Source organism: Undibacterium sp. Ji83W (assembly GCF_049340385.1).
Lineage (GTDB): Bacteria > Pseudomonadota > Gammaproteobacteria > Burkholderiales > Burkholderiaceae_D > Undibacterium.
Genome location: NZ_JBMPOZ010000008.1, coordinates 114,561 through 172,231, shown reverse-complemented (window position 1 = coordinate 172,231; position 57,671 = coordinate 114,561). Strand labels below are relative to the sequence as shown.

Sequence of the window (57,671 nt, the reverse complement as noted above, 5' to 3'; positions counted from 1 at the left end):
CCAGACGTCGGGGCCATATACTTTAGTGGATTTTTCACCGGCATAGATTTCCATCCAGCTGATTTTGCGCTTGCCGCCATAAGCTTTTGCTACGGCCGCATCAACGACCTTGATCATGACCGGGCTGATATCAACGCCAGTACCATCTCCTTCGATAAAAGGAATGATAGGATTGTCAGGAACATTCAATGAAAAATCAGCATTGACGGTAATTTGTTTACCTTCAGCAGGTACTTGAATATGTTGATACATCGTTTTCTCCGTAGTTGGGCGATCAAGCGGGTCGCGCTTTTCTCATCATTTGCCTTGCGTATTTATATTTTATAGAGCAATCACTCTTCTATAAGACACAAGACCATCATTTCGTATTATGCACTACTATTTTACCGTATGCCATCAGTTTGTCAGCTTTGCTGGCCTCACGGCGACTTCGGTTTTCACGTACAGCCATATTTAAAAATACAAAATGGCAAGCTTTATAGCAATTTTATTTACCAGGCTTGATGTAGTTGTTACATGATAAACCTGACAGACCATGCACCGTCACTCATTCATACAAGTGCATTTTACGGTTACCATATTGCCATGAAACTGATTTTACTCAACAAACCATTTAATGTGATGTGCCAGTTTTCGGCACACCCCAGCCGCCCTACCCTGGCTGACTATCTCAATATCCCTCACATTTATCCGGCAGGCCGACTTGATGCAGATAGTGAGGGACTGATATTACTGACTGATGACGGTCAATTACAAAATCGCATCAGCCACCCTGACCATAAACAAGCCAAGACATACCTGGTGCAGGTCGAAGGCACGCCCACCCGCGAGGCTTTGGAAAAACTACGCCAGCCCCTGGACCTTGGTGATTTTGTAACCCAGCCCTGCATCGTCAAGCATATATATCAACCTGAATGGCTATGGCCACGCAATCCACCAGTACGGGAAAGGGCGAACATACCGACCAGTTGGCTAAGCCTGACTTTGTCAGAAGGGAAAAATCGCCAGGTCAGGCGCATGACGGCAGCAGTTGGCTTGCCAACTTTGCGCCTGGTGCGTATCAGCATAGGCGGTTTTTCACTGGAAACCCACCCTTTACTACCCGGCGAATGGCAGGAAGTTAAAATTTAAACAATGTTTGCACAGAAATTCAGAAATAAATCCATAAACGTTATAAATTAATTAGAATTCCTGTCAACGCACCATTCACTGGACGCGTTATTTACCTTGATTCAATTGAATCACTCTTAACCAATACTTTATGAAGGACACCAAAATGAAAAAATTGATCGCCGCTCTGGTCGTAGGTCTGTTTGCTTCTACTGCTTTCGCCCAAGCATCTGCTCCTTCAGCTAAAGCATCTGCTCCAGCCGCTTCCGCTGCTGCTGCCGCATCTACAGATGCTTCCAAACCAGCTAAAAAAGCAAAGAAAGCTAAAAAAGCTAAAGCAGCATCTGCATCCGCTTCTGCATCTATGTAATTCTGTCGTTTTTCAGTACAGAAGCAAGGCAGGCTAACCCCCTGCCTTTTTTACGTCTGAAATTAAGCGCTAACTATATGAATAAGCACTGGCTCTCTGAATAAGAATTCAAAAGACACACGGACAGACGCAAAAAAGTAATTGCAAAATATAAAAGCAAAAGCCGCAATAAATTGCGGCTTTTTTCACTTCAGGCAGTCAGCAAATCAATGCCAACTTTACAGCTTTAAAAACAGACTTAAAAGATTAAGCCAATGCTTTCAAAGCGGATGCCAGACGGCTCTTATGGCGAGCTGCCTTGTTTTTGTGAATGATTTTCTTGTCAGCGATACGGTCGATAACCGATACGGAGCTTTGGAAAATTGTTGCTGCAGCAGCTTTATCACCAGCTTCGATCGCTTTACGAACAGCTTTGATCGCTGTGCGCAGCGTGGAGCGCTGGCTGGAGTTGTGTGCATTCAGTTTAACTGCTTGACGAGCACGTTTGCGTGCTTGTGCGGTATTTGCCATGAGATTTCCTAAACGTGGTCAAAGCGACGAGCTCAAAACATTTGATTTAAATGCCACGCCGCAAAATTCTATACAGCTTTGCAGTATAACTGGATTTATTTTTGATAGCAAGCATTCCTGTCGAATCTTGCAACAGGCAGGCACATTTCCGCTGTTCCAGCGAAATTTACGCAACTGTCATGCTCAAAATCTGCATGACTGTATCTATGCGCTTGGGTGTGAGGATGCAAAACTAAGCACTGCACTAATTTTACTATCAATGCCATTTCTCTGTCGCCACCACTGCCAAAAGGATGAACATGCACTGCAAAGCTATTACTTTAAAGGGAAAACACGTCACGCTGGAACCGCTGGAGCAGCATCACCTGACCGATATCCAGGCAGCAGCAGCCGATGGCGAACTGTGGAAACTGTTTTTTACCTCAGTCCCCTCCCCTGAGAATACCCAGAACTGGCTCAACATCGCCCTGGAAATGCAACAACAACAAAAAGCCGTGCCCTTTATCGTCCGGGAAAATGCGACTGGCCAGATAGTCGGTGCCACCAGATACTGTAATATGGACATGAATAACAAACGTCTGGAAATTGGCTACACCTGGTATTCGCAGCGAGTACAGCGCAGTCCAGTGAATACCGAATGCAAGCTGCTCTTACTGGGCCATGCCTTTGAAGAATTTGGCTGTATAGCTGTCGAGTTTCGCACGGACTGGTTCAACCGCCGTTCACAGGCCGCAATAGAGCGCCTGGGGGCCAAGCGCGATGCGGTCTTGCGCAATCACATGATTTTGCCTGATGGCCGCATCCGTGATACGGTGGTATATAGCATCCTTAATTCTGAATGGGCGGGTGTGAAAAAGAATTTGCAATATATGCAGACCAAATACGAAGCGCAATAAAGTAAATAAAAGCAAGAGTTATAAATACGGAGAATGACAAGTGCTGATCGATTTTTTCTTTACCCTGAAAGACGCCAAGATCCCGGTATCCATCAAGGAATTCCTGATGCTGCTGGAAGCCATGGAAAAAGGCTTGATCAGCATGTCAGTCGACGATTTCTATTTCCTGTCGCGCACCATCATGGTCAAGGATGAAGCGCATTACGACAAGTTCGACAAAGCCTTTGGCCTCTACTTCAAAGGTATAGACACGATTTTTGAAAAGCGCCCCGACATCCCGCTGGACTGGCTCATGAAGCGCATAGAGCGTGATTTGACCGACGAGCAAAAAGCCGCCATAGAGAAGTTTGGCTATGACAAGCTGATGGACAGGATGCAGGAATTGCTCAAAGAGCAAAAAGAACGCCACGAAGGTGGCAGCAAATGGATAGGTACAGGTGGTACATCGCCCTTCGGCAATGGCGGCGCCAACCCGGAAGGCATACGCATAGGTGGCAAAGGCGGCGGCCGTAGCGCTGTAAAAGTGTGGGAAGCACGTGCTTTCCGTGATTATGACGCTGAGCGCGAACTCGGCACCCGTAACATCAAGGTCGCTCTGCGTCGCCTGCGCAAGTTTGCACGTCATGGTGCAGAAGAGGAACTGGCACTGGACGCCACCATCAAGGCTACTGCAAACAATGCCGGTTACCTCGATATCAAGATGCAGCCTGAGCGCAAGAACAATATCAAAGTACTCATGTTGCTGGATGTAGGCGGCACCATGGACGACCACATCGCCCAGACTGAAGAATTATTTTCTGCTGCCAAGACAGAATTCAAGAACATGGAATTCTTTTATTTCCATAACTGCGTCTATGACTACCTGTGGAAAAACAACCGCCGTCGCCATGCAGAAAAATTCCCTACCTGGGATGTCTTGCGCAAATACACACCTGACACCAAGGTCATCTTCGTCGGCGACGCCACCATGAGCCCGTATGAAATCCTGCAGGCCGGGGGTTCTGTCGAATACAACAATGAAGAAGCCGGGGCAACCTGGCTGCAACGATTTACGTCTGCTTTTCCGAAATACATCTGGCTCAATCCTGAACCTGAAGGGCTGTGGCAATACCGGCAGTCTATATCTGTCATCAAGCAGATTATGAGTAACCGCATGTTTCCGGTGACGATAGAGGGGCTGGAGCGTGGGATGAGGCTGTTGAGCAAGTGAGTGTGGCAAAAAAAACAAGCCTTGCCAGGCTGAGCAGGCAGAGCTTGTTTTTATCACCTCATAGCTACAGGGTTTAAGCAATAGACAACAATATGCCTTTCACTAATTTCACCGCAACTGCAAAAACTTCTGTATCGTCGACAAAACCTGCTTCCTCGACAAAGGTTTAGTCAAAAATCCCTCACACCCTGCCTGTTGTGCATTTGCAACTTTATAATTAAAGCTCTTGTCCACCAGAAATATCACCGTCGTCCGGCGGTCTGTATTTTGCTTTTTCAACTCGGCACTCAAGCGATATGGGTCAATGTCTGGCGTGGAAGAATTAATCATCGTCATGGCATGGCGATTATTCTTATCCAGCATCAGTGCGCTGCGTTCGTCACATGCCAAAGTCACTGTAATGCCATATTTATCCATGATCATGGCGACATATTCGCGAAAACGCATGTCCTTGTCGACGATCATGATGCCGCCCTTGGGCACGCTGGGCCTGCGCATCTTTTGGTATTCGCTGGGGTCGGTCAGGTCAAGATCGAGGCGCTCGCGGCGGCGGCGTTCAGGCACTGCCACTTCGCCAAAGGCGCTCAGGGTGGTTAGCAAGAGCTGGCGTCGGTCTATCAGTTCATCGAGGACGTCAAAGAGTTTGCGCCAGCGTATAGGGCGCGGCATGGACTGATAATGTAAATTGACATCCGTCTTACCTATGAGCAATACTGGCTGCGCTCCACCGAGGTTCAGGTCAGAAAGGGTCGCAAGTGCTTTTAAATCTTCTGCGTTGACAATATGAATGTCAGGATCTTGTAGACTACCGGTTTTTAAAACCAGATAGCGATAGCCCTTCTCGCGGAGAACGGCAAGAACGGTTGAGAAGGTTTCTTCCTCTTTTGGAGAAAATCCAAGCAGTCGGATCGCGATCGTTGGAGTTTTTGTTGGCATCGTTTTTCCATCTTACACATTGCAGCTTCGATCATTGCAGCTACAATAGCTGCAAAAACGCTGCAAGAATACAGCTTAATTCTGCCAGCCTCGCAAAAAAATTGCAAAACATCATCAAAAAATTAACCAAAACAACAGATTTTCATTCGCATGGCCACTAAAAAAAATACTTCTCCGTCAGACTATAGCGAATCATCCATCCGAGTACTCAAAGGCCTGGAGCCGGTCAAACAAAGACCGGGGATGTATACCCGCACCGAAAACCCCCTGCATATCATACAAGAGGTCATCGACAATGCCTCGGATGAGGCGCTGGGCGGGCATTGCAAAAACATCCTGGTTACCATCAATGCTGATACCAGTATCAGTGTAGAGGATGATGGCCGTGGTATTCCAGTTGGCTTGCATCCTGAAGAGGGCGTGCCTACGGTGGAAATCGTATTTACCCGTTTGCACGCGGGCGGCAAATTTGACAAAGGCTCCGGTGGTGCCTATGCCTTCTCTGGCGGTTTGCATGGTGTGGGTGTGTCTGTCACCAATGCCCTGTCCAAACGTCTGGAAATCACAGTCTGGCGCGAAGCTGGCCTGCACCAACTGACTTTTGCCCATGGCGACGTCATAGAACCGTTGCGCAGCCAGCCATTGGCGCGCGGTGATAAAAAGAGCGGCACGCGTGTCACCATCTGGCCAGATGCCAAGTATTTTGACAGCGCCAATATCCCTCAAAGCGAATTGCAGCGGCTGTTGCGCTCCAAGGCAGTGTTGCTACCGGGCGTCAAAGTCACGCTCGCCAATGCGAAAACCGGTGAAAGTCAAACCTGGCAGTATGACCAGGGTCTGCGCGGTTACTTGACAGAAGCTTTGGCCCAGTCTTCCCACGGCGAGCCTTTGATCCCCCTGTTTGAAGGCGAACAATTTGCCAATTCGGACAGCGACGGCTTTGCCGAAGGCGAAGGCGCATCCTGGGTAGTGGCATGGACTGAAGAAGGCAATGTGGTCCGCGAATCCTATGTCAACCTCATTCCTACTCCTGCCGGTGGTACGCATGAATCAGGCTTGCGTGAGGGCCTGTTTGGCGCGGTGAAGAGTTTTGCCGAGATGCACTCGCTGCTGCCCAAGGGTGTCAAGCTCTTGCCAGAAGATGTATTTGCGCGCGTATCCTTCGTTTTGTCAGCCAAAGTACTGGACCCGCAATTCCAGGGACAGATCAAGGAAAGGCTGAATTCGCGCGATGCCGTGCGCCTGGTGTCATCCTTCACCAAGCCACCGCTGGAACTGTGGCTGAATTCACATGTGGAATACGGCAAGAAACTGGCTGAACTGGTCATCAAGCAAGCGCAATCGCGCCTGCGTTCTGCCCAGAAAGTGGAAAAGAAGAAATCTTCGGGCGTGGCCGTCTTGCCAGGCAAACTGACAGATTGCGAATCGAATGACATCACCCGCAATGAAATCTTCCTGGTCGAGGGTGATTCTGCTGGTGGTTCTGCCAAGATGGGTCGCGACAAAGAATTCCAGGCGATTTTGCCACTGCGCGGCAAGGTCTTGAACTCATGGGAAGCAGAACGCGACCGCCTGTTTGCCAACAACGAGATTCATGATATCGCCGTCGCCATCGGGGTAGACCCTCATGGCATGAATGAGATCGTTGATTTTACCAATCTGCGCTATGGCAAAATTTGCATACTCTCTGATGCGGACGTTGATGGCTCGCACATACAGGTTTTACTGTTGACGCTGTTCTTCCGCCACTTCCCGCAACTGATTGCACGCGGGCACATCTGCGTGGCGCGTCCGCCGCTGTTCCGTGTTGACGCACCTGCACGTGGCAAAAAGCCAGCGCAGAAAATCTATGCACTGGATGCAGGTGAACTCATCGCCATCGAAGACAAATTGCGCAAGGACGGTGTCAAGGATGGCGCGTGGGCGATTTCCCGCTTCAAGGGCCTGGGTGAAATGAATGCCGGCCAGTTATGGGAAACCACAATGAACCCGGACACACGTCGTCTGTTGCCAGTTTCTCTTGGTGAGTTTGATCAGGCCTTCTCTGAAGGCCGTTTCAATATGCTGATGGGCAAAGGCGAAGCCGCCGCCCGCCGTGCCTGGATAGAAGAACATGGGAACGCTGTTGAAGCTGATATATAAAATATCTGACCTTACAGACCATAAAAGAATACAAAAAATACGAATAGAACCATGAGCGAACAAGCGAATTTATTTGATCAAACCCCACCGCCACCTGGCGATGGTGAAACCCTGACCCTGGCGACCTTTGCCGAGCGCGCCTATCTTGACTACGCCATCTCGGTAGTCAAAGGCCGTGCCCTGCCCGATGTTTGTGACGGTCAAAAACCGGTACAGCGCCGCATTCTGTATGCTATGAATGAGCTGGGCCTTAACTCGGCTGCCAAGCCGCGCAAATCTGCCGCAGTGGTTGGTGATGTACTGGGTAAGCTGCATCCGCATGGCGACCAGTCTGTCTATGATGCACTGGTGCGTATGGCGCAGGATTTCTCCTTGCGCTACCCGCTGATTGATGGCCAGGGTAATTTCGGCTCACGTGATGGCGACGGTGCAGCGGCCATGCGATACACCGAAGCACGCCTGACACCGATTGCCAGATTGCTCATGGATGAAATCGACCAGGGTACGGTCGATTTCCAGCCGAACTATGACGGCACTACCGAAGAACCCAAGCTGCTGCCTAGCCGCCTGCCCTTCGTCTTGCTGAACGGTGCATCCGGCATTGCAGTCGGCCTGGCGACAGAAATCCCTTCGCATAACCTGACCGAAGTCGCCAAAGCCGCAGTTGCGCTGATACGCAACCCGGCCATGAAGCATGCCGAGTTGATGGAATACATCCCTGGCCCCGACTTCCCTGGTGGCGGGCAAATCATTACGCCTACATCCACCATAGCCGATATGTATGCGACTGGCCGTGGCAGCATGAAGGTGCGTGCGCGCTGGAAGATAGAAGAAATGGCGCGTGGACAGTGGCAAGCCGTGGTCACTGAATTACCACCTGGCACCTCGTCGCAAAAAGTGCTGGAAGAAATTGATGAACTGACCAATCCTAAGATCAAGCTAGGTAAAAAGACACTATCGCCAGAACAGGTGGCATTGAAACAGGTCATCTTGTCGGTATTGGATACGGTACGTGATGAATCCGGCAAAGATGCCCCTGTGCGTCTGGTACTGGAACCAAAATCCAAGAATCAGGACCAGGCCGAGTTCATGCAAATGCTGCTCGCGCATACCTCGCTGGAAACATCTGCGTCGATCAATCTGGTGATGATAGGTGGCGATGGCCGCCCACGCCAGAAAGGTTTGCTCGACATCCTCAGTGAATGGATAGCCTTTCGCTTTACCACCGTTACACGCCGTACCCAATTCCGCCTCAAGAAGGTCGATGACCGCATCCATATCCTGGAAGGCCGTGAAGCGGTACTGTTGAATATTGATGAAGTCATACGCATCATCCGTGAATCTGATGATCCCAAGCCTGCGCTGATTGCTGCCTTCAAGCTGTCAGATATCCAGGCTGAAGATATTCTTGAAATCCGTTTGCGTCAGTTGGCTCGTCTCGAATCTATCAAGATCCAGCAGCAACTGGATGAGCTGCGTAAAGAAAAAGCGGGCCTGCATGACTTGCTGGAAAACCCATCTTCAATGAAGCGCATGCTCATCAAGGAAATCGAAGCTGATGCCAAACAATTTGGCGATGCCCGCCGCACTGTCATTGAAGAAGCAGCCAAAGCATCGATAGAACAAAAAGTCATTGATGAACCCGTCACTGTAGTCATCTCTGAAAAAGGCTGGGTACGTGCACGTACCGGCCATGGTCATGACAATGGCCAGTTCACATTCAAGGCAGGCGACAGCCTGTACGGTACCTTTGAATGTCGCACGGTAGACCAGATGCTGGTGTTTGGCTCGAATGGCCGCGTATACTCCGTCGCTGTGTCTGCCCTGCCCGGCGCCCGTGGCGATGGCGTGCCTATCACCACGCTGATCGACCTGGCAGTTGGCAGCAAGATTTTGCATTACTTTGCCGGTAGCGCCGACATCAGCCTGCTGCTGTCATCCACCGCTGGTTATGGCTTTACTGCAAAAGTCGGCGACATGGTAGGCCGCATGAAAGCCGGTAAAGCCTTCATGACCCTGGAAGAAGCCGATTTGCCTTTGCCACCTGCCATCGTCACAGAGGACGCCAGCGCAATTGCCTGCTTGTCAGAAAAAGGCCGCCTGCTGGTCTTTGGCCTGGCAGAAATCAAGCAACTCTCCAGCGGTGGCCGCGGCGTCATCCTGATGGAACTGGAAGACAAGGAAAGTCTGGTGTCAGCCCAGGCCATCAGCCAGCGCGGTGTGCGCATACATGGCATAGGCCGGGGCGGCAAGCCGCAAGAAGTGAATCTCAGCGCGACCGGCCTGGGCATCCATATTGGCAAGCGCGCACGCAAGGGCAAAGCACTGGAAGCCAAGATCAAGGCTAGTGGCTTGCAGAAGATTATGGCGAAAGAGTAAGCGCTGCTTGCAATCAGTATTTGTTGATTGTTAAAAATCGTCCATGGCTGCTATGCCATGGATGATTACTTCTCAGATAGTTAAAGCAAATTGTACGGAGTTTACTATTTTAGTTTTGAGGAATAATTATACATATTCCTGATTCGATATCTTTTTGTAAAAGCTTATATTTATCAAACTTGATAACCCCATTTTTATATTGAACTTTCAATTTTTCGTTTCGACCATATTGATGTTTGTTTTTTATAGTTGTTATTTCAATAAATTGATTATCTAGCACGTATTCTGCATCAGCAAGAATTGAGTCAAGAACCCTCTTATCAAATACTGAAGTCTGATTTTCCTCCTTAAAAAAAATATTTTTAATATGAAGCGCCTTTTCTTTTGCTTCCAAATATTTCTGATCTAACATCAACAACTTTAAATCAGTATAGTCAAGCATCATCTTAAAAGAAATTGAAACGTCTTGACTTGGAAAAGTTAACGTCAGGTTATTCACATTTACTTCTGATCTAATCACATTGATCAATTGCCGCACAGCCGTTCGACGGTTTTTTTCTATAAAGCGATTTAGAATTCGAAATGTAATCGGAATATCTTTCTCAGTGATTTCCCTTTCTCCAGCCCCATATTGAATTTGTAAATATTCTTCTTCAATGCCTTTTATTTTTTGAGGATTGCCACGAGCCAGTAAATAGCGTAACAAATGAATTTTTTCCTCACTAGGAGCGATATCTGGTGCAATTCTCAATGCCTCTCCAAATAATTCATCAGTCGCCCTTAAGTTCATTTGCTGGGCTGCAAAAACTCCAGAATGACGAAAAATATTCCAAATAACATTTGGATGTTGCTTAGATCTCAAATAACGAAAAAATACCTTTTGAGATATTACGTCATCTAAATCATAAGCAACTGCAATGATCTCTGCAAAAACTTTTGTGGTAAAACAAAATGGATTTTCAATATTGGAGTCTACTAAGTTCAATTGCTCATTTTTTAGAATAATACTAAATTGACGCAATATGACTTTCTTTTCAATCAGAGAAACGACGTTTAACAACTCTAGATATAGTTTAGGAATTGCAGGCAGATCCGCAATTTCTAAGGCCAACTGCCATGCTTTAGTGGCGAGGTCAATACGCAGAAATTGTTTATGCACCAATGCTTGATTATGATACGCAACCACAATCACTGTCTTAGCGTTATGCGGACTCTCAGAAATTTGAAGTATTAATTCCTTATTTTCGAGAATACGACTACTCATATCCAATATTTTTTCGGAGTAGATCGTAACATTCTCAAAATACGCAGCAGATAAATTTATGCATGCTTCGAAATAGGTCATTGACAGATCTTCATCAATGAAATTTGATTCAACAATTTTTTCGTAGCAAGCAATGCTTTCTTCAATACGTCCTAATCGATAGTATGAAGTTCCAAGCAAAAGATGTTGTGTGTAAAAAAGAGATGAGCTTGTACTCTTCTTAACCGGTTTTTTTGTCAAATATTCTATGGCCCCATCGTACATCTTTAAATTAAAGTAGCAACGCCCCATCTTAAAGAAAAGAATTGGAAGTTCTTTTATTGTTACGCTGGTAGCTTCGTAGTTTTTATATGCATCTAAAGCTTCGGCATATAAGCCCTCGTCTGATTTCTTATCAGCGATTTCAATATATGAAAGCTTTGTACCTTCAATATATTCAATCCACTCCTCACTAAGACTTTCTTCGATAATTCGATTTTTTATTTTAATCGCACTGGATGAGAAATCTGAGTTAACTATTCCAACCAAATATAATTTATTACGAAGGTTTTCATTGATGCTCGAGAATTTTTTATAATGAATGCTCATGACCGCATTTCGTATATCTTTGTCGTCCTCAACCAATTTCCTTATATGATCAACAGGCGCAAGATCGAATTCAGTCAAGTAAAGTCGGCGAACTTCCAAATCAATGACTTTGCTTGTAATTAAAACCCCATTGATCAATTGCTCCTCAATAGCTGAGCACAAATCCCAACAAAGTCTGGGGTTTCCGCTTGTCCAATAAAAAATTCGCTCGGCGCACTCGGTTTCCAACTCTAATTCTGCTTTATATAAGAAATGCTGAAACTCAGAACGAGAAAAATCATCAAGATAAATTTTTTCACCAATATTAAACGGAGAAATATTTTTATTTTTTATTATTTCGTTTGGCTCGGCAACACCTGACAATATGTAAGTTAATCGATTGAACTCCTCAAAATTTATTCTTGACGCAAAATATATACTGCGAATTTGGGAAAAAACGCCGTCTGAGTAATCTGAGTTAGTTAGCGCATCAATTTCATCTAAACAAACTACAAGTTTCCCTCGAATGGCTCCTAATATTTGCCTGAGTTCCTGCTCGTGTTCTTTGTGGGCTGGGAGATTTCCGCCATCGGCTCGAGCTTTTAGAATCTGTTGCTTAACAGAACCTAGAACTTCTTCGTGAACGTCAATTATTGTGTTTATGATACTTCTAAAAAATTCTTGAATATTAGAAAAAGGATTTGACAGATCTACATACAAGAAAATGTCATCCTCACTCTCCAAATTGCGTTTGGCATTAAGTAACAGATTGGTTTTTCCCATCTGTCTTGAAACTAATACGTATCCAGGGCGCCCCATATTCGAAATAATAGACGCCAGTTGCTTGTCTGCCTTGCGCTCTACATATAACTCGTTTGGAATTACAGTTAGTGATTTCAGCTTCTTAGTTTTCATCGATTTTCTCTAGGCGTTCTTTGTCACTGCATTATTTTTTATGCATCCCAAGTGACAATCTAGTCTGTTCAATTGCATTTCTATATGCATTTTCTTTCCCGTCGCTATCTAAGTGGAGATTTTTATAAAATGTCTTAATAAAACGAGGTGAGCCATAAGCATTTCTCAACAAATCATCTCGCTCGAATTCCTTCAAACTCATGCTTGGTATAACCTCATGAATTTTATTAATCAAAATATTAAGCTCTATATTTGTCCACCGCGTAAATTCTAAAAATTTCAATTGTTCACTTATTTTTTCTTGTCCATTTTCTATAAACGGGGATGGGTCAAAAATCGATGTGACGATGAAACGCAGGTCATTTCTTGAACATTTTTGTTTTACTGCTGAGTTCAATCTGCAAATTGAAGTAATAAACTTAGACATTTCGTTCAGGTTGTTTTCCAAAAATGGGACTTCATCAAGAACAAGAAATACGCTTAACCCTTCAGCATTTGCAGACAATAATTCTGCAAGTTCGGAAATAACCTGATGCGTATTTGGAAGATGCTTATGAGGAGTATCGAGCGCACCAGAAACCGAATAATATATTTCTTGAAGGAGTTCTGTATGACAAGCATGGTCACTAATAGATGCTCCGATATAAGCTTGAATAACTTTTCGTGACTGCTGCAATATCTTCCGTCTAACAGTCGATGTCTTTCCCATTCCTGATTCGCCATGAACCCAAATTGAGAATAAATTTAAACTATCTGCAAAAAAACTATCGATTTTCCTGCTTACATAATATTCTTCTAAAGAAGAGTCGTAGATCTCGAACAATACTGAAGCTTCAAGAGTCAAGAGCTCACTGTTTTTTTTTTGACTTTCAGGCACGCTCGTCTTTTTTGACTCTTCTACCTTAACTAGTTTAAATTTTTGAGTATAAATAGACACTAAAAATTTATGTGCCGCATGTGAGTGTGAATCAGGTTTCACACATGTGGAATGGTTCGTATTAGGTAGTACTCGGCTGTCAAAATACCTTGAGGCAGACTCTTTTGTTACGATGGGTTTAAAACCCGGGAGCCATTTCCAATGAATAGGGAAATGATGCTCAATAGCTTCCGCCCCAACAAAAATCTTTATTGTTTTTTTATCCAAAAGAGACTTAAATCGGCTATCTAAGTCCTGCAGCGCAGGATTGGCAGTTTTTAATTGCTTTCCGATTTTATTGCTGAATAATTCCGAAAAAAAACTCAAACCTGATGCTAGATCAGCTCCATATGATGGCGAAGCCATCAAAACTAGTCCTATCGCCTTATTAGAAAATGCTTCTCTGTTTTTTTCTAAAACATATCTAGCTATAATTCCTCCAAGACTATGACAAATAAAAACAATATTCGTCTTTTCTAGCGGAGCAGGCCTATTATTCAAACCGATACTACTTATTGAGTCAAATATTTCGTTTGCACAATCAGAAATATCATACGAAGTCGAATCAACATCAGTGTAATAACCAGCCATATAAATCGATGGTTTATCGAAACGAGTGTCTGACGAAATAAGATTAGGCCAGAATGTGCCATTTTTGCTAGTCCAACATTTTCTAGAGTTTGAGAAAAAGCCATGCACGAAGACAAATATAGTATTACCTTCGTTACACTCTACCCAGAAATTATTTAAAGGTTGCTCATCCAGGTTATTTTCTAATGACTCACTTGGAGGACTATCTTGCTTAAAAAAGAAAAAGATTATTTTTCCTAAAAATTTTATTAGCACGCTTAGCATTTCAATAAATTGTTATTTACATGTAAAAAGTTTTTGATTATTCTATTTCTCTGCTGCAAATATATTGAAAGCGTGAATTAGAGATCAAGATAGTTATGTTTTTGCGAAAAATGCAAATCAATAAGATACCTCAAAAAATGCTTAGTTATACACATTTCATTGGGTATTAAATTTAATTTTCCCTTGCAGCATTTATAATCGAAGCCAACCTGTACTTGGAGTCCAATTTTTTTATAAAAACTAGATTTAAATATTGCCAATATATATTCACTGTCGAATCACACTCGCCCCTTGCTTAAAAGTCAGCGTATTGTCATCGCACACAAATAATGCAAAGTGCTTTAATGAAGGGCATATCAATTAAATTATTACTTCCTCAACTTCAACACCCACCTTGGCAATAAATTCAACACCGAAATCAGCCACTTCATTTGCCACGGAAACACCAGCCTGTCGCGCCGGGCAGTAATCGCATCCGCAATCAAAGCCACCGCCTCCTGTTCAGACATGATAAAAGGCTTATGGCTGGCATCGCCGTCATTCAGGACGCGCAGCTTCTCTGTATCAATATAGCCAGGCACAATAGCCGTCACGGCAATGGAAAATGGTTTGAGCGCAATACGGTAGGTATCACACAAACTCAGTACACTGCGTTTGGTCGCGCTATACACAGATGCCCCAGGATAATCATGCAGCAAACCCGCAACCGATGAAATGGCAACCAGTTGCCCCGATTTTTGCAGCAGCATTTTTTCAGCTGCCAGTTCAAACGCGTGGCTCAGGCCGCTAACATTGGTCCGCAGCATGTGCAGGGTCGCGGCCTCATCCAGCAAATGGCTGCGAGTATTGAAATAGATACCGGCGGTGACGATCAGCATGTCCAGACCTTGCGCAGCAAAATCCTCCATGGCTTGCGACAAGGCGGCACGGTCTGCAATATCAAACTGGTAGGAGACTAATCCGGCAAGGCTATGCAAGTCAGCAGGCAGGCGCTGCAGGTCACGCCCACAAACAGCAACCCTGTCGCCACGCTGCAAATAGTGACGGGCAAGCGCCAGGCCTATGCCACTGGTACCACCTATCACCATGATATTCATCATGCTCAGGCCATGCCCCGGCTATATTTGTCGCTGCTGCGTATCATGGCAGCTTCGTCATAGGCAGTTTGCCGGGTAAAGGCTTCCATGCCACGTGCATAACCATATTGCCACTGCGCTTCCATATAGGCGACATAGGTGGCGTGAGTTTCGGGCATGCTCAGACGTATGCGGTTATTACGCCAGTCCAGCTTCTTTTGCACCGACTCCTTGGCCAATACTGTCGCCACGTCAGATGTATCAATGCGCACATCGACTGCCTGACCATTGGCATAGCGCAGACGGGCATTGCCATCCAGACCCAATACGGTGCGCCAGGCCGGGATGGAAAAAGCCTGGTCAAAGCTTTGCTTGAATTCCATCATGACTTCATCGGCCAGTCGTTTTGCGATTTCAATAGGGAACAAGTCCAGCACGCCGCCAAAATAATTACCATCGGTGTGGGTATGGCAGCGGAAGTAAAACATGTCAGTGATAGAAATACGGGCCGCCAGACTCGTGGGCGTTTGTACGTCACACAATAACTGGTCTGAAATCGCATGCTCACCCCAGCGTGGGTCTGCCAGTGGTGACGCCATACCGTCCAACAGTGCTGCGGCCCTGGGATCACAAAACACAGTTTCAGCAAATAATTTGCGCTGGCCGCGGGGCTGCCCAACTTCACTTTCGTCAAACAGCAATTTGCCACCTATGATCGCGGTAGCGACGGACTGCTCACTTGCTGCGACACGTGGCAAAGGCAGCTCAGATGGAATTTCAAACAGGTATTCATTGAACAGGTCAGGTATGGTGTTGGCAGAGTCACGCCCAAAACCGCGTTTAGCAGCCAATGCCAAAGCGCGGACTATGCCCGCCCTGGACGATGACTTCAAGCCACTCCAGTAATGGTACATTTCTTCAGAGCTGAGCCATGCCTTACGCTGTGCGTCGTCTGGAAACCCGGCAATAATACTTGCCGCAATGGCACCACCACAGCTTGCCAACAGAATATCAGGCGCACGACCAGCCTCGCAGGCAGCTGCGTACATTCCCAGGTAAATACCAAAACGAAACCCACCACCTGCCAATACCATGCAGCGTTTATATTTTTTAACTTGATTCATACTGCTAAAATATCACACTGTTAAGGCTAAACATACTCCAAATGCCGTACTCCCCTGCAACTGTGCAACAACGCTTGCGTCACTGGTTGCTGAATGCCTTGACGTTTGCCCTGTGCTACCTGACCGCAAATACGCTGGCACAACAGCGAGGGATAGTACGCCACGCCGCTCTAGCATTTGAGACTGGCATCCCGTTTTTACAATGGATGATCCTGCCCTACCTCAGCTCGGGTCTGTTTTTTTGCCTGGCCTTCTTTTTGGTAAAGAGCCGGGACCAATTGCGCGTACTCAGCCAGCGCCTCTTGCTGGCAACCGTCATCGCAGCCTTCATCTTTGTGCTGTACCCACTGCAATTCAGCTGGCCCAGGCCAGCCATCACTTCTGCATGGTGCGCATATCTGTATGATTATCTGGCGCTGATGGATAAACCATATAATCAATTACCATCGCTGCATGTCGCTTATTGCATTTTATTTTGGTATGGTTTGCGTGAACACCTCAGTTCTGCTCCGCTACGCGTGGCTTTGGCAATGTGGTTGATACTGACCGCTGTCTCTACCCTGTTCACTTATCAGCATCATGTGCTGGATGTCATCGCCGGAGCCTTGCTGGCCTGGCTTTGCATGGCCTTGGTCAAACCAAAAAAGACTGAGCCACAGGTAGCATTTTATTATTTGATCTTTGCCAGCCTGTTTCTCGTCATAGGTGGGTTCGCCCTTCACAACCTGCTGTCCTTGTATATCGCTTGCAGTCTTTTGCTGGTCAGTCTTGCATATTACCGCCGAGACCGTCATTTCTTGCATAAGGAAAAAGGAGGCTACCCCTGGTGGATCTGGCTATTGTATGCGCCCTACCTGCTTGGATATCAATTGACCTGGCATGCGGTGGCCTGGCGAGAACGGCGCAAGCCTGTCATTATCAAACTGACAGAGCAACTCTGGGTAGGACGCCGCCTCAGCAATGCAGAAGCGGCGCAATTGCCGCCCGCTTGCAGCATCATTGATCTGGCAAATGAACTCAGCGAAAGTTCCGTCTTGCGCGCACGAGCCAACCGGCACGTTCCCCTGCTGGATTTGTTGACACCACCGTCTGAAGCAGTGAGCGAAATACTGCAACATCTGCATGAAGAAATAGTTGCCGGTAAAACCGTCTACCTGCATTGCGCCATGGGTTATAGCCGATGTATATTGCTGGCGAAACTGTATATGTCACAAGGAACACAGAGCAAGTCATGAGCTTTTCCATCTACCAACTGAAACCACGTTTCCAGCAACTGCTACAACCTTTGCTGGCTGGCCTGGCAAAACGACATATCACGCCGAATCAGGTAACTTTACTGGCCATGTGCTTGTCCATCACCTATGGCATTACACTGGCTTGTTATCCGCAAAATAAAAGCCTGTGGCTGGGACTGCCGGTATTCATGTTTGTGCGTATGGCACTGAATGCGATTGATGGCATGCTGGCGAATTTTACCCAGCAAAAAACAGCCTTTGGCGCCATCCTCAATGAAATTGGTGACCAGGTTTCAGACGCAGCCCTGGTTTTGCCTTTTGCTTTGGTGGTGGGCATACAGGTGCCCTTGCTGATTGCAGTGGCCATGCTGGGCTTGCTGACAGAATTTGCTGGCGTTGCAGCCTTGCTGGCAGATTCAAAACGCCGCTTTGATGGCCCCATGGGCAAAAGCGACCGCGCTTTTGCCTTTGGTTTGCTGGCTTTGCTGGTAGCGTTTCAGTTACCAGCTATCTGGCTGAATGTCGTATTGATCATCGTCCTGCTGCTCTTGCTCTGGACTTTGTTCAATCGGATAAAACGGGCATTGCCGCATCACGCTGTGCCACCGACACTGTAAATATCCCGGCTATGCCAAGTTGAGTGGCAATTTTTTTGCAACCTATGCTGGCGACCAGGGCATCCATTTCTGCCTGTGGTCGTGGGCGCATTTGCCATGACTGGCCTCTATGGCTATTGAGTGTCTTGGCGATCATCAACAACTGTGGATGCCAGGGTTGGCCGGTGTAAACCAGGTGGCCACCGATTTTCAATTGCTGCTGTATGCCGCGCAGGGATGCCAATACCAGCACATTGTCGCTGAATAACTCATACAGACCAGAGACAATGACGATGTCATAGGCATCTTCTTCTACCGGATAACTGGTTGCGGCAAAAGCATCACGGCATTGGTAGCTGATCTTGTTTTTTAACTGCAAACGTTCGGCCAACAATTTGGCCTGATCCAGATTGGCCTGGTCAAAGTCACGCAAACTGATTTCTATATCACGATTCTGGAAGCGTTTGATGGTTTCCAGCACATAGCGGCCACCACCAGCAGCAATATCGAGTATGCGTACTGGCTGGTCTACCGGGCATTGCTGTATCAGGTCAGACAAGGTCTGCTGCATCTGCATCTTGCGCTGGCGTATGCCGCGCCAGCCTATGGCATCCAGATAGCCACGGTCTATCATGCCGCCGATCAGCAAACGTCCGCCAGCCTGGTTACGGTAGACATAATCGAGTGAAGCACCTGAATCAAAGCCTTGTTTCAGACCAATAGTCATGCCATTGCTGAGCCTGCCCAAATATCTCAGCATGAATTTTTGCATGCCGTAAAACGCATTTTCCAGTCCACTGCCTAATTTGCCCTGCTGCAGTGCCTGGTACTGGCGGGCACTCTGACTCAAGGTGTCGGCCTTGAAGTAATGCGGCAAGGGTAACAAGTCTTTGGCATAACATTCGACGATGAAATCCTTCGCTGCCTGTATGGCTAGCTGCACCTGGCTTTCGCTCTCATAAAAAATCGCGTGATGGCAATTTTCTATGAGGACATAGCGTTTCAGTGTGGAAGAGATACTCTCAAAGAATTGTTTTTGCGGTGCCTGCTTGACGACATAATCCTTGTCCGCCACCAGCATCAGCACTGGTGCATCTATGGCCTGTGCGTCCTGCACTACGCGCGTGGCGGTATCTGCCAGGTCCAGCAAAACCCTGGCGGAAATATTCTTGGTAATCAGCGGATCTGCATCATAAGCCTTGGCCTGCTCAGCAGAATGCGTGAGCATGGATGAGCGTATATAGCTGGTGACAAACAAGTCAGGCTTGAAGCAGGTGGCAAAACGCAAAGCCGGTTTTGCCAGCGGCACATACAAGTTGATATCAAATGCAGCAGCTGCCATGACCACGCCACGCACACGCGGTGCATAATCATGCAGCCAGGTAGCAGCGATCACTGCCCCTACACTATTCGCCACGACGAGCATGTTTTCTTTGGCTATGCCGTAGCTCAGGTGGATATGATTGATGAAGCTGTCAAGATCATGCACCATGGTCTGGAAGTCTGGCGCATCACCACGCTCACCTGGCGAATTGCCATGGCCGCGTGCATCCCAGGCAAAAGCCCATTCTTTAGTAAAACCAAATTGCTCTACCAGTGGGCCTATGCGGCCAGAATGTTCATGACCACGATGTAAAAATATCAGGGCTTTTTGCGGTTGATCTGCTGGAATGGCAAGCGGTTGCCAGACGCGATAAAACAAGCGGGTACTGTCATGGCTGTCAAAGCCGGATTCACTGCATAGCCATTTCGTTTGCAATTCTGTTGTCATGCATAGTCCTTATTAAATTCTTTTCTTCAAAATAACAATCCAAGATACAGCAAGGGTGCGGTCAGTACCAGGCTATCTACCCTGTCCAGTATGCCGCCATGCCCGGGTATCAACTCAGAAAAATCCTTGATCTTCAAGTAGCGTTTAGCTGCAGAAAAAATCAGGTCACCGGCAAAACCACCCAGCGACAGTAAGATGCCCATCAACAGCAAGTAAGTGAGACTAGCCAGATGCAAGTACACGCCCAGCGCAGCTGATACCAGCATGGAAATCACGACGCCCCCCATCAAACCTTGCACGGTCTTATTCGGGCTGATGGTGGGGGCGATGGTTTGCTTGCCAAAAATTTTTCCGCTGACAAACTGGGCTATATCGTTGAGGGCAGTAACGACAAACAGGTAAAAAAACCAGGCCAGTCTGACTTCATTTGGAAATGGCAAGGTCAGCAGATCCAGCATGAAACTCAGGCCATAGCAGAGCAGCAAAAACAGCATGAGGAGTAATTGGTTGCGTTGTCGCCAGATAAAAAACTGCAGCGCTTGCAGGCACAGTAAGGCGGGCAAAATCAGGCTGGAATCAAAATTGTCTACATATTGCAAGCTTACCTGCAACGCCACCAATATGAAGCAAGACAACAGGAAGCGCCAACGCGGGCCAGTATAGTGCAGGGACAATTCACGTACTGCCAGCAACACGATGAGCAAGGCCATCAGGAGTGGCCCTAACGGATATAAAAACAGACTCAGGCTGACGACGGGGAAAATAAACCACCAGGCATTCACCTGTTTGCGCAACTGGCTTTCGGGCGAGCTATGCCTGCCTACTCCAACACTCGCAAAAGCCAGAAGCAGGTAAAGCATCAACATGGCAGCCAGAGTGGAATTGCCGAGAAGAAATTTTGAAAACACTAAGCAACCTGAACAGCAGTGAACATGCTCCAGTGTACACCGAACTCTATCCGCACTTGCTTTTTCAATATGTAAGCATAAGAAACAATGCCTCTATCAAAGTTATGCCGCAAACAAAACAGGCTGCCATGGGTTTAGTGCCCATGGCAGCCTATATTTTAATTGCTGCGCAATAGATTAGCGCAAATCAGGCCAGACTGATGCGGTTACGCCCTTCCTGTTTCGACACATACATGGCGGCATCGGCAATATCAAATAATTCATCGGCATCCAGTGTAGACTCAAGATCAGCCACGCCACCCGAAAAGCTGACGGAGAAATGCCCACCCTCACAATGCTGCTGTATCTTGGTGAATGCCAGCCTGACTTGATCAAGAACCCGGCGCGCCGTGGTGGCAGAGGTATCCGGGAAAATCACCGCAAACTCTTCACCACCATAACGCCCAACGATATCGCTGCGGCGCAAGCGCTGGCGCAAGAGCCGTGCCAAAGTACGCAAGACCTGGTCACCGGCGGGATGACCGTAGGTATCATTGATGTATTTAAAGTTATCGAGATCTATCATCGCCAGTGCCAGCGGGGAGCCGGTACGACCAGCCTGCGAAATCTCGGATGCTAATTGCTCCTTGATCGCGGTGTGATTGAACAAGCCTGTCAAACCATCTCGCATGATCAGGGTACGCAAAGAGCGATATCGTTCGGCCCTGGAGGCAATGGAGGATTTCAAATATTCTGGCGCAACTGGCTTGGTAATGAAATCATCCGCCCCTGCCTTGACGGCATCGAGTTGCTTGCTGAGGTCTGCTTCACTGGACAGGAATACGATAGGCACATCGACATAGGAATTATCTTGCCTGATCAGGCGTGACAATTCGACACCGCTGCACACAGGCATATAGATATCCATGAGCAGCAATTCTGGACGAAAATCTGTCATCACCGTCAATATCTGGGTAGGATCATTGAGCAGGTAGACATTCATACCAGCGTCGCGCAGGATCGCCCCATAAAACTTGGAAGTCACCGCATCATCGTCAATGATAAGAACACGATAACTCTTGTTTTCATCGAGTTGCAACAGGGATTCTATGCGTTCAGTCAGGGCGACGACATCGACAGGCTTGGTGAAATAGCCATCGCCGCTGGAGCGTACCGCCAATAAACGCGATTCAAAGCTGCTGGAACGGGACACAAACACGGTAGGAATGCGGAAACGTTCGATCTGCTTGATGCGTGATATTTCTTCCGCTCCTGCGAGTTTGCCTTCAGGGAAGCTCAGCTCTATGACGATCACATGCGGCCTGCGAGTAGCCACAGCCTTTGCCAAGGCACCCAGATGATTCATGCGCACCACTTCATAGCCGAAATGTTCAAGCTGTGTGGTGATTTCCTGATTTTGTGCTTCGTCCTCATCCACCAGATAAATCAGATGGGGGTCGCTGGATTCGCGCTCTTCTTCCTGTACGCTCTCGGCCACGCCATTGACTGGCTTATTGTCGTGCTTTAGAGCGTATTCAAAATAGCGATTAACTTCATCCGAATACCCCTTCAGCTCGACCGGGTCCCAGGGTTTTCCTTCAAGGTGCGGTTTTAGTGTAGATTCAAATACCCTGGCCTGCGTACCTATGTCAGCAAAGCCAAAAGTACCCGCCGAACCTGCCATGGTATGCAGGTGCCGGTGCAGGACAACCATGGAGTCTTTGTCGTCTGGTCGTTCAACTACCTTTTGCAAGGTATCGGTAATCTCTTCGAACTTGGACGGCAGCTTCTGCATGAAGATTGCTTCGAGAGCAAGCAATTTTTCTTGCAGGCTATCATTTTTATCAGACATTTAAGCCTTCTCCTGCCATAAACCCCGCACCTGAGTTGACAGTTCCATGGGGTCAAATGGCTTTGCGATGACACCTATGGCGCCCAGCGACTTATAAAAATCCATTTCAGAAGACTGCACCTTGGCAGTCATGAAGATGACCGGAGTAGACTCAGTACCGGGCAGTTTGCGCAATTCAGCCAGGGTGGTCGGGCCATCCATATTTGGCATCATGACGTCAAGCAGCAGCAAGTCGGGGATAAACCCGGCATTGACTTCAGCAATAGCCTGCGCCCCGGAACTACAAGTTTTCAAACTAAAACCACCGACAACTTCCAAAGCAATTTGAGCCACGGTTTGTATATCAGCATCGTCTTCAACATACAAAATGCTGGCGAGCGTTGCAGAAGTCATTACTACTCCTTATTGCGATAGATAAAACAGATGGCCTCAGGATAAATCAAGATTACTCGCAAAACAACAATAAATCCTGTTCATTATCAGAATAATCATCATTCACAGAGCCCTCGACAACAAGTCAGGACCTAAATCCTCTTTTTGTTTCCACGAGAAATGTATTTTTTAAAATAATTGTTCATTTATCCGTCAAACAATCAAGATTACTATTACCACAAGGCAAATAACTAAGGGAAACACGACCGTTTTAAGCTGTGTTGGCCTGATATAGTTCATAGCTATGATAGCGCCCCTGAGAGAGCCTGCATATCTTGTACTGCAACAATAGTGGCTGTTTTCCTGATTCCATGGATCGTTGATATCTATAGGAAAGAAAAAACACTTGCTTTGTAATATGATCTGGCGCAAATCAAACCAAATCAAATCAATTTATAGAATTTACAGGAGCTCCGATGCGCCTCGCGTTGACCGTCATATCCAGCATAGTTTTAAATTTTGCGCTGCCCCATCATGCTACCCAGGCGCAGCAAGTACAAGAAGCATCCTTGCGTGCGCATCTGGCGTTTTTATCTGACGACTTGCTGGAAGGACGAGGTACCGGACAACGCGGGGGCGATCTTGCAGTGCGCTACCTGGAAACGCAAGCGGCGGCAATGGGTTTGGTGCCACTACCAGGCGCAAATGGTTATCGGCAAACGGTGACACTGGTTGGTAGCCAGACCCTCAGCAACAGTCAACTCCGTTTTGAAACAAACAAAACTACGCTATCACCTGCCTTGGGGTCAGAGATTGTATATGGTTCATCCAACGGCAAAGCCGACATTGATTTTGAGGCACCGCTGGTGTTTGTCGGCTACGGTGTGCGTGCACCAGAAGAACGCTGGGATGACTTCAAAGCTGTCGATCTTAAAGGCAAATTGCTGATCATGATGGTCAACGATCCTCAGCCAAGCGCGGCTGAGCCAAATCGTTTTGCAGGAAAAGCCCTCACCTATTATGGCCGCTGGACATACAAGTTTGAAGAAGCAGCACGGCAGGGTGCCGCAGGTGTGTTATTGATACACACGACGCCGTCAGCCAGTTACGCCTGGAACGTGCCACAAACATCTTTTAGCCATGAACGTTTCAGTCTTGGCAAAGATGGTAATGCGCTGGAAGGCTGGCTACAGGAAGATACTGCCAAAGCGCTGTTCACAGCAGCAGGACAGGATTTGGATGCGCTGCGTGCACAAGCCGAAACCCGTGAATTCAAGCCAGTCGCAATCGATGCAAGGATTCATGTCACATTGCACAGTAGCGTGCGTAAAGTGGAGCAGCAAAACGTCGTCGGCATGGTACCTGGCAGTGATGCAAAACTTAAACATGAGGCAGTACTGTATTCCGCACACTGGGATCATCTGGGCATCGTGCAAGAACCCGGAAAACCTGCACAAATCTGGAATGGCGCAGTGGACAATGCTTCCGGTGCGGCAGCATTGCTGGCCATTGCGCAAGCTGCGACGACACATCCTGCGAAACGCACACAAATTTTTTTATGGCCTGCTGCGGAAGAACAGGGTTTGCTTGGCAGCGCATTTTACGTTCAGCACCCATTGTGGCCACTGGCAAAAACTGCGGCTGACCTCAATCTGGACAGCATGAATTTTGTCGGCAAAACACATGACATTGGCGTAGCAGGTAGTGAGCACAGCAGCTTGTTCAATAGCGCAGCATCCGTTGCAAAAAAAATGGGCTTACGCATTGCACCATCTGTTCCCGATTTAGGAGGAGCCTTCTTTCGCGCCGACCATTTCAATTTTGTGCGAGTGGGTGTTCCAGCATTTAATGTCGGTTCCGCCGTGTTTTCTGGTGATGGATCGTTTGCCTTCGATCACGATGCCGAACAGGAAGCAGCACAGATGAAAGCGTTTAAAAAAGACTACCATACCCCGCGCGATCGTTATAACCCGGCATGGGATTTAAGCGGCATGCTACAACAGGCGCAATTTACTTTAAATCTGGGCTATGCAGTTGGCAACGATACTACGATGCCGGTCTGGAAAAAGGATGGAACGTACAGGCGCGCAACGCAGTAACGGGGTTGCAGCAGGGCTCCAGTACCGGTCCTTGCTGCTATTCCAACAGTGCGCTACCTCATTACAGCAGGCAATCGCTTAGATTCGTTTCCATCGCTTTCATTTTGTTCAGCCTATTTCAGCGAGAAATCCACCCGGTTCGGACTGCCCTTATCCTTGATGCCATCGGCATTGAGCCTGGGGGCAATCAAGAATAAACGCTCGCGTTCAACGCCAGAAACATCTTCCAGATAATCACGCACGGCATCTGCGCGTTTTTGCGCCAGGGCACGCAGGGCTTCCGGGGTAACCTGGGTATTGGCGAGTATCATTTTCTCGGCTTCTGCAGTTGGCAGGGTCTTGGCCAGGCCAATGGCATTGCGTGGCTTTGTGAATTTTTCTGCCTGATAGACTTCTTCCACATACTTGGCTTTTTCAGCATCTGTGATAACGATGTCTTCTTTTTTGATCGTGCGGTCTTTTTGATGCACGTCTTTCCATTTCAATTCGCGCATTTTTTGCAGCAGCAATATCTGGCGTATGCCATCGCTATCTGTAGCTGGCTCTACCCGGCCTATGATGTCCAGCTTCAAGGCACTGCGGTTTTTTAGTGCCTTGGCCAGGTTATCGAGCTTGGCTGTTGACTCGGGCGTCAGGCTGGTCTGACCTGGCAGGAATTCGGTATAAGCCAGTTCTTCACCGCCACCAAACATGGAACCCAATAAGGCAAATGGTGAAGTCACGGCCTTGGTAATCACATTCATGAAAACCTTGAAGATAATGCCACCCACTGAGAATTGCGGATCAGACAGGGAACCGGTAATCGGCAAGTTAATATTTATCCTGCCCTGGTTGTCACGCAACAAGGCAACGGCCAGCATGACGGGTAATTTGGTCGCGGTCGGGCTGTCCACTCTCTCACCAAAAGTCAGTTGATCAAGACGAACATCATTTTCAGCCTGCAATTGCTGGTTTTCTATGCGGTAAGACACTTGCATGGACAACTTGCCTTTTTCTATGACATAGCCAGCATACTTGGCGGCATAGGGTGTCAACCTGGTCAACTCCAGCCCATTCGCGCTGGCTTTGACATCCATGAACATGGGGCTGGCCAGAGGGTTCAGGCTGCCGGATATCACCAAGGGAGCATCATCATCTACCTTGCCGTTCAGTTCTATCGTTGCGGGTTGCGGATTATCGGATGCGATCGCACCTATGGTACCGGCCACACCAGTCAGGTTGGCTGTGTAATTCGGCTTGACGAAGTTGTCAGTGAAATTGATATTGCCGCCCTTTAGTGTAGTCTGCGCTATACGTATTACGACAGGATTGGTTTTTTCTGCCTTGGCTGGCAAGGGCACGGTAACAATATTCGTCGTCGCCGTTTTGCTGGTGACGGCTTTTGCCGCAGCATCATCTGCCTGCGCCACAGGCGATGTTGCAGTTGTGGCTGCATCTGCTTCTTCCGCATCTGCTTTCTTGGTACTGAGGATAGTTTGTATATTCAGCTTACCCTTGGCAGACAAAATGGCGCGCGCATAAAAGTCATTGAGTGCGAGTTTTTTCAGGGTGACCAATTGCTTGTCGCCACCGATCTGTGCACTGATGCCATCCATGGCGATGTTTTTCCATTCCAGGAAATCTTCTTCAGCTCCATTTTCCAGCAGATGGAAATCGTTCAGCGCCAGCATGCCTTCGTAATTAATTTGCCTGTTACTGTCGAGTATATTGTTCAGGTTCAATTTACCTTTGATATCTGCCCGGCCACGTGTCAGTGCAGCATTCACATAGGGTGATACGTAGGGGAATAAGGCAGATACCGGCAAACCCTGTCCATCCAGATTCATGCTGATACTTTTTAACTGGCTGGATGCAGTTGCATCGAGACTGAGCTTAGACTTCTTCCCAATATTCGTCTGCAAGGTCATTTTCACTGGCTGCGACATATCGCTGCTAAGTTTTTCTGCATGTAAATTAAAGGCATCCAGCTTCAGCTTCACTTCTGGCGACATGGATTTATCGTTGAAACTGACTGAACTGTCCTTGAAATCAAGGCTGGCAAGATTGATTTTCCAGACAGGTGTACCAGGTGTTGTGGCTGCACTAGACACGGTACTTGCAGCAGCACTGTCCACTGCTGCAGGTGCTGCCGCGCTGGTGCTAGTATTGGAGCTTGCACTGGATTTCAACCATTTTTTCAGGTTCAATACCGCCTGCTCATCACGCCGCACATCCGTTACCAGACCATCAAACAACACGCTGCCTATACTGACTTGCCTGCTCTCCATGTTCAGGGTCAGCTTATCTACCGTCAATGCTTTCAGGTTGAAACTGCCGTCGTCGACAGACTTGGGCTTGATGGCGAACTGACTGAGCTTCATGCCCAGATCATCGACTTGTAACAGGCCTTTTTGCACTTGCAATTGCGCATTCACATCAAATTTCCCGCTGACACTCGCGAGCAGATAATTGCTCAGCAAAGGCTGATAAGTAGCCAGTGACCATGAACTTAAAGCCAGTTGTGCCTTGACCGTGCCATTCAGTGGCTGCATCTCGCCTTCCAGTTTCAGGCTTTCATCATTTTCACCACTGAGTGCAAACTTGAATGCAGCAGCCTTGGCATCTGCTGCCGATGACAAGCCACGCGCTGTCAGGCTGATATCTTTGAGGTTAACGGTCTGTGCTGGGTTGGCATGTTTGGCATCACGGAAATGCAAAACCCCTTTTGACAGCTGCAGTTCAGCCAATTGCTGCAAGGCTGCGACCGGTTTTGTTGTACTCACTGCTGTGGCTGAAGCGGCAGAAGCAGCGCTGGCCGTTACAGGCACTACCTTATTCTTAGTATTCGCTTTGCTATCTTTAGGCGGGTTAGCGGGCGCTGGTGGGGTGACAAGGCTTGCCCAGTTCAACTGCCCCTGCTGATTGATGTCCAGCCAAATTTCTGGTGAAGACAATTCCAGCTTGCTGATGCTGGCTGCCGCCGTCATGACATTCACTTGCTTGATCTGGGCGTGCAGGCTGCCGAGCTTCAGCAAAGGAGCATCTGCTTTGTCATTGACATGCACCCCATCCAGATGCACGTCACCGGCCAACAGCAACTCTGCATGGGCGTTCTTCCGACTGAATATCAAATCCAGTTTGGTAGACAATTTTGCACTCTGGATTTGTACTGGCAAGGCCACGGGCACATAGGGCAGATATTGTGTCAGGTCCAGCTTGTCGAGATCTATCGCCAATGAAGTATCCAGGCTATTCGTGAACGGCTTGGCCCTGCCCTTGAGGACAAAATTTGAGCCATTGACCTTAGCCGACAACAGAGGTTCGACAAAACTCTCTACCTGATTAGGGAAGTTGGACACAAAGGGCACGCCGATTTGCAGTGCTTCTATCTTGAATTGTTCATTGACGACCTTGTCGTCTATCTCTATACGGCCATTTGCCAGCTGCAAGTTTGCCAGCGAAAAACGTGCCGTTGATTCGCTCTTGGGCATGGCTGCAATTTTTTCGAGGATATCGCTGAAGTTGTAGCGCCCGTAGCCTTCGCCCGGTGTACGTACAATATGTACATACGGTTCAGTGAGTCTGACTTCATCCACAATCAGCGCCTGACGAAACAGCGATGCCAGCGACAGATTCAGCACCAGCTCCTTGACCTTGACTGCGGGTGTGCGCTGGTCAGCTTCATACAAATTCAAACCTTCTATCGTCAATGCCAGTTTGAAGGGTGAAAAGCGGATATCTGCCATGTCCAGCTTGCGCCCTATCTGTTGCTGCACTTGCTCAGCCGCGATACGTTTGACTATACCCGGCAGAAAAACCCAACTCAGCGCCGCCAGCAAAAATACCAAACCCACCAGGCCTGCGGCCCAGCGCCCCAGGTGCCAGCGTTGATTTGCATTGGTGATTTTTTGCTTTATTGTCGTCATAGTAGAGTCTGGTGCGTTTGTGTATGGCTGAATAAGATTATAGTCTTCAACGACAGCGATCAAAAGAAAACCCCGTCTAAGCGGGGTTAAAGAATGTCAATCAGCAAAGAAATTCAATCATCCTCAGGCTAGCAACTTGCCTGCAAACACCTTGGCCTGCAAAGGATTACCTGCAATGTGATACGCCATGTCTGCCGGTCTGGCGATGCCCCACAGTGCAAAATCGGCCGCCTTGCCGACTGCCAGGCTGCCCGTTTCTGCACTCAAACCCAGGGCTTGCGCCGCATGGCACGTCACGCCCTGCAAGGCTTCCAATGGTGTCATGCGGAACAGAGTGCATGCCATGTTCATGGTCAATAATAGCGACGTCATGGGCGAAGTCCCCGGATTGCAGTCCGTTGCCAGTGCAATCGACACACCAGCCGCACGCATGGCAGCCAATGGCGGGTATTTGGTTTCGCGCAAAAAGTAAAACGCGCCTGGCAACAGCACGGCCACAGTGCCACTGCCTGCCATCGCTGCTATGCCTTCATCTGACAAATATTCCAGATGATCGGCGGACAGGCCCTTGTATTGTGCCGTCAATGCTGCGCCGCCCTGATCAGATAATTGTTCAGCATGCAGCTTGACTGGCAAGCCATGTGCTTGGGCAGCCTGGAACACCCGTTCTGTTTGCGCTGGCGTGAAACCTATTTTTTCACAAAATACATCAACTGCATCGACCAGACCTTCAGCCACCAAAGCTGGCAACATCTGCTCGCAAACCAGTTTGATGTAATCATCAGCCCTGCCTGCATATTCTGGCGGCAAGGCATGAGCACCCAAAAACGTTGTTTTGACGCGCACAGGAAATTCATGTCCTATGCGTCTGGCTACGCGCAATATGCGCGCCTCGGTTTCCAGGTCCAGGCCATAGCCAGACTTGATTTCCAGCGTGGTGACTCCTTCGGCCAGCATGGCATGCAGGCGCGGCAGCGTCTCCACCAACAATTCATCTTCACTCGCTGCACGGGTGGCACGTACAGTGGCATTGATACCGCCGCCCTGCCTGGCGATTTCTTCATAGGCGACGCCATTCAAACGCGCTTCAAATTCATTGCTGCGGTTGCCTGCATACACCAGATGGGTGTGACAGTCGATGAGGCCTGGTGTGAGCCAGCAACCCTTGCCATCATGGGTTTTGGCCGCAACATACTCTGCAGGCAATTCGCTCTGCGAGCCCAGCCAGGCGATCTTGCCATCTTGCACGGCGATGGCAGCACCCTTGATTTCGCCGTAGCCATCAGTCATGCAAGCCAGGTGGACATTGATCCACAGGCTGTCCCAGGATAAAACTGTCGATGTCATCAGCTGTCACCCATGCTTAAAAACTGTATGCGTATCAAATATAGTACAGAAGCTTCATCGGCATGCAGATTCAGGCGTATGCCTTTGTGTTCGTGTTCTTCTTCAAACAGGCAACAATCATAGTCGTGCAAAATCTCACCTGTAGCCAGACGCGCACTACCTTTTGCGCAGAACAGCAAGAGCTGTTGGGCATCATTGGCTTCTATAAAGTGCTTGCCAGCTTCCAGCCTTTGCATGTGATGAGTACAGACGTCGCGTCGCGTCATCATGTTCAAATCCAAGACCGTACCATGCAAGAGTTCAGCGTTGATGGGTGTCTCGCCTCTGAACTGATGCGGCAGGCTATCCTGTTTGAGAAAAACACTCTGGCCATGCACCTGCTCGCTATCGCTAAGCAGTATCAGGCCTTCACCAGACAAAATCGCCAGCGTCCTGTCTATCTGGGCGAAATGCGAAAACGGGCCATTGCTGCTGACTTCTGCCGTGCTTAAACGCCACACAAAATGATCCAGGCTGGCACCGCCAGGGAATATCGCCAGCTCAGTCGTGCTGCCGCCGCCATTTTTCCATGGCATGGTTTGATAGTCTTGTCGTGTCCACTTGCGCATGGTAATCAAAAGCTTTCAACAAAATACAAAAATGGCCCTCCCAGATGAGAGAGCCACTATCTTAATACAAACTGCAAAACTTCAAACAGAATCAGGCTAAATACAGGTTCTGATACAACTGCTGACATTGTGCGCTCAAATGACCTTGGACGACCAGTGCTTTTGCTGCTTCTATGTCGGGGGCAAAGAACCTGTCTTTGTCATAGAAAGCCACTTTTTCGCGCAAAAGCGTGTGTACTTGCTTCAACATGGCAGAAGTTTGCAAAGGCGCATGGAAGTCCACACCCTGTGCAGCAGCCAGCAGTTCTATACCAACGATGGTCGCAGTATTGTGGGCCATTTCATGCAAACGGCGTGCGCCGTAGGTCGCCATGCTGACATGGTCTTCCTGGTTGGCTGACGTCGGGATGCTGTCCACGCTGGATGGATGGGCATGTGATTTGTTTTCAGAAGCCAATGCCGCTGCCGTCACATGGGCAATCATGAAACCAGAATTCAAACCAGATGAAGGCACCAGGAAAGGTGGCAGGCCAGAAATCGATGAATCAATCAACAGAGCAATGCGGCGCTCAGAAATGGAACCGATTTCTGCAATTGCCAGCGCCAGGGTATCTGCTGCAAAAGCTACAGGTTCGGCATGGAAGTTACCGCCTGAAATGACTTCACCCGTTTCTACAAATACCAGCGGGTTATCGGTCACCGCATTGGCTTCTATCAGCAGAGTGCGTGCCGCATTATTGATGATGTCAAGGCAGGCACCCATGACTTGTGGCTGGCAGCGCAGGCAATATGGATCTTGCACACGTTCATCATTGACGAGATGAGACTGGCGGATTTCACTGCCTTGCAGCAGGCTGCGATAAATCTGTGCTGTCGCGATCTGACCGGGCTGGCCACGACTGCTATGGATGCGGGCATCAAACGGCGCATCGCTGCCCTTGGCAGCATCGACTGACAAGGAACCGGTAATGGTCGCCGCTTCCAGCAGACGTTCTGCCAGGAATAAGCCATTCAAGGCCAGTGCCGCCGACACCTGTGTACCATTGATGAGTGCCAAACCTTCTTTGGCAGCCAATACGACAGGCTTGATACCCGCAGCAGCCAGTGCTTCTTTGGCCGGCACCAGCTTGCCATCGACACGCGCATCCCCCTCGCCCAACATAGCCAGTGTCATATGCGACAAAGGTGCCAGATCACCGGATGCACCTACTGAACCCTTGACCGGGATGGTCGGCATGATGCCAGCGTTATACATGGCAATCATGCTGTCAATCACAGATGCGCGTATGCCAGAAAAACCGCGCGCCAGGCTAGCGATCTTCATCGCCAATATCAGGCGTACGACTTCATCCGAAATCAATTCGCCAGAGCCGACGGAATGTGAAAGGATGAGATTGCGCTGCAAGAGTTCCAGCTGATCGTCAGGAATACGGGTCTTGGCCAGCTTGCCGAAGCCAGTATTGATGCCATAAGCCGCATCACCTTTTGCCACGATTTTATCTATCGTGGCGGAAGCAGCATTGATGGCAGCATAGGCAGATTCTGCCAGTTTCAAAGGCTGGGATTTGGTCCATATGGCACGCAGGTCGCTCAGCGTGAATTGGCCGGGTTGAATTTCAAAATGATTACTCATGTTTTTTCCTGAATACTTTAAATATCGTTTTAATCCCCTCACCTTCAAGGGGAGGGTCAGGGTGGGGATGGGTTTCGGGCGATCACTAGCAAATCAAATTGCGATGGAAACCCATCCCCATCCCAGCCTTCCCCTTGAAGGGGAAGGAGCGAAAACAATTCTGTCGCTGATTAATATTGCCGCGTCAGACTTATATTTATTTACCGTTCTTAATCATGGGCAACTTCAAACCCTCACGCTCAGCACAGGCAACAGCCTGCTCATAGCCCGCATCCGCATGACGCATGACGCCAGAACCGCAGTCATTGACCAGTACACGTGCCAGGCGCTTAGCGGCAGCTTCGGTACCATCAGCAACGATGACCATGCCAGAATGTTGAGAGTACCCCATACCCACACCGCCACCATGATGCAGCGATACCCAACTGGCACCGCCTGCTGTATTGAGCAAAGCATTCAGCAAAGGCCAATCAGACACGGCATCAGTACCATCGCGCATACCTTCGGTTTCACGGTTGGGGCTGGCGACTGAACCTGTGTCCAGATGATCACGGCCAATGACGATCGGCGCTTTCAATTCGCCATTTTTGACCATTTCATTGAAGGCAAGGCCTGCTATATGGCGCTCACCCAGGCCCAGCCAGCAAATGCGTGCAGGCAAACCCTGGAAGGCAATACGTTCGCTCGCCATGTCCAACCATTTGTGCACACCTTTATTTTCAGGGAACAGTTCCTTGATCTTGGCATCTGTCTTGCGGATATCTTCCGGGTCACCAGACAAGGCTACCCAGCGGAACGGGCCTTTGCCATCGCAGAACAGCGGGCGGATATACGCAGGTACAAAGCCAGGGAAGTCAAAGGCATTCTTGACGCCAGTATCAAAGGCCACCTGACGGATGTTATTGCCGTAATCAACTGTCGGTATACCCATGGCATGAAAATCCAGCATGGCTTGCACATGGACTGCACAGGCTTGTGAGGCATCAGCAGTCAGTTTGGCGTGCTGGGCAACGTCTTGTTGCGCCGCCTTCCATTCAGCTACTGTCCAGCCTATGGGCAGGTAACCATTGATGAGGTCATGGGCAGAGGTTTGATCTGTTACCAGATCAGGTTTCATGCCGCCAGCCTTTGCGCGTTTGACCAACTCAGGCAAGATTTCTGCTGCATTGCCGAGCAAGGCAATTGATACTGCCTCTTTACGGGCGCAATGATGTTTGATGAGTGCCAGCGCATCATCGAGATCCTTGGCTTGCTTGTCGACGTAGCGGGTGCGCAGGCGGAAGTCTATGCTTGATTGCTGACATTCGATGTTAAGGGATACCGCACCGGCAAAGCTGGCGGCCAAAGGCTGAGCGCCGCCCATACCGCCCAGGCCAGCTGTCAATATCCAGCGCCCCCCCCAGTCACCATTGAAATGCTGGCGACCGGCTTCTGCAAAGGTTTCATAAGTGCCCTGGACTATGCCTTGCGTGCCTATATAAATCCAGCTACCGGCAGTCATCTGACCATACATGAACAGGCCCTTGCGGTCGAGTTCATTAAAATGTTCCCAGTTGGCCCACTTCGGTACCAGGTTGGAATTGGCAATCAGCACGCGGGGTGCATCTTCATGGGTCTTGAACACACCTACCGGTTTGCCGGACTGTATCAGCAGGGTTTCATCTTCATTGAGTTCTTTTAGCGATGCCAGGATCTGGTCATAGCATTCCCAATTGCGGGCTGCGCGGCCTATACCGCCGTAGACGACCAGATGCTTTGGGTTTTCTGCCACCGCAGGGTCAAGATTATTCTGGATCATGCGATAGGCCGCTTCGGCTACCCAGGTCTTGCAGGTTTTTTCTGCGCCGTGTGGTGCGTGGATTACACGAGTGGCATCCCAGCGTGGATCATTATTCATTGTCTCTCTCCATCAGTTAAATACAGGATAGCGGCAATTCATAGAAATACCGCCCAAATATAAAGATCCGGCAAGCGAACAGAATGCATAAAACCGGACAAAGTTGAATCATTGAGAGAAAGTTTAAGTTGTATATACAACTTTTGCAAGCGAATACTAAAAGGATTTTGCAAAAATAGTAGGCAGATCACATTTTGGCGTGATATTACCGGATCATGCCGTTAACGCCACTGTGCACCTTTGACAGAGAGGCAGACAATAGCTACATATTCAACCCGTTCACGAAAGGTAAAAACCATGTCCGTCGTTACTGAAGTCGCCGCAGCCAACAGCACCGAAGCCATCGCCCATTTTGCAGACAGCCTGCGTTTTGAGACTGACTGCTGGGATACCCACCATGCCATGTCTGAAGGCAAGGCCGATTTTGTCTTGCTGGACGTGCGCAGCCCCGAGTCTTATGCCAAAGGTCATGTGCCTGGTGCCATCAACCTGCTCAGAGGCAAGATCATTGCGTCCAAACTGGCCAGCTATCCGGCTGATACCTTGTTTGTGACTTATTGCGCAGGCCCGCATTGCAATGGCGCAACCAAGGCGGCGATCAGGCTGGCGCAGCTTGGCCGCCCTGTAAAAATCATGATAGGCGGCATCACAGGCTGGCTGGATGAGGGTTTTAGCCTGACCTCAGAAGTCACTGAACTGGCATGAGCGCGGGAGCAACTGAATTCAGCGTACGCCCTGCCCTGGCCAGCGACGCAACAGACTTGTTACAACTGATGCGCGAACTGGCAGCTTTTGAAGGCTACCTCGTTGAATTTAGCGTCACCGCTGAAGATTTACTGGAACGTGGCCTGGATACAGAAGAACCGCAATTCAGGGCCTATGTGGCGGCAGCACCAACAGGTGCCTTGGTGGGCTATGCAGTCCTGGTCGAAGTCGCTTTCACCTATGACCTGCGCCCGGACTGGCGACTCAAAGAATTATATGTCAGCGCGACTGCACGCCAGCTTGGCATAGGCAAGGCATTGATGGAAACCGTGATAGCCAATGCCAGGCAACATGGATGCGGCAGATTAAAATGGGATGTGTTGCCAAACAATAGCAACGCAAAACAGTTTTACAGACAGCTTGGTGGTGAACCGGTAAAGGGCTGGGAAGCGTGGGTATTGCAACTCACGCCCTGAACTAAACCCAGTCAAATTCAAGAATATTTTTCAGATCATCCCACATGGATGATCTGTTTTGCGATTATCACCAATACATTTCAGCCATCAATATTCAAGGCCGTATTCATAGATGGATAGCTCAGCTCATGTTTGAATAATGCAGCTGTCTGCCCTTGATGCAAAAACTGGTGCACGCCTTCCCTGCCGTGGTGATAAGCAAGCTGGAAAGGCACAGGCCCCAGCGAAAAACGACGGCAACCGGCAGCAAACAATTCGCTGATGTCTGGCATACCGGGCACAGCCATGATATTGACTGGGACATCGAGCGCCTGCGCAATTATAGAAATGGTTTCAGCATCGCATAGCCCTGGCAAAAATGCTGCGCTGGCTCCGGCAGCCTGATAAGCTTGCGCACGGCTAATCGCCATTTGTACTGCAGCATCACCGTTCGCCAGTCCACGCAAATAAACATCGGTCCTGGCGTTGATGAAAAATTCGGCGCCAGCCAGCTTGCTACGGATGGCCTTGATTTTTGCGACCAGCAATTCCGGCGCACCACCACCATCTTCAAGATTGATACCAGCCACGCCATACTGCTGCAGGTCTGCTACCAAGTCAGCTACGGCGTCGGCATCTGCGCTGTAGCCATCTTCAATATCCACAGACAAAGGCACTTTGATGACGCGCATGATACGTCGCACGGCTGCCAGCAATTCTTCACGTGGCAAGGTGCCACCGTCAGCATAACCCAGCGCCCAGGCCAGCGAGGCGCTGGAGGTGGCAATTGCGCTGGCGCCGTCACGTTCAAACAGGATGGCACTGGCGGCATCCCAGGCATTGGGTAACAACAAGGGTGTACTGCCCTCGTGCAATTCTTTGAATGTACTGAAACTTGTGGCTGTCATGAAAACTCCAAATGTTAGTCAGTAGGGCTGACGCAAAATCGCCCCAGCTGCGTTGCAGCGCCTCTCCTAGGAGCCGCGTACTAAAGTACTGTCTTCGTCGCTGACGCCTTGCTGGGACAATTTTGCGTCAGCCCTAATCAGATTAAAAACATCGAAATCTTACGCAATGCGACAGGATATATCCTGCCGGATTCGGCCATTATTGTCACACAAAAAAAGCCGGGCTGCGCTGCACAAACCTGCAGGCAATCCGGCTCTTTGATTCATGCATTTTTTTATCTGCCCACATCAAGCATATCAGGCATCAAAGCCACCGTCTGCCTTGAGGTTGGCACCGGTAATAAATGCCGCATCTTCACTCGCCAGGTAAGCAACCAGGCTGGCGATTTGTGTACCTGTGCCGTATTTGCCTGTCGCCATGTAGCTGCGCATGGTGTCGGCAAAAGCACCGTTGGCGGGATTCATTTCTGTATCAACCGGGCCGGGCTGTACATTATTGACGGTGATGCCGCGCGCACCCAGGTCACGTGCCAGGCCGCGGGTGAAAGAGGCTACAGCGCCTTTGGTCAGTGCATACAGGGACAAGCCAGGTACAGGCACATAATCACTGTTGACACTGCCTATATTGATGATACGGCCGCCCTCTTTCATATGACGCTGCGCTTCTTGCGATGCAACAAACACACCAGTCACGTTGACAGCAATCAGGCGTTGATAATCTTCCATACTGATATCAGCTATGCCACCGGCAACCAGTGCACCGGCATTGTTGACGAGGATATCAAGGCCGCCAAATTCTGCGACCGTTTTTGCAACTGCCTGCCTGACGGCATCTGCATCTTGTGCATCAGCACGAATGGCCAGTGCCTTGCCGCCAGTTGAGCGTATATCCGCAACCAGTTGTTCTGCCTGCTGCGCACTGCTGGAATAGGTGATGGCAACTGCAGCGCCATCTGTTGCCAGTTTGCGTGCAATGGCTGCTCCTATACCGCGTGAGCCGCCGGTCACCAAGGCTGTTTTACCGGCCAGGTTTGCTTTGGATGTGCTTGCTTGTGTGTTGAATGCTTGTGTCATGTCGTTCTCCTGTTTAGTTGCGCTTGCTTAAGCTTGGTTCGGTTTAATTTCTCTAATCCGTGATTGGATGTAGCTATTTTGTGCTTTTTAAATGATTACAAGTAGTCCATAATCGATTACATTACTTTCAACTGAAGGTTGAAAATAGAGGACTCATTATGGAAACCCTGTCCAGCATCGAATCTTTCGTGCGTAGCGCAGAAGCAGGCAGCTTTTCGCAGGCAGCACGCAACCTGGGCTTGACGCCAGCGGCTGTCAGCAAAAATGTCGCCAAGCTGGAGTCACGGCTGGGGATACGCTTGTTCCAGCGCAGCACGCGCAGTCTGATGCTGACGGAGGCGGGAGAAGTATTCCTGGCGCAGATCAGGGGTGGACTGGACAGCATACAGGCCGCACTGGCGAACGTAGAAAACGTCGCAGGCAAGCCTGCTGGTGTATTAAAGATCAGCCTGGCACTGACCTTTGGACGGGATTATGTTTTACCTGTGGTGAATGATTTTATTAATACCTACCCTGATGTGATTCCCGACCTGCATTTTGATAACCGCAGCGTAGACCTGATCGCTGAAGGTTTTGACGTCGCCATCGGCGGTGGCATAGAACTGGTGCCAGGCGTGATCGCCAGGGAGATCGGGCGTGCCCACGTGATACCGATTGCATCGCCTGCCTATATCTCTAGTCACAAGATGCCAGCCAAGCCAGCCGACCTGGCGCATCTGGATGGCATCATCCGCCGCTCGCCTCAAAGCGGCAGGCTACGGTCATGGACACTGCACAATGCAGCCGGTGAAGAAGCCGCGATGGAGTTGAAAACGCGCATTATCATGGATGACCCAGAAGCTATGTGCCGTGCCGCCCTGCTGGATTTGGGTGTGGCCATGGTACCAAGACTACATGCACTGCCCTATCTGGAAAGCGGGGTATTGCTGCGCCTGCTACCCAACTGGTATGCAGATATTGGCCCGATTGCTCTCTACTATGCCAGCAGCAAACTGATGCCTGCCAAGACCAGGCTGTTTGTCGATTTCATCCTCATGCGTTTTCGTGAGCTGGATATTGCCGGTAAGTTTTCTGCATTGCCGCGCAAAAAATGACAGTGCAAACCGATATATTCGCTATCACTGGCCTGCTATGAGAAAATGCAGGCACCCATCACTCTAAGCTACTTATCCTGTGAAACCCAGCAAGCCAGATATTCCAGCTTTTCAAGTCATCAAAGATACCCTGCTCCAGGAAATCCAGTCAGGCAAATGGAAAGAAGGCGCTGCCATCCCTGCTGAAACCGCACTGGCGAGTCAGTTTGGGGTATCGCGCATGACAGTCAACCGTGCTGTGCGCGAGCTCACCAGCGAACAAATCCTGACACGCATACAGGGTTCTGGCACGTATGTGGCACAACAAAAATACCAGGCAACGCTGGTGGCAATCAAAAGCATTGCAGAGGAAATCCGCTCTCGCGGCCACGCCCACCGTAGCGAATTACATGAACTGAAGGCAGAAGTCGCGTCTGAGCAACGGGCTGCTGAATTCCAGGTCAAGGCAGGTCATCTGCTATTTCACTCTGTAATTGTGCACTTCGAAAACGAAGTGGCGATACAGGTTGAAGACCGCTGGGTTAATTCCAGTGTCACGCCGGAATACCTGCAACAAGATTTCAGCGTCATGACCCCGAACGAATACCTGGTGGCAGTCGCCCCCTTGCAAGGCGTTGACTACAGCATAGAAGCCGTGCTGCCACCCAAGCAGATAGCCGAGATGTTGCATATCTCAGCCAAAGAAGCCTGCCTGGTCTTGCACAGAACCACCCGCTCCCGCGACATGATCGCCACCAGCGTGACCATGTGGCATCCGGGTAAGCGTTATCAGTTTGCCGGAAGTTTTTAGATTCAAGACCTCTCAACACAGAGGCACAGAGATATCACAGAGGGCACAGAGAAATTCATTTGAGTCTTTTGCGTGTGTAAGAAATTTCTCTGTGTCTTAGAACAAAGAGATAAAGAGTCACAATTAAAAACTGATTTTACATTTACAAGATTTTCTCTGTGCCCCTCTATGCAAACTCTATGGTGTAGTAAGGAATTCAAGCAACATGTTGCTTGCTTGCCAAACGATGATTTTTTGCAAAAGATCATTCCTTCCTCTGTGATGAGCTCTTTGGTCTTAAAATTTTCTGCAACACCTGTCACCCAAATCATCCCGCAGTGCGTTATATCTTAACAATCTGGCACTTGCAGCTTTGTAAGCTAATGTACCTGTAACACTAGCAAGCGCCTGACAAGTTAAAATACTGGCTACGCTCAAATAAGCAAGAAAGAAACATCATGGCTAAAAAGAATGAACTGGACCCGGAAACTGAGGCGCTAATTGCCTGGTGTACGGAAGTAGAAGGCTTCCTGGTCGCTGGCGGTGCCACCGTGAGCCAGGCGCAAGACCATATAGAAGAGCAGATAGAGTGGTTCACCGATCTGTTTTTTGACGGATTAACACCGGAAGAGGCAGCCAAAGAAGCGCTGGCGTGATTGCCACCCATACAAGCTCACCTCTACAGCATATTGAAATAAAAATGATTCACCGAAAATTTTTAGCACGACTCTCTATACCTCTTGGCCTTAGTCTGCTTGGTCTATTAAGCGCCTGTACCACCACCAAACATGCTGGCATGCAGCATGAAGAATTTGGCGCTACTGGAGTGTTTACGCGCGGCTTTCCCGGCACTGAAAAAAGTGCTTGCGAAGCCGCTCGTCGCGCACTGCTGAGCCAGGGTTATGTCATCAGTGACTGGAAACCTTCGGTCCTCAAAGGCCGCAGGAAATACCAGCCAGAAGCGGATGTTCATGCAGAGATTGAATTCAATGTCGTCTGCGTGGCAGACAGCAAGGGCAGTAATAGCACTACCGTCTTTGCGAATGCCGTGCGTGACCGCTACTCATTAAAAAAGAGCAATACTTCAGCCAGCATCGGTGTCAGTGCACTGGGTTCAGTGTCCCTGCCTTTTGGCTCTACTGATGATGCGCTGGTCAAGGTTGCCAGTGAAACTATCCCTACCGGTCAGTTCTATGAACAATTCTTTGAATTGCTAGATCGCTACCTGGATAGCGTACCTTATATTCAAGAAACGGAAGAAGAAAAGAAAACAGTGGCGGCACCCACCTCGCCAACAACCACGGCGATATCAGCAAGCCAGCCTGCAGCAAGCGCATTGCCACCAGTCGAGTCTGGCAAAAAAACTGAGGATTAAGCTCATGCAAGCCGACGATCTGCAAAGACTGCTGAGTTTCAAGATGCCTTATGGGAAATACAAGGATACAGTCATCGCTGACTTGCCCGGACATTATCTGGGCTGGTTTGCGCGCGAAGGTTTCCCCAAGGGAGAAATTGGCCGCTTGCTGGAATTAATGTATGAGATTGATCACAATGATCTGGGTGAACTGCTGGCACCACTCAGAAAGAAGTCCTGAGAAAGCTGGCTTTCAGGACTGAGCAAGGCGAGTACACTGACAAGTACATTGGCACGTACACCGACACGTACACCATTGACATGCTCAAAACGACAAAAAGCAGACATGGTCAACATGCCTGCCTTTTTTTACCAGTCGGGACTAATTAATTAGTTTTGACTTCTTTGCTTTGACGCTTGCCTGCAGCAGTCGCTGGCAGGAATTTCATAGGGTCATTCACGCCTGCAGCATACGCAGTAACCAGGCTACGCTGTCTCATGCAAGAAGCGCTGAGTACGGTGGCATCAGGTGCTGCAGAATTCACGCAAACTTGCAAATCCTTGACCGTATCCAGTGGAATACCAGCTGCCGCTGCGACAGAAACGATAGATTGTGGATTGGCACCGCTGGCAACCAGATTATCCACAGTTGCCTGCAAATTGCTTGTCGTTGTCAGTGCATTGAAGATGCCGTCAACGGAGGTGTCCACACCTTCAGCGCAGGCTACCGAAAGACCACCAGCCAAAGCCAGCCCTAATAATGTGTTTTTTATCAATTTTTTCATCAGTATCCTCCAACTTGTTGACAAACCATTTTGTCTCACGCAAATGATTCTAATTAAGTGTAAATCAAATTGAAAGCAGATAATTGTAACCTGCAGGTTCAGATCAATATATTGATCGAATTAGCATTTAGCCACTTTTAAATGATTTTGCCACTGGTATGCAGTCAATAACAAGTTTGTGCTTATCAGCTTCACCCATAACAATGCCGGACAACAACAAAACCCTTGCTACTACTCCCTTTCAGGCGGCCTGCTGAACTTGCCCTCTTTGCGCGGCAATGGCGTTAAGCTGATCAATAATTGACTGGTCTCTTTCCAGTGCTTTTGCAGGAGGTATGACCAGAGTCGTGATTTGTTTCAATTGCATATGCGGCAAATCTCCAAGACGAATCTTGTCTATCCGTGTTTTTTCCAGCGGATCAGTAGCAGCCTCATACAAAATCACTTCATGTTCCAGAGTATAAGTGCGTGCAAGCTTGTTGACCAGTACTTGCAAATACTCTTCGTTGGTTTCAAGTTTTTTCAATGCAAGTTCGCCTGCGATACCTGGCTGCCACAGTATCAGCAATGCGGTTGGATCAATCAAGCGGTGATAAATCAGGAATTGGGTCGCTTCCATGGATTGCATACCACGACTACCGGGATCAATGCCCAAGTCTGCCACCAAGCAATCCAGAGCAGAAATACCTGGCTCCATGTGAGCGCTATACCCTTCAGCCACAGCATCAGCAATTGCCATGTGTGATATGCAAGCGAAAATTCCAGGGTGACCATAAAACGCGGCACAAACTCTTTTTCCAGAACGCATTTCCATCAGTATGGTGTCTGCCATGCGTCTATATGTGTCGCGCCTGTCCTTGCCGTCAATTTTCATGTCCTCGTAGTAGGAATTCAAACATATATACTCTTTGGACACATCCATGATCCACTTACGCGTAAAGATATTGGGAATAGCAGCAACAACGACATCAAATGATTCTATGTAACTCTGTGCAATAGGCGTTATTTGTCCAGCCATGCGCATGCCCGTACCAACACAGACTAGCGAACCTTGTTTTTGATTTGTCATAGATGTTGAAAATAGTAAGAGGTTAATGCTACTTATATCTACACGGCGTGTAACAATTTTAGGTGTTCGGATCAGGATCGCCAGATTACGGCGAACTCAGCATGGATTGCCAACCTGCCGTATGCCACAAATGAACTGCTTATAAAATGATTTTTTGCATATTGCAGCCATGAACAAATAAGTAAACCTACAATGCTTGTCTGAATACATTGACGCAATTTCTTCCCTCGGCTTTGGAGCTGTATAGCGCCTTGTCCGCCGCTTCCAAAGTTGCTTCAAAACTGCTCAAACCGTTACTATCGACGGTGGCTACACCAAAACTGGCCGACAAAGAAAATATGTGGCCGCTTGGTTCGGGATCTATCATGGCAATTGCCATGCGACAGCGCTCTGCCAATTGCAACGCTGAAGCCTGACTGGAATCGGGCATGCAAATACCAAACTCTTCACCACCAAGGCGACCAAACAAATCTACCTTCCGTAAATGTGTCTTTACGGTTTCGCCTACGGTTTTCAACACCCAGTCGCCAGTAGCATGACCATAAGAGTCATTGATATTTTTAAACAAATCCATATCAAACAAGATGATGCTCATACTGCCTGTGCGCATCTTGAATGCGTCATTCGCCGATGTCATAAAGTGCATGCGATTGGCTGCCTGGGTCAAACCATCAGTTTGAGAAAATTGTCGGAATTGATTCTTTTGCTGTAAGGTTTTAACTAACCAAAACACCAATAGAACCATCACAATGACAACCAAAGCAATTGCCAGCCACAAATTCTGATTATTTTTCTTTTCCAGTTCACGCTCTACTGCCAGGATTTTATTTTTTTGCTCCAGCAAATTTAATTGATTGACCTTATCCTGAGTGTCAAACTTTACACGCTGAAATGCCAGGTTTCTGTGTAACTGATCATCAAGAACACGGTTCTTTAATGCCAATGCTGCCTCATAATATTCCAGTGAACTTGCATGCAGGCCTTGAGCGCGCCTTATTGTTGCCATGGTCTCGGCAGATTTTTCCATTAGTTGGACTGCGTTACCTGATTTCGCGTGCTGATACGCCAGCGCGCCATATCGCTCTGCAAGATCAAGGTTGCCAGTTCTTAAAAACGCTCTTGCCAGAGCTTCTTCTAACTGAGTGAGGTAATCTGAATTTTGGGAAGTTTTCGCAAACTCAGCGAGTAAAGGCAATCCCGCACCCTTGCCCTGTAAATAATTTCCTGAATCAATCAGGTCTATGCATGCCAGGGCATTCAAAATCAAAGAAATGATCTTTCGTTTATGTAGATCACAGACTCTGATTGCTACAGGTAAAAGCGAGCGCGCACGTTGACGCTCGCCCCGCAAAAAATTAATTTCAACCTGATCGGCATATCCAAAACATTTCGATACGCTTTCTTCACCAATATCTTCTAGCGCAACCATTCTGTCTGCATAGAGCATCGCTTCGTCATAAGCTCTTAAGGAATTATGCAAGGTGATTGCCGACTGCAGAGTATCCATTTTCGAATTAAGTTCGCGCAGTTTAGGCAGCATGATTATGCTTTCATTCATTGCTTCCAGTGCTTTTTCATATTCGCCAAGATTGGTATACCCAACAGACAATTGGTAAAGAAATCTGACGCGATATTCAGGATCACTAACCTTACCAATATAAGACTGAACCAGTTCGACCTTTTCTTTATGTCGCCCCCGAAAACCAAGTGCTGCGGCATTCAGAATTTGAAATTTATCTCTTTGTTTTTCATTCAAAGTTGATTCAAATTCTTTGACTTTTTCTAAAGTCAAAACTGCCTTTTCAGGCTGATTTCGCATGTCAATGACAGCTTGGCTAATCAAGTCATCAACCAACTTTGCGTCAACGGCAAAAGTTTGGCGTGAGAAACAGACTCCGGCGAAAAGGAGTATCCGTGCGACGATTCTGAAAGTTCGATGCAAAGTAGTCACTTATGCCGGAGTCGGTTTGGGTTAGTAAGTGCTTTCAGTAATATCTATCGCGGGCACCTCGTCCGCAGAAATACCCAACAATCCCGCTAGTGATTCTTTATTTCCAGACAATACAGCTTCCTGCTCCTCAGCATTCAAACCATAGTTTTCCATCGCTGCTTTGGCACCACTTTTATGCGCACTCAGCACGTTTACATCCTTATCCAACGAATTCAAATACGCTAATAATTTAGACATAATTTTTTACCTTTCAGTCAACTTCCACGGTTATAAAACAGGAGTAATACCGTAGAAGATTCTATTATGTTTCTGTAAAAACTTGTAACAAATTTCAAAAAATCAATGCATTATGCGCAACACTGGATAGCGATTCCATTCTGGCTCCTTAAATCTCGCACAACGGCTGAAAATAAAGTCCAGTACGGCCTGCTGATCACGGAGCAAACCTGGGTTTTCCTGCTTCCATTGTTCAAAAGCTTGCCTGGCTTCTGGCTCAGTGTTCAATATCTCTGTTGCCGTGTCTTCAAACACATAATCTGAATAAGCTTCTTTCTTTTCCAGAACGCTATTAAAGAACCCCCAGCGGAAGAAACTGTCATGCCCCTGAGGCTCCAGGGTTTCGACGATGTAACGTGCCTGCGGCTGATCCAGCGAAACCAGATAATCACCAGTATGAACTGCGACGCGTTCGTTTATCTGCAGCAATTTCACTTCATCATGAAACATGTGGCCCTCATAAGCATGCGACCGCGATTGCACAGACTGTATGCGATACAACTGTACCTGCATGGCTGTATCATTTTCCAGTCTTTGCATCTGCACACCATTCCATTGCAGGCGCTCTATCACCGCACGCCAGGCTTGCGGTATCAAATAGGCTTTAGGTTGCGTAACGTTGATATCAGCCACAAAGTGATCGTAATAGGCGATGGCTTTTTCCCAAGGCTGGCTACGGTCATAAGACAAACGCGTGTAATTACCCAACACACTCGGGGTATATACCGCCTGATAACCTTTGAACATGAAGCTGGAAGGCTGACTATGATCTGCCACCCAATGCACAGCAACTTGCTGTTGCTGGCTGGCAGCCTGACGCGCTTGTGTGCGCAATGCCTGTATCTCAGCGCCATGGACAACCGTAAAGGACAACACTGTTTCCACCAATGCACGCATGGATGCATAGCGGTCAGCAAAGGGTTTCAGCATATGGGTTTCTGGCATGAAACCTATGGTGTGATGCAAAGCTGCATAGCCAGTAGAGAAACGCGGCGTCTCCAGGAAATCTTCTATACCGTGATCAGGGCTGTCCTTGACTGGATTTACGTAAGGGCAAGTCGGCCAGCCGCGCTCTTGCATTTCCGCATAAATCGCTGGCAGCATGTTGTCACGCAAGAATGGCCCCAGACCATAGCCCAGTTTGTCGGCCTGGGTTTGTATCAGGGTCATGGTGTAGTGGTAGTCAGCACCGTTTGATGTATGGGTATCGACCATGACATCCGGGCTCCAGTCGCTGAAAAAGCGGTTGAAGACCTGGGCATTTTCACTATCGCACTTGATGAAATCCCGGTTCAGATCCAGGTGCAGGCTATTACCACGAAAACCGAATTGCTCAGGGCCATCCTGATTCACGCGTGAAGTATCCTGACGGTTCAGGCAGCCATCAACGTTATAGACGGGGATGAACAAAAACACTGTTTTACCCAGTGCAGCGAGGCGTTCGGGCTGGGTGCAAAAATCACGTACCAGCGCCATGCAGGCATCAATACCTTCCGGCTCACCTGGATGGATGCCGTTATTATTAAAAAAAATGGGGCGTTGCTCTTGCTTGATGCGCTCGCGCTCAAATACACCATCAGCCGTCACAATGCCAGCATGGATGGGTTTGCCGTTGTCAGAGACACCGATCTGGCTGAATTGCAAAATACCAGGAAATTGTGTCGCAAGATTTTGATAAAACTGTATGCAAGCTTCCCAGGTGGTAGTCTGGTTTTGGTTACCCGCTTCATAGGGTGTGATGAAGCGGGTGGTATGGTCTGTATGTGATGACATGCGGTACACCAGTTGAAAGTAAATGTATCCCACGATTTTAGCGTACAAGTCATCAAACTGGCATGGCATACTGATGCTTGATTGAAACAAATCAGATATTGATTTCTATTGCCAAAACTCATTTCATCAAAAATAGTGAGTTCTAATATATTGCGGGAGATTTTCGTGACTGATGCTGAAATAAGTGCGTTGCGCCAGAACTGCCATACAACCTTGCCCGGACATCGCGCCATCACGCCCGCAGAAACCTTTGCGCGCATGGCGACCTGGTCAGAAGCCCATCAGGTGCAGCATGACATCTATGGCGACGGCGAATTGCTGCAGTCTTTCGAAAACAAAATCGCTGCTTTACTGGGAATGGAGGCAGGCCTGTTTTGCATCACAGGCACACTGACACAGGTCACGGCCTTGCGCCTGGCTTGCGAAGAAAGGGGTAGTCCACTGGTTGCCCTGCATGCCAGTTCCCATATTCTTGTTCATGAAAGAAGCAATTATCAATTGCTCGATCATTTCAAAGCCTTGCAAATAGGTAATCCACACCGTCCATGGACAATGAAGGACTTGCAAGCCCAACCAGAAAAAATCGCCGCTGCACTGTATGAATTACCCATGCGTGAAATAGGCGGGCAATTGCCCGAGTGGGAAGAACTAAATGCCATCAAGGCATATTGCCGCCAACACGATATACATCTGCACATGGATGGTGCCCGCCTGTGGGAAGCTACGGCCGGTTACGGGCGTCGCCTTGCCGAGGTAGCCTCAGGCTTTGATACTGCCTATGTATCGTTTTACAAAGGCATAGGTGGCCTGGGCGGTGCCATGCTGCTGGGTAATGCAGAGTTCATTGCCAAAGCGCGAGTCTGGATGCACAGACAAGGTGGCAGTGTATTCCGCCGCAGCCCCTATGTAGTGGCTGCTGCCATGCAGTTTGATGAAAGACTGGCTGCCATGCCAGCCTGCTTTGCCCGCGCACAATGGCTGTTTGAAGAATTGCGTGCCTATCCTGAATTCAAAACCAACCCAGCCACGCCACAATGCAATATGTTGCACTTGTACCTGCCCACAGATAGAGATGCTGCTATCGCCATCCGCAACCGGATTGCGCAGGAACATGGCATATGGTTATTCAATAATGCTGCACACACTGCACTGCCTGAACAATGCATGGTTGAATGGTATGTCGGTGATAATTTATTGAACATGGCAGACGAAAAACTCAGGCAGGCATTGAGTTTGCTGGCAAATGCCTTGAACAAAAGGGATTATTAATCCAGCTTATTAGTGTTCGCTATGTTAGTTATCGCACATACAAGACTTTTTGCTTCCATTAAGCTCTTTGACATTGTTTCGCCATTTCAAGAAACGTAAAGGAGTAATAATGATAAGCCTGCTCAATCTGCAGTCGGATAAAGTCAAATACGACCCTAACCATTTGTTTGATACCCTGATCAAGCGCCTGCATTTAAAAAACGACGCGGCATTGGCTAAAATGCTGGATGTTGCACCGCCTGTGATCAGTAAAATTCGTCATCTGCGCTTGCCGATAGGAGCATCACTGATGATCACCATGCATGAAATCAGCGACCTCACTATCAAGGAATTGCGCGCCCTGATGGGTGACAAAAGAGAGACCTTCCGGATTACCGATTCGCAGTTAAAACCCTCTTTGGCAAAGTCGCGCCCTAAAACCAAAGAGCGAACTGTGAGTCAACAGTTTTAAAATCTGTGCTTGCAATGTGCCTGCAATAGGGTTGCAATTATCGCCTGGGGAAAATCAAGCTCAGGCGTGCACCGGGATATTCGCTGCGCACCTCGCCATTACCAATATCGTAATGACCGCCGTGCAGTTCGACTATGGCCTTGATGATCACCGATCCAAGGCCTAGTGAAATCCCGGTTTGCTTGCTTGGCAAACCTGAAAATAACAGGCGTGTATCTCGTCTTTGTCCGAAGCGAAACATGGCATCTGCTGACATGCCGGGGCCATCATCTTCAATAATCAATTCCAGCGCATCAGCAACGACGGACAGTCGTATGCGTACCCTGCTTTGCGCATATCTGGCTGCATTATCAAACACATTACGCAAAAGCCTGGATATGAGATAAGTGTCGCCAGTAATATTCCCGCCCTGCTCGCCACCCTGATCACAAGTAGCATCGATCTGCAGCACAAATTCGATGGCTTGATCTGCTTGCTGCTGCATATGGACAGCATGACCGGTTTCTATTTTCAACAAATCACATAAATCCACGCTGGTGGCCTGATTGCGGTAACGAGGTTCATCAATATTCGCAATAAAAAACAAATCATCGATCAGTCTGGTGAAATAATCCAGCTCAGTGCTGACGACTGTAAAAAACTCTTCACGCTCCTGCTGCTCCATGGAATCGCCATGCACTGACAAGGTATCGATCGCAGTACGCAAACTGGTCAAGGGCGTACGCAGATCATGCCCCAGTTCTTGCAAAAGTTCGCGGCGCGTTTTTTCTATCGCTTGCAATTGCAAGACCAGTCGCTGTATTTCATCGGCCATGGCATTGAAGTGTTGCATCAAGCCACCTATGGCATCCAGTCTGCCAGAAGTAAAGCGTGCGCCCAGGTTACCGGCTTCCATACTTTGAATAACGCCCCGCGCTTCGGCAGAGCGCCCACGCAAATACAGGGTCAGCAATAACAGACCCAACAAAATTGCGGCAACCAGCGTCACTACAAACAGCGTCGCCATGGTAAAAAACGCACCACGGGCTGGCGTACCTGGATTGTGTATCAGTAAATAGCGTGGTTCATCTGCCTCCAGACGCACAATCGCAGAAGCTGCGCTCCCTGAAAAAAATCGTCCGCGTGCCACTACCTCATGAATCACTGCAGGCTTGGTACGTTGCAAGAGCGCGGCTGGCGGCATTGCATCACCTGGGTTACTGGCAAGGATTTTATTGTCTGCATTCACTACCCACATTTCCAGTGGAATTGCCGGTGATTCGCTGCGGTAAGCCTGCACACGGCGGAGGCCTTCTGCGTAATCATGCTCTTCAACAATGCGGGTAATAAACAAATACATACTGCGCTGCACTTCATCCCCGGGGCGCGTAGTCACCTCCCTGATCATCCAGAGATAAAACAGACTCAGCAGCAAGGCAAAGAATATGCTGATCGCAAAGAAACGCAACCACAGTGAACGACTCATGCATGCTCCAGTTTGTAACCAATGCCATAAATGGCGACAATACGCTCAGTCGCGCCAGCATCTTTTAATTTGCGACGCAGATGGCTCAGATGTGAGTCTATGGTGCGGTCATAGATAAGATTAGTATCCTCAAACTGATTCAGTATCTGTTCCCGGGTGATGGCACCCCCATTGGCTTTTACCAGCAACATCAGCACTTCATATTCCTTCTTGCCCAATTGCAGAGCAGTTCCTGCAATACTGGCATTACGACGCTGAACATCCATTTGAATATCACCAAAACTGATCAAAGTCAGATTCAGATAGTCTGCCTGTACCCGTCCCAATAGACGACGCATGCGCGCACTAAGTTCCTGCAAGCCACAAGGTTTGCGTATGTAATCGTCGGCACCACCTTCTATACTGGCTACAACCGCACTTTCGTCTGTTCTGGCTGATAGCATCAGAATTGGCGTTGCCGGATGTAGCTCACGCAATTGTCGGCACAGGCTGATGCCGTCACCATCAGGCAGGCCGACATCCAGCAATATCAGTTCAAATACCTGTTGCGACAGCATTTGTATTGCGGCAGCGACGCTGTCCGCATGACTGAGCAAAAAACCTTCATAGCGCAAGCCCATGCTTAAAGTGCGGGCGATCATGGGATCGTCTTCGACTAAGAGAACTGAAATTGCAGGGCTCATGGGTATTGAAACAAGTAGTAACAAAGAATAAGTCTTCATTCTGCCATATTGCTGATGGCGGAGACTTCTTCCATCAAAATTACAGAATTCATGTTTACAGTTTCTGACAGCAGGCTTGTTGTCTCTGAGCTTCCATTGCAAGCCTACCCATCATCTGTCCCTATACTGGAGATCACATGTCTTACTCTTCATCCATATTGACTGCTGCAGCCATTGCAGCTACCAGCAGCATACTCAGCGCCTGCGGTGGCGGCAGCTCTGGCAACACATCTGACGCCGCGCCACCTGTTTCTAACAATAGCAGCACGACCACCACAAACAGCACAAACAGCACAAACAGCACAAACACTGGAGTCAACAACAACCGCCTGGCGGCAGCCATTGCTGCGGCAAAAAATACGGCAAATACAGATCCCATGTGTAGTACCGATAAGCTCGGTGATTTCTACTGGGAAATTGGTAATGCCAGCGATAACGCGCCGATAGTCTCCAACTCACAAGGTACTGGCAGCGTCAATTCCACGAGCTATTTCAATATCGCCTCTGCATCGAAATGGATATTTGGTGCTTATGTGCTGGAAAAGAAAGGCATAGACCAGGTGCGCAGTAGTAGCTCTTTAAAAGATGGCTTGCGCTTCATGTCTGGCTATACAGGTTTCAACGAAGATGCCTGTGCAGGCAAGCTGAGCATTACTGCCTGCTATATCGCCGGGATGAATGGCAATACAGGCCAGGCCAATCCAGACACCGTCGACAAATTCGACTACGACAGCGGGCATGATCAAAAGCTGGCCAGCGTGGATTTGGGTCTGGGCAATTTCACCGCAGCCCAGCTTGATACCGAATATCAAAATACCATAGGTCTGAGCAAAGGTTTTCACATGGCAGCACTAGACCCATTGATGGCGGGTGGCATGATGGGTACGGCAACAGATTACGCACTGTTCTTGAAAAAAATCATGAAACAGGAATTGGAAATTGGTCGCTACCTGGGTGACCAGGCAGTCTGCGCCCTGCCTTCGTCCTGTCCCGGTAAAGTCGTGTATTCACCGATAGTGCTGTTGAACGAACCCTGGACTTATTCTTACAACCATTGGGTAGAATCTGAAAAAGGGAATGGCAGCACAGACGCTTATTCCAGTCCCGGCAAATGGGGTTTTTACCCCTGGATTTCTGCTGACAAAAAATACTATGGCATTCTGTCACGCCACGACAAGGATGCAGGTGCTTATGGTGCATCAGTCAAATGTGGCCGTCAGATACGCAAAGCTTTTGTGAATGCACTGTAAAGTAAATTTTGATCAGACATCAAGGCATGACAGCAAATTGCCGCTCTGCATAGACTGTCAGCGCGACGATACGCTTTTCTGTTTCGCGCTTGAATTTCAGGCACAAGATAGGCGTCAACAACCATGACAGCCAGCGTGGTTTAGCCGTGATGTTATAGGAAAAACGTACACGGGTAAATCCATCAGACAAGGCCTTGAAGTGCCAGCCGCCAGCAAACTGGTCAAAAATATAGGGGCCGCTGAGCATCTTGACGGCGGCCACTTCATTTGGTTTATACGAGACATATTCTATGTCCATCGCCAGGCCATTGCCGTCTATGCAACGTACCTGCGCACCTACCGCAGCCTGTTTTGCGTTCAGCAGATAGGACTCGGTAGTCAAGGTATCCCATTCTTGCCTGAGCATGTAATCCTGGGTCAGGCCAAACAGATACTTGGCGCTGGCCCTGACCTCAAATTCATGTTTGATCAGCATATCTTGCTCTATGATGTTAATGAAAGAAAATTCATTGGTCGTCTGGCGAAAACTGGCTCGGCGGCACACCAAAGTGCCGCTTGAACATGGCGATAAAAGCACTCAGACTATCGTAACCCAGTTCAAGTGCGATGCTGGTAACGGCAACCCCTGCTGCCAGCAATTCCAACGCCCGCATGAGTCTGGCACGTTGTCGCCAGTCGGAAAAACTCATACCCGTCTCGTCAGCAAAATGGCGGGTCATGCTGCGTGGTGCAATGCCAGCCCATGTCGCCCACTCTTGCATGGGGCGCGGGTCGCCAGGATTTTCCAATAGTGAACTGGCAATTTTGACGAGGCGGCGGTCAGTGGGCATGGCGAGTACAAAATCCTGAGGTGGCAGGCTGGATATTTCATCGACTATGACGGCAAGCACACGCTCTTGACTAGAATTTAAATTATCACTGACACTCCAACTGGCAGCCCGCAAAACAGCTTCCCGCAATAATCCAGAAACGGGCAATATTTGCGTTTGCGTAGGTAAATTCTCTGATGGTGCAATGTAAGCACTCCACCCACTAAACACCTGACTAGTGTGCATTGCATGAAGCTGCATAGGTGGCAGCCAAATTGCATGGCCGCAGGGCACGACAAGCTGTTGTCGCTCTGTCGCGATCATAAGCACACCCGTCGTCGTCGCCAGGATTTGACCACGTATATGTTGATGCTCAGGCGTTCTGCGTACTTGCGCCTTGCCAGTAACAGCATAGACTAATGCCCCGCCTTCTTGACTGGCGCGGGAAAAATCAATCAGGGGTAAAGGTTTAGCTTCAGTGCTGCACATGCCTATATTATATCTCAGGCAGTGTTAACCAATGATTAACAATATGTCAATCTGCCGTTTTGTCTGAAGGAAAGCGGATAGAATCTCGCAATAGAAAGCCCATAGGCATAGCCAGGTTCATTTGTTTATTGCTTATTGGTTTGGTAAACCAGTCCTTATAAAGCTTTTCAAATTCGCCTTCGGTAATCAGTCTCATCATTTCGCGATCCACTAAATTCTTGAATGCGGCATCATCTTTACGCAGCATGAGTGAATAAGGTTCTACCGACAAAGGATCGCCCACGACAATAAATTCTTCAGGATTTTTTGCTTTTGCCCGTAAGCTGTACAATAAAATGTCGTCCATGGCGAAGGCATCCGCTTGTTCTTGCTCAACCATGTGAAACGATACTTCGTGATCTTGTCCCTCCAGGAGCTTAATGTTTAATGCACGGACATTGCTGCGGGCATTCACCAATTCCAGTGTTGTCGCATTCTTGGTAGTGACTATAGTCTTACCCTTCAGGTCCTGCCAATTTCTGATGCCTTTGTTTTTCTTGACTATCATGCGTACGCTGGAAAAGAAATGCGGGATAGTGAAGCTGACACGAGTGCGCCGCTCAGCCGTATTTGTGGTTGCACCACATTCAATATCAGCCTTCCCTTCCATGATGCTTGAGAAGCGTGAAACAGAATCTACTGAAAGATACTGAATTTTCAAATTAGGCAGCTTAAGTTCTTTTTTAACCGCAGCGGCTATTTTTAGACAGAGATCAATAGAGTATCCATTGACACGGTTGTCTTCATTAGTATAAGAAAAAGGAGCTGCCTGCAAGTAGGCAAATGTGATTACCTGGTTTTCCCTGATCTTCGTCAAGGTATCTGCGGCACCACTCAAACCGGGCAGCGTAGTGATGAGCAATATGCACGTCAACAGAAAGCCCCGACAAATCAAAAAGTTTTTTTTCACGGCAGTACTCCACAGTTCAATATAAATCCGTCATGCAGCAATAATGGTCAACATATGAAGCATCAAACTTAGCTACCACCGACAACAGGTAGAGATGCGCCGTGGATTGAACGCGCGTCATCAGATGCGAGAAAAGCAATTACGTCAGCAAGCGCGGCTGGGGACACCCATTTACCAGGGTCAGCATCAGGCATGGCAAGCCGGTTTTGCGGTGTATCCAAGATACTGGGGAGAACGCAATTGACATTAATATTATGTTGACGCAATTCTGCGGACATGGATTCAGTCAAACGAATGAGTACATCCTTGACTGCACAATATGCCCCCATTTTGGCAGCCCCTTTCAGTGCAGCATGCGCACTGACATTGACAATTTTCCCGCCTGACCTGTCTATCATGCTGGGAACAATGGCACGCACGAGTTGCAACATGCTGCGGACATTGATATCGAATAAAAAATCCCAATCTTCATCTACAGTTTCATGTACTGAATATCCCATGCTAAAGCCGCCTGCAACATTGCAAAGTATGTCGATCGCCGGATATTTTTTCAGACTCATTTCCAGTACCGTTGCGACTTGATCTCGATTGCACAAATCCGCAGCAAGAAGCAAGCATTGCTCATTACCCTGACCAAAAGCACTTTCAAGATCATAAAGGTGACGGTCAACAAGTATCAGGTTTTTCCCGCTTTGAGAAAATTTCCTGGCAAGTGCACGCCCCAGATTACCGCACGCACCTGTAATCATGACTGTTTGAGTTTTCGTACTCATGATGCTTCCCCTGAATATGGCGTTGAAATTTGTAACGTTGTTACTTGAAAAATTAAGGCTGTATCGCACTATTTTGCGGCAGCAGTTGCCATTACTACTTGGCAAGAAAATCCAGTGTAGAAAATATCCGATCCGCATATAGAGCGAGCTCGATATCTTTTTCCGTGATGCCATCGGCATCGTGCGTCGTCAGTGTCATGACGACCTTGTTATAGACATTAAACCATTCTGGATGATGGTCTTTTTTCTCAGCAAGCAAAGCGATATGCGTCATGAATGAAAATGACTGCATAAAATCTGTAAAAACATATTCGCGCGTTATCGCCTCACGCTGACGATCGAGTTTCCACATGGGTCGGGATTGCAGGAACTCTGCGACGCTGTCTGAATTCATCATTTTTTCATCTACTCAATCGGGGTTTTCGGTTTTTCTTGACTTACATCAAGCATTGAATCGAAAATAGTTTAGTGCGATTCACATGCAAATTGTGCGCAAATAAACCTGCAATTCTCAATTTTTATGCATATAATTTGCATTAAATTCCAAAAATAGGAAAAATATGAGCACTGTCACAGTTGATAATTACGACATCAATTTACTCACCGCCTTACAGCGAGATGGAAAAGCAACCAATAGTTCACTTGGGGAGAAAGTACATTTATCAACATCACAAGTCAGTCGCCGCGTGCAACGACTGGAAGAAACAAAGGTGATTTCTCACTACGTTGCAGTGCTTAATCCTGAAGTGATAGGCTTAGGAGTCTCGGCTTTCACACACATCACCTTAAGCAGACAGGGCGAACATGCCGCATTGTTCGAGAAGGCGATGATGGATTTGCCTGAAGTGCTTGAATGTCACTCAGTCACTGGTGAGGCAGACTATATACTTCGTATTACAGCACCAGACTTGACATCATTCTCTGACTTCATGGAGAAAAAATTACTACGCCTCCCCAGCGTCGCCAGCGTCAAATCCATCGTGACACTGAAAACGATCAAACAAACTTCCAGCCTTCCACTGGAACATATTGCCCTGCCACGGCCTGTCAAAACCCAGATAGTCTTTACATGATTCCTGGGATGGGAATGAGTGAATATGATGCTGGCCTTGGCGCGACATATATAGGCGCAAAGTCGCAAGTAGTTTGTCGACATCAGGCGCATGCTAGAGCCTTCATCAACCCACAAGGAAACAACATGAAAGCCGAAGACATACTCCCAGATCACATCAACACGACCACTATTGACGGCCTGACGATCAGAAAAGGCACCGTCGCTGCCTTCGTGGTCAATGCAAAGACCTATTTGCAGTCAGACAGCTCGACAGAAGAACGCGCCAAGGCAAAAACGGCTGTATTGGAAGCCCTGCCCGCCTTGAAGGCTTTAGGTATATTCGATGTGTTCGCTATTGCAGACCCTGGCCTGCGTGATATGCTGGCCACACATCAGTCGTAACCAGACTCTGACCATGCAGATCGTGGCAACCCAGTCCCCTGGTCATTGCCCTCATTGACGGCGCAAGTTTGCCAGCACAGTCTTGTCCAGTTTTGCTGCAACACCTACGCTGCGCCCCGCCAGATTGGGGATACTGAAATGAATAGCGCTACCCAATATCTGGGCACATTCCGACAGGTTGAGCCCATAATCCTGTTGCAGCCACTGCACCATGCCGCTGGTTGCTACCCGCAAGGCATCATCCAGCGAACCTGCCTGCCCCAGTACCATGATCTGCGTGGGCGACTCTACTCTTGGTGCATTGACAGATTTCCCTTTAATGACATCCACGGTAAATTCCACATCCATGGATGTTTCCAAAGCATATTGCGAGGTCTCACCATCTCCCTGCAGGGCATGCGCATCACCCAGATAAAGCAAGGCACCGGGTTGCTGCACAGTCAGGTAGACGGTATTGCCTTCAACGACCTCATTAAAATCCATATTGCCACCAAAGCGCCCAGTGTCACCTGTAGATATGGGCGGGGAACCATTGCCCGGTGCAACCGCCAGCCCACCCAGCATGGGGCGCACTGGCAGGCTCAAATTACGCAAACCTTCTGTCGGTTTTTCCGGGCTGGCCAAACCACGTTCCCTATCCAGCTTCCAGCGTATGGGCTTGCCAAGATTTGTTGCTTTGGCTGCCAGTGCAGTACCCAATGCCCTGCCGACGATACTGTCAAGGCTGTCGGCATAATCACGGTTCAGGCGCAAGCGTTTAAGGTGTATCACCAAGGTGTCGCCCGGTTCGGCACTGCCAACAAAAAACGGGCCAGTCTGCGGATTACCATACAAGGCTTTGGTGACGCCATTTTCATCGACGCCGCCAGAATCTATGGTCTTGGTGTGCACCGTATCACCCGGCCAGATCGTCAGCACTGGGAGACGATGCGGGTCGAATTCATTGGAATAATCTGTGGGCTGGAAATCGTATTTCCGTACAGCCCCGGCAGGACGATCAGGTATCCTGCGCGCACTGAATGTATGCGAAGCTCTTGCCTGCGGGTTATTTGTATCAGGAAAATCAGCCGTGCCTTGCATGGCATCCTTGCTGACTGTGCCAGTATAAGAATACTTTGCCTTGTCCGCATCAGTTACTGTGAATGCCATGCCTTTGGCATTACGCGTACCAACAAGCTGGTCACCATCAAGCTTGCCGTTGATGATGCTACCGTCCACTGTAATACTCAATGTCTGATAAGAGCGATTGCCCCATCTATCGACTTGCAATAGCCAGTGCTCTTCATTTGCTGCAGTCGCCAGACAAGGGACAAGAAAGATCAATAACATCGCGTATCGCAGCATGTTTTTCCC

53 protein-coding genes (1 of these 53 only partly in view) are annotated in these 57,671 nt (G+C 48.5%); 22 read left to right on the top strand and 31 right to left on the bottom strand.

Annotated elements, in window-relative coordinates; genetic code table 11:
* Positions 1 to 252, bottom strand: partial view of an NADP-dependent isocitrate dehydrogenase gene (gene icd, locus ACO0LD_RS15365; RefSeq protein WP_186954192.1) — the start only. Its footprint begins 1,002 nt before the window's first position; the window shows 252 of its 1,254 coding nt (coding positions 1–252); the start codon lies at positions 250 to 252; its stop codon lies beyond the left edge, outside the window.
* Positions 253 to 585: 333 nt separating this feature from the next.
* On the opposite strand from icd, the gene ACO0LD_RS15360 reads away from it, so the two are divergent.
* Both ACO0LD_RS15360 and ACO0LD_RS15355 read left to right on the top strand, forming a co-directional pair.
* Positions 586 to 1,131 carry a pseudouridine synthase gene (locus ACO0LD_RS15360; protein WP_423008281.1) on the top strand — a complete coding sequence of 182 codons (546 nt, stop codon included), beginning with the start codon at positions 586 to 588 and terminating at the stop codon, positions 1,129 to 1,131.
* Between the two features lie 145 nt (positions 1,132 to 1,276).
* Positions 1,277 to 1,480 carry a hypothetical protein gene (locus tag ACO0LD_RS15355; protein WP_232063314.1) on the top strand — a complete coding sequence of 68 codons (204 nt, stop codon included), beginning with the start codon at positions 1,277 to 1,279 and terminating at the stop codon, positions 1,478 to 1,480.
* 246 nt (positions 1,481 to 1,726) lie between these two features.
* Here the strand turns inward: ACO0LD_RS15355 and rpsT are convergent, their stop codons facing one another.
* Positions 1,727 to 1,990 (bottom strand): 30S ribosomal protein S20, encoded by a 264-nt coding sequence (gene rpsT, locus ACO0LD_RS15350; protein ID WP_162040741.1) that lies wholly within the window; start codon positions 1,988 to 1,990, stop codon positions 1,727 to 1,729.
* 293 nt (positions 1,991 to 2,283) lie between these two features.
* Here rpsT and ACO0LD_RS15345 point away from each other — a divergent pair, with 293 nt between their 5' ends.
* Both ACO0LD_RS15345 and ACO0LD_RS15340 read left to right on the top strand, forming a co-directional pair.
* Entirely contained in the window at positions 2,284 to 2,886 is a 603-nt protein-coding gene (locus ACO0LD_RS15345; RefSeq protein ID WP_423008279.1) for a GNAT family N-acetyltransferase, read from the top strand.
* A gap of 40 nt (positions 2,887 to 2,926) precedes the next feature.
* Positions 2,927 to 4,096 carry a vWA domain-containing protein gene (locus ACO0LD_RS15340; RefSeq protein WP_423008277.1) on the top strand — a complete coding sequence of 390 codons (1,170 nt, stop codon included), beginning with the start codon at positions 2,927 to 2,929 and terminating at the stop codon, positions 4,094 to 4,096.
* A 108-nt stretch (positions 4,097 to 4,204) separates the two neighbouring features.
* Here the strand turns inward: ACO0LD_RS15340 and ACO0LD_RS15335 are convergent, their stop codons facing one another.
* Positions 4,205 to 5,032: a response regulator gene (locus tag ACO0LD_RS15335; RefSeq protein WP_423008275.1), complete on the bottom strand. Its 828-nt coding sequence runs from the start codon at positions 5,030 to 5,032 to the stop codon at positions 4,205 to 4,207.
* A gap of 150 nt (positions 5,033 to 5,182) precedes the next feature.
* Between ACO0LD_RS15335 and ACO0LD_RS15330 the strand changes: the two genes are divergently transcribed.
* Entirely contained in the window at positions 5,183 to 7,174 is a 1,992-nt protein-coding gene (locus tag ACO0LD_RS15330; protein WP_423008273.1) for a DNA topoisomerase IV subunit B, read from the top strand.
* Between the two features lie 51 nt (positions 7,175 to 7,225).
* On the top strand, positions 7,226 to 9,553 hold the full coding sequence (gene parC, locus ACO0LD_RS15325; RefSeq protein ID WP_423008272.1) for a DNA topoisomerase IV subunit A: 2,328 nt from the start codon (positions 7,226 to 7,228) through the stop codon (positions 9,551 to 9,553).
* Positions 9,554 to 9,662: 109 nt separating this feature from the next.
* On the opposite strand, the gene ACO0LD_RS15320 is transcribed toward parC, so the two are convergent.
* The 4 genes from ACO0LD_RS15320 to ACO0LD_RS15305 all read right to left on the bottom strand — a co-directional run bounded on the left by ACO0LD_RS15320 (position 9,663) and on the right by ACO0LD_RS15305 (position 16,270).
* Positions 9,663 to 12,299, bottom strand: a complete 2,637-nt coding sequence (locus ACO0LD_RS15320) for an AAA-like domain-containing protein (RefSeq protein ID WP_423008270.1) — start codon at positions 12,297 to 12,299, stop codon at positions 9,663 to 9,665.
* Positions 12,300 to 12,330: 31 nt separating this feature from the next.
* Entirely contained in the window at positions 12,331 to 14,061 is a 1,731-nt protein-coding gene (locus ACO0LD_RS15315; RefSeq protein ID WP_423008268.1) for an AAA family ATPase, read from the bottom strand.
* A gap of 377 nt (positions 14,062 to 14,438) precedes the next feature.
* Positions 14,439 to 15,170, bottom strand: a complete 732-nt coding sequence (locus ACO0LD_RS15310; RefSeq protein WP_423008266.1) for an SDR family NAD(P)-dependent oxidoreductase — start codon at positions 15,168 to 15,170, stop codon at positions 14,439 to 14,441.
* 2 nt (positions 15,171 to 15,172) lie between these two features.
* Positions 15,173 to 16,270 carry a patatin-like phospholipase family protein gene (locus ACO0LD_RS15305; protein WP_423008264.1) on the bottom strand — a complete coding sequence of 366 codons (1,098 nt, stop codon included), beginning with the start codon at positions 16,268 to 16,270 and terminating at the stop codon, positions 15,173 to 15,175.
* A gap of 41 nt (positions 16,271 to 16,311) precedes the next feature.
* On the opposite strand from ACO0LD_RS15305, the gene ACO0LD_RS15300 reads away from it, so the two are divergent.
* Together ACO0LD_RS15300 and ACO0LD_RS15295 are read left to right on the top strand one after the other, a co-directional pair.
* Positions 16,312 to 17,505 carry a phosphatase PAP2 family protein gene (locus tag ACO0LD_RS15300; RefSeq protein ID WP_423008262.1) on the top strand — a complete coding sequence of 398 codons (1,194 nt, stop codon included), beginning with the start codon at positions 16,312 to 16,314 and terminating at the stop codon, positions 17,503 to 17,505.
* On the top strand, positions 17,502 to 18,122 hold the full coding sequence (locus ACO0LD_RS15295; protein WP_423008260.1) for a CDP-alcohol phosphatidyltransferase family protein: 621 nt from the start codon (positions 17,502 to 17,504) through the stop codon (positions 18,120 to 18,122). The genes ACO0LD_RS15300 and ACO0LD_RS15295 overlap by 4 nt, the downstream gene beginning before the upstream one ends.
* On the opposite strand, the gene ACO0LD_RS15290 is transcribed toward ACO0LD_RS15295, so the two are convergent.
* Positions 18,070 to 19,872 (bottom strand): bifunctional alpha/beta hydrolase/class I SAM-dependent methyltransferase, encoded by a 1,803-nt coding sequence (locus ACO0LD_RS15290; RefSeq protein WP_423008258.1) that lies wholly within the window; start codon positions 19,870 to 19,872, stop codon positions 18,070 to 18,072. The two genes, ACO0LD_RS15295 and ACO0LD_RS15290, sit on opposite strands and share 53 nt — an antisense overlap.
* A gap of 26 nt (positions 19,873 to 19,898) precedes the next feature.
* The gene (locus tag ACO0LD_RS15285) at positions 19,899 to 20,732 is read right to left on the bottom strand and encodes a phosphatidate cytidylyltransferase (RefSeq protein ID WP_423008256.1); all 834 of its coding nucleotides are present in this window, start codon (positions 20,730 to 20,732) and stop codon (positions 19,899 to 19,901) included.
* A gap of 38 nt (positions 20,733 to 20,770) precedes the next feature.
* Here ACO0LD_RS15285 and ACO0LD_RS15280 point away from each other — a divergent pair, with 38 nt between their 5' ends.
* Positions 20,771 to 20,956: a hypothetical protein gene (locus ACO0LD_RS15280; RefSeq protein WP_423008254.1), complete on the top strand. Its 186-nt coding sequence runs from the start codon at positions 20,771 to 20,773 to the stop codon at positions 20,954 to 20,956.
* Between the two features lie 11 nt (positions 20,957 to 20,967).
* Here ACO0LD_RS15280 and ACO0LD_RS15275 read toward each other — a convergent pair whose 3' ends face one another.
* Positions 20,968 to 22,611 (bottom strand): diguanylate cyclase, encoded by a 1,644-nt coding sequence (locus tag ACO0LD_RS15275; protein ID WP_423008252.1) that lies wholly within the window; start codon positions 22,609 to 22,611, stop codon positions 20,968 to 20,970.
* The gene (locus ACO0LD_RS15270; protein WP_423008250.1) at positions 22,612 to 23,004 is read right to left on the bottom strand and encodes a response regulator; all 393 of its coding nucleotides are present in this window, start codon (positions 23,002 to 23,004) and stop codon (positions 22,612 to 22,614) included.
* Positions 23,005 to 23,459: 455 nt separating this feature from the next.
* Between ACO0LD_RS15270 and ACO0LD_RS15265 the strand changes: the two genes are divergently transcribed.
* The gene (locus ACO0LD_RS15265) at positions 23,460 to 25,082 is read left to right on the top strand and encodes a M28 family peptidase (RefSeq protein ID WP_423008248.1); all 1,623 of its coding nucleotides are present in this window, start codon (positions 23,460 to 23,462) and stop codon (positions 25,080 to 25,082) included.
* A 113-nt stretch (positions 25,083 to 25,195) separates the two neighbouring features.
* Here the strand turns inward: ACO0LD_RS15265 and ACO0LD_RS15260 are convergent, their stop codons facing one another.
* The 5 genes from ACO0LD_RS15260 to hutU all read right to left on the bottom strand — a co-directional run bounded on the left by ACO0LD_RS15260 (position 25,196) and on the right by hutU (position 34,472).
* Entirely contained in the window at positions 25,196 to 28,987 is a 3,792-nt protein-coding gene (locus tag ACO0LD_RS15260; protein WP_423008246.1) for a DUF748 domain-containing protein, read from the bottom strand.
* A 123-nt stretch (positions 28,988 to 29,110) separates the two neighbouring features.
* Positions 29,111 to 30,334 (bottom strand): imidazolonepropionase, encoded by a 1,224-nt coding sequence (hutI, locus tag ACO0LD_RS15255; protein ID WP_423008244.1) that lies wholly within the window; start codon positions 30,332 to 30,334, stop codon positions 29,111 to 29,113.
* On the bottom strand, positions 30,334 to 30,942 hold the full coding sequence (locus tag ACO0LD_RS15250; protein WP_423008242.1) for a HutD family protein: 609 nt from the start codon (positions 30,940 to 30,942) through the stop codon (positions 30,334 to 30,336). Before ACO0LD_RS15250 ends, hutI begins: the two co-directional genes overlap by 1 nt.
* 91 nt (positions 30,943 to 31,033) lie before the next feature.
* Positions 31,034 to 32,575 carry a histidine ammonia-lyase gene (gene hutH, locus ACO0LD_RS15245; RefSeq protein WP_423008240.1) on the bottom strand — a complete coding sequence of 514 codons (1,542 nt, stop codon included), beginning with the start codon at positions 32,573 to 32,575 and terminating at the stop codon, positions 31,034 to 31,036.
* 196 nt (positions 32,576 to 32,771) lie between these two features.
* Entirely contained in the window at positions 32,772 to 34,472 is a 1,701-nt protein-coding gene (hutU, locus tag ACO0LD_RS15240; RefSeq protein WP_423008238.1) for a urocanate hydratase, read from the bottom strand.
* Between the two features lie 297 nt (positions 34,473 to 34,769).
* Here hutU and ACO0LD_RS15235 point away from each other — a divergent pair, with 297 nt between their 5' ends.
* Together ACO0LD_RS15235 and ACO0LD_RS15230 are read left to right on the top strand one after the other, a co-directional pair.
* Positions 34,770 to 35,177, top strand: coding sequence for a rhodanese-like domain-containing protein (locus ACO0LD_RS15235; protein WP_423008236.1), 408 nt, complete (start codon positions 34,770 to 34,772; stop codon positions 35,175 to 35,177).
* Positions 35,174 to 35,653, top strand: coding sequence for a GNAT family N-acetyltransferase (locus ACO0LD_RS15230; protein WP_423008234.1), 480 nt, complete (start codon positions 35,174 to 35,176; stop codon positions 35,651 to 35,653). The genes ACO0LD_RS15235 and ACO0LD_RS15230 overlap by 4 nt, the downstream gene beginning before the upstream one ends.
* A gap of 80 nt (positions 35,654 to 35,733) precedes the next feature.
* On the opposite strand, the gene ACO0LD_RS15225 is transcribed toward ACO0LD_RS15230, so the two are convergent.
* On the bottom strand, positions 35,734 to 36,540 hold the full coding sequence (locus ACO0LD_RS15225; RefSeq protein WP_423008232.1) for an isocitrate lyase/PEP mutase family protein: 807 nt from the start codon (positions 36,538 to 36,540) through the stop codon (positions 35,734 to 35,736).
* 297 nt (positions 36,541 to 36,837) lie between these two features.
* Complete coding sequence (locus ACO0LD_RS15220) at positions 36,838 to 37,614, bottom strand: 3-oxoacyl-ACP reductase family protein (protein ID WP_423008230.1); 777 nt, start codon at positions 37,612 to 37,614, stop codon at positions 36,838 to 36,840.
* Between the two features lie 158 nt (positions 37,615 to 37,772).
* Between ACO0LD_RS15220 and ACO0LD_RS15215 the strand changes: the two genes are divergently transcribed.
* The 5 genes from ACO0LD_RS15215 (at position 37,773) to ACO0LD_RS15195 (ending at position 41,072) form a co-directional block, all read left to right on the top strand.
* Entirely contained in the window at positions 37,773 to 38,708 is a 936-nt protein-coding gene (locus tag ACO0LD_RS15215) for a LysR family transcriptional regulator (RefSeq protein WP_423008228.1), read from the top strand.
* A 79-nt stretch (positions 38,709 to 38,787) separates the two neighbouring features.
* Positions 38,788 to 39,498 (top strand): histidine utilization repressor, encoded by a 711-nt coding sequence (hutC, locus tag ACO0LD_RS15210; RefSeq protein ID WP_423008226.1) that lies wholly within the window; start codon positions 38,788 to 38,790, stop codon positions 39,496 to 39,498.
* Between the two features lie 437 nt (positions 39,499 to 39,935).
* Positions 39,936 to 40,133, top strand: a complete 198-nt coding sequence (locus ACO0LD_RS15205) for a hypothetical protein (RefSeq protein ID WP_174244932.1) — start codon at positions 39,936 to 39,938, stop codon at positions 40,131 to 40,133.
* Between the two features lie 44 nt (positions 40,134 to 40,177).
* The gene (locus ACO0LD_RS15200; RefSeq protein WP_423008224.1) at positions 40,178 to 40,852 is read left to right on the top strand and encodes a DUF2242 domain-containing protein; all 675 of its coding nucleotides are present in this window, start codon (positions 40,178 to 40,180) and stop codon (positions 40,850 to 40,852) included.
* 4 nt (positions 40,853 to 40,856) lie between these two features.
* Complete coding sequence (locus ACO0LD_RS15195; protein WP_423008222.1) at positions 40,857 to 41,072, top strand: DUF3820 family protein; 216 nt, start codon at positions 40,857 to 40,859, stop codon at positions 41,070 to 41,072.
* Positions 41,073 to 41,217: 145 nt separating this feature from the next.
* Here ACO0LD_RS15195 and ACO0LD_RS15190 read toward each other — a convergent pair whose 3' ends face one another.
* The 5 genes from ACO0LD_RS15190 to ACO0LD_RS15170 form a co-directional block, all read right to left on the bottom strand.
* A complete protein-coding gene (locus ACO0LD_RS15190) occupies positions 41,218 to 41,616 on the bottom strand; it encodes a hypothetical protein (protein ID WP_423008220.1) in 399 nt (132 codons plus the stop codon).
* Between the two features lie 241 nt (positions 41,617 to 41,857).
* Entirely contained in the window at positions 41,858 to 42,685 is an 828-nt protein-coding gene (locus ACO0LD_RS15185) for an SAM-dependent methyltransferase (protein WP_423008218.1), read from the bottom strand.
* Between the two features lie 187 nt (positions 42,686 to 42,872).
* Positions 42,873 to 44,504 (bottom strand): GGDEF domain-containing protein, encoded by a 1,632-nt coding sequence (locus ACO0LD_RS15180; RefSeq protein ID WP_423008216.1) that lies wholly within the window; start codon positions 44,502 to 44,504, stop codon positions 42,873 to 42,875.
* A gap of 153 nt (positions 44,505 to 44,657) precedes the next feature.
* A complete protein-coding gene (locus ACO0LD_RS15175; RefSeq protein WP_423008214.1) occupies positions 44,658 to 44,873 on the bottom strand; it encodes a hypothetical protein in 216 nt (71 codons plus the stop codon).
* A gap of 102 nt (positions 44,874 to 44,975) precedes the next feature.
* Complete coding sequence (locus tag ACO0LD_RS15170; RefSeq protein WP_423008212.1) at positions 44,976 to 46,685, bottom strand: M14 family zinc carboxypeptidase; 1,710 nt, start codon at positions 46,683 to 46,685, stop codon at positions 44,976 to 44,978.
* 165 nt (positions 46,686 to 46,850) lie between these two features.
* On the opposite strand from ACO0LD_RS15170, the gene ACO0LD_RS15165 reads away from it, so the two are divergent.
* Positions 46,851 to 47,954 carry a threonine aldolase family protein gene (locus ACO0LD_RS15165; protein ID WP_423008210.1) on the top strand — a complete coding sequence of 368 codons (1,104 nt, stop codon included), beginning with the start codon at positions 46,851 to 46,853 and terminating at the stop codon, positions 47,952 to 47,954.
* 109 nt (positions 47,955 to 48,063) lie between these two features.
* On the top strand, positions 48,064 to 48,405 hold the full coding sequence (locus ACO0LD_RS15160; protein WP_423008208.1) for a hypothetical protein: 342 nt from the start codon (positions 48,064 to 48,066) through the stop codon (positions 48,403 to 48,405).
* Positions 48,406 to 48,442: 37 nt separating this feature from the next.
* Here the strand turns inward: ACO0LD_RS15160 and ACO0LD_RS15155 are convergent, their stop codons facing one another.
* Positions 48,443 to 49,870 carry a HAMP domain-containing sensor histidine kinase gene (locus ACO0LD_RS15155; RefSeq protein ID WP_423008206.1) on the bottom strand — a complete coding sequence of 476 codons (1,428 nt, stop codon included), beginning with the start codon at positions 49,868 to 49,870 and terminating at the stop codon, positions 48,443 to 48,445.
* Entirely contained in the window at positions 49,867 to 50,553 is a 687-nt protein-coding gene (locus tag ACO0LD_RS15150) for a response regulator transcription factor (protein ID WP_423008204.1), read from the bottom strand. Before ACO0LD_RS15150 ends, ACO0LD_RS15155 begins: the two co-directional genes overlap by 4 nt.
* A gap of 176 nt (positions 50,554 to 50,729) precedes the next feature.
* On the opposite strand from ACO0LD_RS15150, the gene ACO0LD_RS15145 reads away from it, so the two are divergent.
* Complete coding sequence (locus ACO0LD_RS15145; RefSeq protein WP_423008202.1) at positions 50,730 to 51,842, top strand: hypothetical protein; 1,113 nt, start codon at positions 50,730 to 50,732, stop codon at positions 51,840 to 51,842.
* A gap of 19 nt (positions 51,843 to 51,861) precedes the next feature.
* Here ACO0LD_RS15145 and ACO0LD_RS15140 read toward each other — a convergent pair whose 3' ends face one another.
* The 5 genes from ACO0LD_RS15140 to ACO0LD_RS15120 form a co-directional block, all read right to left on the bottom strand.
* A complete protein-coding gene (locus tag ACO0LD_RS15140; protein WP_423008200.1) occupies positions 51,862 to 52,317 on the bottom strand; it encodes an SRPBCC family protein in 456 nt (151 codons plus the stop codon).
* A gap of 31 nt (positions 52,318 to 52,348) precedes the next feature.
* Positions 52,349 to 53,140 carry a helix-turn-helix domain-containing protein gene (locus ACO0LD_RS15135; protein ID WP_423008198.1) on the bottom strand — a complete coding sequence of 264 codons (792 nt, stop codon included), beginning with the start codon at positions 53,138 to 53,140 and terminating at the stop codon, positions 52,349 to 52,351.
* A gap of 46 nt (positions 53,141 to 53,186) precedes the next feature.
* Positions 53,187 to 54,089, bottom strand: coding sequence for an amino acid ABC transporter substrate-binding protein (locus ACO0LD_RS15130; protein WP_423008196.1), 903 nt, complete (start codon positions 54,087 to 54,089; stop codon positions 53,187 to 53,189).
* A gap of 68 nt (positions 54,090 to 54,157) precedes the next feature.
* Positions 54,158 to 54,862, bottom strand: coding sequence for an SDR family NAD(P)-dependent oxidoreductase (locus tag ACO0LD_RS15125; RefSeq protein ID WP_423008194.1), 705 nt, complete (start codon positions 54,860 to 54,862; stop codon positions 54,158 to 54,160).
* Between the two features lie 94 nt (positions 54,863 to 54,956).
* A complete protein-coding gene (locus ACO0LD_RS15120) occupies positions 54,957 to 55,259 on the bottom strand; it encodes a 4a-hydroxytetrahydrobiopterin dehydratase (protein ID WP_423008192.1) in 303 nt (100 codons plus the stop codon).
* A 163-nt stretch (positions 55,260 to 55,422) separates the two neighbouring features.
* On the opposite strand from ACO0LD_RS15120, the gene ACO0LD_RS15115 reads away from it, so the two are divergent.
* Together ACO0LD_RS15115 and ACO0LD_RS15110 are read left to right on the top strand one after the other, a co-directional pair.
* Positions 55,423 to 55,935, top strand: coding sequence for an Lrp/AsnC family transcriptional regulator (locus tag ACO0LD_RS15115; protein ID WP_423008190.1), 513 nt, complete (start codon positions 55,423 to 55,425; stop codon positions 55,933 to 55,935).
* Positions 55,936 to 56,060: 125 nt separating this feature from the next.
* The gene (locus ACO0LD_RS15110) at positions 56,061 to 56,318 is read left to right on the top strand and encodes a hypothetical protein (protein WP_423008188.1); all 258 of its coding nucleotides are present in this window, start codon (positions 56,061 to 56,063) and stop codon (positions 56,316 to 56,318) included.
* A 51-nt stretch (positions 56,319 to 56,369) separates the two neighbouring features.
* Here the strand turns inward: ACO0LD_RS15110 and ACO0LD_RS15105 are convergent, their stop codons facing one another.
* Positions 56,370 to 57,662: an acetamidase/formamidase family protein gene (locus ACO0LD_RS15105; protein ID WP_423008186.1), complete on the bottom strand. Its 1,293-nt coding sequence runs from the start codon at positions 57,660 to 57,662 to the stop codon at positions 56,370 to 56,372.
* Positions 57,663 to 57,671: the final 9 nt, after the last annotated feature.

Bases quoted from the DNA above. Each gene is read 5' to 3' on its own strand.
- ACO0LD_RS15355 (WP_232063314.1), top strand. From the start codon at position 1,277: ATGAAAAAATTGATCGCCGCTCTGGTCGTAGGTCTGTTTGCTTCTACT.
- ACO0LD_RS15300 (WP_423008262.1), top strand. From the start codon at position 16,312: ATGCCGTACTCCCCTGCAACTGTGCAACAACGCTTGCGTCACTGGTTG.
- ACO0LD_RS15140 (WP_423008200.1), bottom strand. From the start codon at position 52,317: ATGCTGATCAAACATGAATTTGAGGTCAGGGCCAGCGCCAAGTATCTG.
- ACO0LD_RS15270 (WP_423008250.1), bottom strand. From the start codon at position 23,004: ATGACTTCTGCAACGCTCGCCAGCATTTTGTATGTTGAAGACGATGCT.
- ACO0LD_RS15135 (WP_423008198.1), bottom strand. From the start codon at position 53,140: ATGTGCAGCACTGAAGCTAAACCTTTACCCCTGATTGATTTTTCCCGC.
- ACO0LD_RS15265 (WP_423008248.1), top strand. From the start codon at position 23,460: ATGCGCCTCGCGTTGACCGTCATATCCAGCATAGTTTTAAATTTTGCG.
- ACO0LD_RS15260 (WP_423008246.1), bottom strand. From the start codon at position 28,987: ATGACGACAATAAAGCAAAAAATCACCAATGCAAATCAACGCTGGCAC.
- ACO0LD_RS15120 (WP_423008192.1), bottom strand. From the start codon at position 55,259: ATGATGAATTCAGACAGCGTCGCAGAGTTCCTGCAATCCCGACCCATG.
- ACO0LD_RS15155 (WP_423008206.1), bottom strand. From the start codon at position 49,870: ATGAGTCGTTCACTGTGGTTGCGTTTCTTTGCGATCAGCATATTCTTT.
- ACO0LD_RS15175 (WP_423008214.1), bottom strand. From the start codon at position 44,873: ATGTCTAAATTATTAGCGTATTTGAATTCGTTGGATAAGGATGTAAAC.
- ACO0LD_RS15195 (WP_423008222.1), top strand. From the start codon at position 40,857: ATGCAAGCCGACGATCTGCAAAGACTGCTGAGTTTCAAGATGCCTTAT.
- ACO0LD_RS15360 (WP_423008281.1), top strand. From the start codon at position 586: ATGAAACTGATTTTACTCAACAAACCATTTAATGTGATGTGCCAGTTT.
- ACO0LD_RS15215 (WP_423008228.1), top strand. From the start codon at position 37,773: ATGGAAACCCTGTCCAGCATCGAATCTTTCGTGCGTAGCGCAGAAGCA.
- ACO0LD_RS15290 (WP_423008258.1), bottom strand. From the start codon at position 19,872: ATGACAACAGAATTGCAAACGAAATGGCTATGCAGTGAATCCGGCTTT.
- ACO0LD_RS15225 (WP_423008232.1), bottom strand. From the start codon at position 36,540: ATGACAGCCACAAGTTTCAGTACATTCAAAGAATTGCACGAGGGCAGT.
- ACO0LD_RS15105 (WP_423008186.1), bottom strand. From the start codon at position 57,662: ATGCTGCGATACGCGATGTTATTGATCTTTCTTGTCCCTTGTCTGGCG.
- ACO0LD_RS15285 (WP_423008256.1), bottom strand. From the start codon at position 20,732: ATGCTTTACCTGCTTCTGGCTTTTGCGAGTGTTGGAGTAGGCAGGCAT.
- hutU (WP_423008238.1), bottom strand. From the start codon at position 34,472: ATGAATAATGATCCACGCTGGGATGCCACTCGTGTAATCCACGCACCA.
- ACO0LD_RS15190 (WP_423008220.1), bottom strand. From the start codon at position 41,616: ATGAAAAAATTGATAAAAAACACATTATTAGGGCTGGCTTTGGCTGGT.
- hutI (WP_423008244.1), bottom strand. From the start codon at position 30,334: ATGACATCGACAGTTTTATCCTGGGACAGCCTGTGGATCAATGTCCAC.
- ACO0LD_RS15305 (WP_423008264.1), bottom strand. From the start codon at position 16,270: ATGAATCAAGTTAAAAAATATAAACGCTGCATGGTATTGGCAGGTGGT.
- ACO0LD_RS15235 (WP_423008236.1), top strand. From the start codon at position 34,770: ATGTCCGTCGTTACTGAAGTCGCCGCAGCCAACAGCACCGAAGCCATC.
- rpsT (WP_162040741.1), bottom strand. From the start codon at position 1,990: ATGGCAAATACCGCACAAGCACGCAAACGTGCTCGTCAAGCAGTTAAA.
- ACO0LD_RS15330 (WP_423008273.1), top strand. From the start codon at position 5,183: ATGGCCACTAAAAAAAATACTTCTCCGTCAGACTATAGCGAATCATCC.
- ACO0LD_RS15150 (WP_423008204.1), bottom strand. From the start codon at position 50,553: ATGAGCCCTGCAATTTCAGTTCTCTTAGTCGAAGACGATCCCATGATC.
- ACO0LD_RS15230 (WP_423008234.1), top strand. From the start codon at position 35,174: ATGAGCGCGGGAGCAACTGAATTCAGCGTACGCCCTGCCCTGGCCAGC.
- ACO0LD_RS15310 (WP_423008266.1), bottom strand. From the start codon at position 15,170: ATGATGAATATCATGGTGATAGGTGGTACCAGTGGCATAGGCCTGGCG.
- ACO0LD_RS15170 (WP_423008212.1), bottom strand. From the start codon at position 46,685: ATGTCATCACATACAGACCATACCACCCGCTTCATCACACCCTATGAA.
- ACO0LD_RS15220 (WP_423008230.1), bottom strand. From the start codon at position 37,614: ATGACACAAGCATTCAACACACAAGCAAGCACATCCAAAGCAAACCTG.
- ACO0LD_RS15185 (WP_423008218.1), bottom strand. From the start codon at position 42,685: ATGACAAATCAAAAACAAGGTTCGCTAGTCTGTGTTGGTACGGGCATG.
- ACO0LD_RS15125 (WP_423008194.1), bottom strand. From the start codon at position 54,862: ATGAGTACGAAAACTCAAACAGTCATGATTACAGGTGCGTGCGGTAAT.
- ACO0LD_RS15115 (WP_423008190.1), top strand. From the start codon at position 55,423: ATGAGCACTGTCACAGTTGATAATTACGACATCAATTTACTCACCGCC.
- ACO0LD_RS15180 (WP_423008216.1), bottom strand. From the start codon at position 44,504: ATGCGAAATCAGCCTGAAAAGGCAGTTTTGACTTTAGAAAAAGTCAAA.
- ACO0LD_RS15145 (WP_423008202.1), top strand. From the start codon at position 50,730: ATGTCTTACTCTTCATCCATATTGACTGCTGCAGCCATTGCAGCTACC.
- hutH (WP_423008240.1), bottom strand. From the start codon at position 32,575: ATGAGTAATCATTTTGAAATTCAACCCGGCCAATTCACGCTGAGCGAC.
- ACO0LD_RS15110 (WP_423008188.1), top strand. From the start codon at position 56,061: ATGAAAGCCGAAGACATACTCCCAGATCACATCAACACGACCACTATT.
- ACO0LD_RS15160 (WP_423008208.1), top strand. From the start codon at position 48,064: ATGATAAGCCTGCTCAATCTGCAGTCGGATAAAGTCAAATACGACCCT.
- ACO0LD_RS15275 (WP_423008252.1), bottom strand. From the start codon at position 22,611: ATGTCTGATAAAAATGATAGCCTGCAAGAAAAATTGCTTGCTCTCGAA.
- ACO0LD_RS15345 (WP_423008279.1), top strand. From the start codon at position 2,284: ATGAACATGCACTGCAAAGCTATTACTTTAAAGGGAAAACACGTCACG.
- ACO0LD_RS15295 (WP_423008260.1), top strand. From the start codon at position 17,502: ATGAGCTTTTCCATCTACCAACTGAAACCACGTTTCCAGCAACTGCTA.
- ACO0LD_RS15320 (WP_423008270.1), bottom strand. From the start codon at position 12,299: ATGAAAACTAAGAAGCTGAAATCACTAACTGTAATTCCAAACGAGTTA.
- ACO0LD_RS15335 (WP_423008275.1), bottom strand. From the start codon at position 5,032: ATGCCAACAAAAACTCCAACGATCGCGATCCGACTGCTTGGATTTTCT.
- ACO0LD_RS15250 (WP_423008242.1), bottom strand. From the start codon at position 30,942: ATGCGCAAGTGGACACGACAAGACTATCAAACCATGCCATGGAAAAAT.
- ACO0LD_RS15205 (WP_174244932.1), top strand. From the start codon at position 39,936: ATGGCTAAAAAGAATGAACTGGACCCGGAAACTGAGGCGCTAATTGCC.
- parC (WP_423008272.1), top strand. From the start codon at position 7,226: ATGAGCGAACAAGCGAATTTATTTGATCAAACCCCACCGCCACCTGGC.
- ACO0LD_RS15200 (WP_423008224.1), top strand. From the start codon at position 40,178: ATGATTCACCGAAAATTTTTAGCACGACTCTCTATACCTCTTGGCCTT.